Annotated in this window: 53 protein-coding genes and 3 tRNA genes (1 of these 56 cut by a window edge); 14 read left to right on the forward strand and 42 right to left on the reverse strand. The window is 61.7% G+C overall.

The genetic code is table 11. From position 1 onward, the window contains the following. The 4 genes from der to AB4072_RS06630 all read right to left on the reverse strand — a co-directional run. On the reverse strand, positions 1–1,118 hold the 5' portion of the coding sequence (gene der / locus AB4072_RS06615; RefSeq protein ID WP_441966440.1) for a ribosome biogenesis GTPase Der. The gene continues 229 nt to the left of window position 1, outside the view; the window shows 1,118 of its 1,347 coding nt (coding positions 1–1,118); its start codon is at positions 1,116–1,118; its stop codon lies beyond the left edge, outside the window. A 14-nt stretch (positions 1,119–1,132) separates the two neighbouring features. Further along, positions 1,133–1,804 carry a tetratricopeptide repeat protein gene (locus AB4072_RS06620; protein WP_441966441.1) on the reverse strand — a complete coding sequence of 224 codons (672 nt, stop codon included), beginning with the start codon at positions 1,802–1,804 and terminating at the stop codon, positions 1,133–1,135. An 83-nt stretch (positions 1,805–1,887) separates the two neighbouring features. Next, positions 1,888–2,730: a 3-methyl-2-oxobutanoate hydroxymethyltransferase gene (gene panB, locus AB4072_RS06625; RefSeq protein WP_441966443.1), complete on the reverse strand. Its 843-nt coding sequence runs from the start codon at positions 2,728–2,730 to the stop codon at positions 1,888–1,890. A 6-nt stretch (positions 2,731–2,736) separates the two neighbouring features. After that, entirely contained in the window at positions 2,737–3,333 is a 597-nt protein-coding gene (locus AB4072_RS06630; protein ID WP_441966445.1) for an NnrU family protein, read from the reverse strand. Positions 3,334–3,635: 302 nt separating this feature from the next. On the opposite strand from AB4072_RS06630, the gene AB4072_RS06635 reads away from it, so the two are divergent. The 4 genes from AB4072_RS06635 (at position 3,636) to AB4072_RS06650 (ending at position 7,727) form a co-directional block, all read left to right on the forward strand. Then, positions 3,636–4,256, forward strand: a complete 621-nt coding sequence (locus AB4072_RS06635; protein WP_441966447.1) for a TRAP transporter small permease subunit — start codon at positions 3,636–3,638, stop codon at positions 4,254–4,256. A 44-nt stretch (positions 4,257–4,300) separates the two neighbouring features. Then, positions 4,301–6,181, forward strand: a complete 1,881-nt coding sequence (locus AB4072_RS06640; RefSeq protein WP_441966449.1) for a TRAP transporter large permease — start codon at positions 4,301–4,303, stop codon at positions 6,179–6,181. A 121-nt stretch (positions 6,182–6,302) separates the two neighbouring features. Then, on the forward strand, positions 6,303–6,842 hold the full coding sequence (locus tag AB4072_RS06645) for a GNAT family N-acetyltransferase (protein WP_441966451.1): 540 nt from the start codon (positions 6,303–6,305) through the stop codon (positions 6,840–6,842). Positions 6,843–7,037: 195 nt separating this feature from the next. Further along, entirely contained in the window at positions 7,038–7,727 is a 690-nt protein-coding gene (locus AB4072_RS06650) for an alpha/beta hydrolase family protein (protein WP_441966453.1), read from the forward strand. Here AB4072_RS06650 and AB4072_RS06655 read toward each other — a convergent pair. From AB4072_RS06655 to AB4072_RS06670, 4 genes are all read right to left on the reverse strand, one after another. Beyond that, positions 7,724–8,086, reverse strand: a complete 363-nt coding sequence (locus tag AB4072_RS06655; protein ID WP_441966455.1) for an ArsC family reductase — start codon at positions 8,084–8,086, stop codon at positions 7,724–7,726. The two genes, AB4072_RS06650 and AB4072_RS06655, sit on opposite strands and share 4 nt — an antisense overlap. Positions 8,087–8,093: 7 nt before the next feature. Continuing rightward, positions 8,094–8,753, reverse strand: a complete 660-nt coding sequence (locus AB4072_RS06660; protein ID WP_441966457.1) for a GNAT family N-acetyltransferase — start codon at positions 8,751–8,753, stop codon at positions 8,094–8,096. 8 nt (positions 8,754–8,761) lie between these two features. Continuing rightward, positions 8,762–10,318, reverse strand: a complete 1,557-nt coding sequence (gene guaA, locus AB4072_RS06665; RefSeq protein WP_441966459.1) for a glutamine-hydrolyzing GMP synthase — start codon at positions 10,316–10,318, stop codon at positions 8,762–8,764. Between the two features lie 87 nt (positions 10,319–10,405). Further along, the gene (locus AB4072_RS06670) at positions 10,406–11,704 is read right to left on the reverse strand and encodes an RsmB/NOP family class I SAM-dependent RNA methyltransferase (RefSeq protein ID WP_441966461.1); all 1,299 of its coding nucleotides are present in this window, start codon (positions 11,702–11,704) and stop codon (positions 10,406–10,408) included. A 123-nt stretch (positions 11,705–11,827) separates the two neighbouring features. Here AB4072_RS06670 and AB4072_RS06675 point away from each other — a divergent pair, with 123 nt between their 5' ends. Continuing rightward, entirely contained in the window at positions 11,828–11,974 is a 147-nt protein-coding gene (locus AB4072_RS06675; RefSeq protein ID WP_441966463.1) for a hypothetical protein, read from the forward strand. A gap of 56 nt (positions 11,975–12,030) precedes the next feature. On the opposite strand, the gene AB4072_RS06680 is transcribed toward AB4072_RS06675, so the two are convergent. Together AB4072_RS06680 and guaB are read right to left on the reverse strand one after the other, a co-directional pair. After that, positions 12,031–12,462: an MAPEG family protein gene (locus AB4072_RS06680; RefSeq protein ID WP_441966465.1), complete on the reverse strand. Its 432-nt coding sequence runs from the start codon at positions 12,460–12,462 to the stop codon at positions 12,031–12,033. A gap of 8 nt (positions 12,463–12,470) precedes the next feature. Next, positions 12,471–13,964, reverse strand: coding sequence for an IMP dehydrogenase (gene guaB, locus AB4072_RS06685; protein WP_441966467.1), 1,494 nt, complete (start codon positions 13,962–13,964; stop codon positions 12,471–12,473). 163 nt (positions 13,965–14,127) lie between these two features. Between guaB and AB4072_RS06690 the strand changes: the two genes are divergently transcribed. Both AB4072_RS06690 and AB4072_RS06695 read left to right on the forward strand, forming a co-directional pair. Continuing rightward, positions 14,128–15,564 (forward strand): MDR family MFS transporter, encoded by a 1,437-nt coding sequence (locus AB4072_RS06690; protein WP_441966469.1) that lies wholly within the window; start codon positions 14,128–14,130, stop codon positions 15,562–15,564. Between the two features lie 37 nt (positions 15,565–15,601). After that, the gene (locus AB4072_RS06695; protein ID WP_441966471.1) at positions 15,602–16,453 is read left to right on the forward strand and encodes a dienelactone hydrolase family protein; all 852 of its coding nucleotides are present in this window, start codon (positions 15,602–15,604) and stop codon (positions 16,451–16,453) included. Positions 16,454–16,534: 81 nt separating this feature from the next. Here AB4072_RS06695 and AB4072_RS06700 read toward each other — a convergent pair whose 3' ends face one another. The 30 genes from AB4072_RS06700 to AB4072_RS06845 all read right to left on the reverse strand — a co-directional run bounded on the left by AB4072_RS06700 (position 16,535) and on the right by AB4072_RS06845 (position 47,468). Then, entirely contained in the window at positions 16,535–17,020 is a 486-nt protein-coding gene (locus AB4072_RS06700; protein WP_441966473.1) for a hypothetical protein, read from the reverse strand. 116 nt (positions 17,021–17,136) lie between these two features. Further along, on the reverse strand, positions 17,137–17,829 hold the full coding sequence (locus tag AB4072_RS06705; protein ID WP_441966475.1) for an ABC transporter ATP-binding protein: 693 nt from the start codon (positions 17,827–17,829) through the stop codon (positions 17,137–17,139). 3 nt (positions 17,830–17,832) lie between these two features. Next, positions 17,833–19,107, reverse strand: coding sequence for a lipoprotein-releasing ABC transporter permease subunit (locus tag AB4072_RS06710; protein ID WP_441966477.1), 1,275 nt, complete (start codon positions 19,105–19,107; stop codon positions 17,833–17,835). Positions 19,108–19,115: 8 nt separating this feature from the next. After that, positions 19,116–20,444, reverse strand: coding sequence for a proline--tRNA ligase (gene proS / locus AB4072_RS06715; RefSeq protein WP_441966479.1), 1,329 nt, complete (start codon positions 20,442–20,444; stop codon positions 19,116–19,118). A gap of 465 nt (positions 20,445–20,909) precedes the next feature. Further along, positions 20,910–21,245, reverse strand: coding sequence for a DUF1467 family protein (locus AB4072_RS06720; protein ID WP_441966480.1), 336 nt, complete (start codon positions 21,243–21,245; stop codon positions 20,910–20,912). Between the two features lie 11 nt (positions 21,246–21,256). Next, positions 21,257–21,661 (reverse strand): methylmalonyl-CoA epimerase, encoded by a 405-nt coding sequence (gene mce, locus AB4072_RS06725; protein WP_441966482.1) that lies wholly within the window; start codon positions 21,659–21,661, stop codon positions 21,257–21,259. Between the two features lie 29 nt (positions 21,662–21,690). Further along, complete coding sequence (locus AB4072_RS06730) at positions 21,691–23,364, reverse strand: ribonuclease J (protein WP_441966483.1); 1,674 nt, start codon at positions 23,362–23,364, stop codon at positions 21,691–21,693. A 115-nt stretch (positions 23,365–23,479) separates the two neighbouring features. Beyond that, the gene (locus tag AB4072_RS06735) at positions 23,480–24,292 is read right to left on the reverse strand and encodes a biotin--[acetyl-CoA-carboxylase] ligase (protein WP_441966485.1); all 813 of its coding nucleotides are present in this window, start codon (positions 24,290–24,292) and stop codon (positions 23,480–23,482) included. A gap of 1 nt (position 24,293) precedes the next feature. Further along, positions 24,294–25,736, reverse strand: a complete 1,443-nt coding sequence (gene nuoN, locus AB4072_RS06740; protein ID WP_441966487.1) for an NADH-quinone oxidoreductase subunit NuoN — start codon at positions 25,734–25,736, stop codon at positions 24,294–24,296. A gap of 4 nt (positions 25,737–25,740) precedes the next feature. Next, positions 25,741–27,252: an NADH-quinone oxidoreductase subunit M gene (locus AB4072_RS06745; RefSeq protein WP_441966489.1), complete on the reverse strand. Its 1,512-nt coding sequence runs from the start codon at positions 27,250–27,252 to the stop codon at positions 25,741–25,743. After that, complete coding sequence (gene nuoL / locus AB4072_RS06750; protein ID WP_441966490.1) at positions 27,252–29,282, reverse strand: NADH-quinone oxidoreductase subunit L; 2,031 nt, start codon at positions 29,280–29,282, stop codon at positions 27,252–27,254. Before nuoL ends, AB4072_RS06745 begins: the two co-directional genes overlap by 1 nt. Before the next feature lie 11 nt (positions 29,283–29,293). Beyond that, complete coding sequence (nuoK, locus tag AB4072_RS06755; protein ID WP_441966492.1) at positions 29,294–29,602, reverse strand: NADH-quinone oxidoreductase subunit NuoK; 309 nt, start codon at positions 29,600–29,602, stop codon at positions 29,294–29,296. A gap of 10 nt (positions 29,603–29,612) precedes the next feature. Then, a complete protein-coding gene (locus AB4072_RS06760) occupies positions 29,613–30,227 on the reverse strand; it encodes an NADH-quinone oxidoreductase subunit J (protein WP_441966494.1) in 615 nt (204 codons plus the stop codon). A 198-nt stretch (positions 30,228–30,425) separates the two neighbouring features. Next, a complete protein-coding gene (nuoI, locus tag AB4072_RS06765) occupies positions 30,426–30,914 on the reverse strand; it encodes an NADH-quinone oxidoreductase subunit NuoI (protein WP_441966496.1) in 489 nt (162 codons plus the stop codon). A gap of 12 nt (positions 30,915–30,926) precedes the next feature. Then, positions 30,927–31,952, reverse strand: coding sequence for an NADH-quinone oxidoreductase subunit NuoH (gene nuoH / locus AB4072_RS06770; RefSeq protein ID WP_441966498.1), 1,026 nt, complete (start codon positions 31,950–31,952; stop codon positions 30,927–30,929). A gap of 12 nt (positions 31,953–31,964) precedes the next feature. Beyond that, on the reverse strand, positions 31,965–34,043 hold the full coding sequence (gene nuoG, locus AB4072_RS06775; RefSeq protein WP_441966500.1) for an NADH-quinone oxidoreductase subunit NuoG: 2,079 nt from the start codon (positions 34,041–34,043) through the stop codon (positions 31,965–31,967). Between the two features lie 8 nt (positions 34,044–34,051). Then, a complete protein-coding gene (gene nuoF / locus AB4072_RS06780) occupies positions 34,052–35,353 on the reverse strand; it encodes an NADH-quinone oxidoreductase subunit NuoF (protein WP_441966502.1) in 1,302 nt (433 codons plus the stop codon). A gap of 13 nt (positions 35,354–35,366) precedes the next feature. Continuing rightward, complete coding sequence (nuoE, locus tag AB4072_RS06785; RefSeq protein WP_441966504.1) at positions 35,367–36,236, reverse strand: NADH-quinone oxidoreductase subunit NuoE; 870 nt, start codon at positions 36,234–36,236, stop codon at positions 35,367–35,369. A gap of 117 nt (positions 36,237–36,353) precedes the next feature. Next, positions 36,354–37,544, reverse strand: coding sequence for an NADH-quinone oxidoreductase subunit D (locus AB4072_RS06790; RefSeq protein ID WP_441966506.1), 1,191 nt, complete (start codon positions 37,542–37,544; stop codon positions 36,354–36,356). A gap of 18 nt (positions 37,545–37,562) precedes the next feature. Beyond that, a complete protein-coding gene (locus AB4072_RS06795) occupies positions 37,563–38,165 on the reverse strand; it encodes an NADH-quinone oxidoreductase subunit C (RefSeq protein ID WP_441966507.1) in 603 nt (200 codons plus the stop codon). A 16-nt stretch (positions 38,166–38,181) separates the two neighbouring features. Then, positions 38,182–38,766, reverse strand: coding sequence for a NuoB/complex I 20 kDa subunit family protein (locus AB4072_RS06800; RefSeq protein WP_441966509.1), 585 nt, complete (start codon positions 38,764–38,766; stop codon positions 38,182–38,184). Continuing rightward, complete coding sequence (locus AB4072_RS06805; protein WP_441966510.1) at positions 38,757–39,122, reverse strand: NADH-quinone oxidoreductase subunit A; 366 nt, start codon at positions 39,120–39,122, stop codon at positions 38,757–38,759. The genes AB4072_RS06800 and AB4072_RS06805 overlap by 10 nt, the downstream gene beginning before the upstream one ends. Positions 39,123–39,664: 542 nt before the next feature. Beyond that, positions 39,665–39,741: transfer RNA gene (locus AB4072_RS06810), tRNA-Asp, on the reverse strand. A gap of 533 nt (positions 39,742–40,274) precedes the next feature. Continuing rightward, a tRNA-Val gene (locus AB4072_RS06815) sits at positions 40,275–40,350 on the reverse strand. A gap of 173 nt (positions 40,351–40,523) precedes the next feature. Continuing rightward, positions 40,524–40,802: an HU family DNA-binding protein gene (locus tag AB4072_RS06820; protein ID WP_112664090.1), complete on the reverse strand. Its 279-nt coding sequence runs from the start codon at positions 40,800–40,802 to the stop codon at positions 40,524–40,526. Positions 40,803–41,003: 201 nt separating this feature from the next. Continuing rightward, the gene (gene lon / locus AB4072_RS06825; RefSeq protein ID WP_441966512.1) at positions 41,004–43,430 is read right to left on the reverse strand and encodes an endopeptidase La; all 2,427 of its coding nucleotides are present in this window, start codon (positions 43,428–43,430) and stop codon (positions 41,004–41,006) included. 214 nt (positions 43,431–43,644) lie between these two features. Then, the gene (gene clpX, locus AB4072_RS06830; protein ID WP_441966514.1) at positions 43,645–44,913 is read right to left on the reverse strand and encodes an ATP-dependent Clp protease ATP-binding subunit ClpX; all 1,269 of its coding nucleotides are present in this window, start codon (positions 44,911–44,913) and stop codon (positions 43,645–43,647) included. 229 nt (positions 44,914–45,142) lie between these two features. Next, a complete protein-coding gene (locus AB4072_RS06835; RefSeq protein ID WP_441966516.1) occupies positions 45,143–45,775 on the reverse strand; it encodes an ATP-dependent Clp protease proteolytic subunit in 633 nt (210 codons plus the stop codon). A gap of 80 nt (positions 45,776–45,855) precedes the next feature. Continuing rightward, a complete protein-coding gene (gene tig / locus AB4072_RS06840) occupies positions 45,856–47,268 on the reverse strand; it encodes a trigger factor (RefSeq protein WP_441966518.1) in 1,413 nt (470 codons plus the stop codon). Positions 47,269–47,383: 115 nt separating this feature from the next. After that, positions 47,384–47,468: transfer RNA gene (locus AB4072_RS06845), tRNA-Leu, on the reverse strand. A gap of 133 nt (positions 47,469–47,601) precedes the next feature. On the opposite strand from AB4072_RS06845, the gene AB4072_RS06850 reads away from it, so the two are divergent. Beyond that, complete coding sequence (locus AB4072_RS06850; protein ID WP_441966520.1) at positions 47,602–49,020, forward strand: multicopper oxidase family protein; 1,419 nt, start codon at positions 47,602–47,604, stop codon at positions 49,018–49,020. A gap of 157 nt (positions 49,021–49,177) precedes the next feature. On the opposite strand, the gene AB4072_RS06855 is transcribed toward AB4072_RS06850, so the two are convergent. Then, positions 49,178–50,665: an NAD(P)H-hydrate dehydratase gene (locus tag AB4072_RS06855; protein WP_441966521.1), complete on the reverse strand. Its 1,488-nt coding sequence runs from the start codon at positions 50,663–50,665 to the stop codon at positions 49,178–49,180. A 183-nt stretch (positions 50,666–50,848) separates the two neighbouring features. Between AB4072_RS06855 and AB4072_RS06860 the strand changes: the two genes are divergently transcribed. The 4 genes from AB4072_RS06860 (at position 50,849) to AB4072_RS06875 (ending at position 53,983) form a co-directional block, all read left to right on the forward strand. Beyond that, a complete protein-coding gene (locus tag AB4072_RS06860) occupies positions 50,849–51,187 on the forward strand; it encodes a P-II family nitrogen regulator (RefSeq protein ID WP_112664083.1) in 339 nt (112 codons plus the stop codon). Positions 51,188–51,250: 63 nt separating this feature from the next. Further along, positions 51,251–52,660: a type I glutamate--ammonia ligase gene (gene glnA, locus AB4072_RS06865; RefSeq protein ID WP_441966523.1), complete on the forward strand. Its 1,410-nt coding sequence runs from the start codon at positions 51,251–51,253 to the stop codon at positions 52,658–52,660. Between the two features lie 165 nt (positions 52,661–52,825). Next, the gene (locus tag AB4072_RS06870) at positions 52,826–52,978 is read left to right on the forward strand and encodes a hypothetical protein (RefSeq protein ID WP_441966525.1); all 153 of its coding nucleotides are present in this window, start codon (positions 52,826–52,828) and stop codon (positions 52,976–52,978) included. Positions 52,979–53,206: 228 nt separating this feature from the next. Next, positions 53,207–53,983, forward strand: coding sequence for a hypothetical protein (locus AB4072_RS06875; protein WP_441966527.1), 777 nt, complete (start codon positions 53,207–53,209; stop codon positions 53,981–53,983). Positions 53,984–54,088: 105 nt separating this feature from the next. On the opposite strand, the gene AB4072_RS06880 is transcribed toward AB4072_RS06875, so the two are convergent. After that, entirely contained in the window at positions 54,089–54,790 is a 702-nt protein-coding gene (locus AB4072_RS06880) for a helix-turn-helix transcriptional regulator (RefSeq protein WP_441966529.1), read from the reverse strand. A gap of 124 nt (positions 54,791–54,914) precedes the next feature. On the opposite strand from AB4072_RS06880, the gene AB4072_RS06885 reads away from it, so the two are divergent. Continuing rightward, a complete protein-coding gene (locus tag AB4072_RS06885) occupies positions 54,915–55,535 on the forward strand; it encodes a LysE family translocator (RefSeq protein WP_441966530.1) in 621 nt (206 codons plus the stop codon). Between the two features lie 86 nt (positions 55,536–55,621). Continuing rightward, positions 55,622–55,852, forward strand: coding sequence for a hypothetical protein (locus AB4072_RS06890; protein WP_441966532.1), 231 nt, complete (start codon positions 55,622–55,624; stop codon positions 55,850–55,852). The last annotated feature ends 315 nt before the right edge of the window (positions 55,853–56,167 follow it).

Raw genomic sequence — 56,167 nt, forward strand, 5'->3', positions numbered from 1 at the left:
GCTTCGAGCGCATCGCTGAGCCATTGGTTGATGCGAGCCGTCGAAACGCGCTTGTTCCAGGTTTCGTAGACCTGCATCACCGCCTTCATGAGCGGATCGATGCCGCTGCCGGCAAGACCAGACAATGGCACGACAGGCGCGCCCTTCACCTGTGGCAGGAGACGGTGCGCCTTTTCCTTCAAGTCTTTCAACAGGCCCGGCTGATCGGCGACAAGATCCCACTTGTTGAGACCGATCACCAGGGCGCGGCCCTCTTGCTCGATCAGGTCGACGATGGAGAGATCCTGCTTTTCGAACGGGATCGTCGCATCGAGCAGAACGATCACCACTTCCGCGAAGCGAACCGCGCGCAAGGCATCGGCGACGGAGAGTTTCTCGAGCTTGTCCTCGACCCGCGCGCGCTTGCGCAGGCCCGCCGTGTCGAACAGCTTGACCGGCTTGCCGCGCCATTCCCAATCAAGCGAAATGGAATCGCGCGTGATGCCGGCTTCAGGTCCCGTGAGCAAACGCTCCTGCCCGAGCATTTGATTGATGAGGGTGGACTTGCCCGCGTTCGGACGCCCGACGATGGCGACCTGCAACGGCTTGCCGGCATGATCGTCCTCTTCCGCCACATCGTCGGGATGCGGGAAGTGCGGCATCAAGGCCTCGAAGAGATCCGCGAAGCCGTCGCCATGCTCGGCGGAAAGCGGCACGGGATCGCCGAGACCGAGCGAGAACGATTCGTAAGCGCCCGCCATACCTGCCCCACCCTCCGCCTTGTTGGCGATGAGGATCACGGGCTTGCCGGAACGGCGCACCATTTCCGCGAAGGGCCGGTCGGCCGGGAGAATGCCGACGCGCGCGTCGATGACGAACAGCAGCACGTCGGCATCGCCGATGGCGGCCTCCGTCTGCGCGCGCATACGTCCAAGAAGAGAAGATTCGTCCGCCTCTTCGAGACCAGCGGTATCGAAGACGCGGAATTCGAGGTCGCCTAAGCGCGCATCGCCTTCGCGACGGTCGCGGGTCACGCCGGGACGGTCATCGACCAGCGCGAGTTTCTTGCCGACGAGGCGGTTGAAGAGTGTCGATTTGCCGACATTCGGCCGTCCGACGATGGCGACGGTTGGCGTCATGTCTGCGCCCCTACTTATTGCGTCACGGTGACGGGACCGCCAGCCACGAGCGCTGTGTAGACGGCCAGGCGCTGGCGCAGCGCCTGCGGCGTCTCGCGGTCGGCGGCGATCTGGTCGAACCAGCGGCCAGCATAGTCCATGTCCCCCGCCTTCAGACCGGAAAGGCCAAGAAGCTCGCGCGCGGAATGCCGCCATGCATTGCCCGGGGTCGCGATGCGCTCCAGTTCGGGACGGATCTTCGCCGGATCGGCGGTATCGATCTGAAGCCATGCGCTGCGCAGGCGCGCCAGATCCTGCCACAAAGCCGAAACCTTGGCGTCCTTGGTCAGCGCGTCGTAGGCGCTTGCGCCGTTTTCAGGATTCTGCTTGCCAAGTTCGGCCGCGAGACGGAAGCGGGCAAGCAGAGCGTAGCCGCCCTCGCCTTCCTTGATCAGAGCCTCGAAAGCGGCTTCCGATTCCTTGGCTTTGTTGTCGCGATCGAGCTTGAGAGCGTCCTCATAGCGCTCGGCGGCGGCCTGGGCGCGCATCTCCTGCGAGTGCTCCCAATAACGCCAGCCACCGACAAGCGCGACGATGAGCACGGCGATACCGATGATCACGCCGTTGTAGCGTTTCCAGATCTGCGCGACCTGGTCCCGGCGAAATTCCTCATCGACCTCGCGAATGAACTCGTCGTTCGGCGCCATGTATCTCCCGCGGCCGAAAAGCCGCCTCCTTCAAAAACGAACAGGTCGCCTACCACAGCGTCCCCGAGAAGGCGAGAGCCCGTTCATGTCGCGGGTTTTTTCTCGGCAGGCTTTTTCTCCGCATAGGTATGCTCCGGCCCCGGAAAGGCGCGGGAGCGAACGTCCTTGGCGTAGGCCTCGACCGCCTGGGCGATCTGGGGCCCGAGTTCGCCGTAGCGCTTGACGAATTTCGGCACCCACGGGGACAAGCCGAGCATGTCCTCAAGCACGAGGACCTGGCCGTCGCAGGCGGGCGAAGCGCCGATTCCGATGGTGGGGATGGCAATGGATTGCGTGATTTCCCGCGCCAACGGCTCCGCCACGGCCTCGACCACGACGGAGAAAGCTCCCGCATCCGCCACCGCCTTTGCGTCGGCCAGAATCGCGGGCCAATCGGCGCGGTCACGCCCCTGCGCCTTGAAGGAGCCGAGGGTATTGATGTGCTGTGGGGTGAGGCCGATATGGGCCATCACCGGAACGCCCCGCTCGGAGAGGAACCGCACGGTCTCCGCCATGCGCGCCCCGCCTTCCATCTTGATCGCGCCGCAGCCGGTTTCCTTGAGCACACGCACGGCCGTGCGGAAGGCCTGCTCCTTGCTCTCCTCGAAGGAGCCGAAGGGCAGATCGACCACCACAAGCGCGCGGTTCGATCCGCGCATCACGGCGAGCGCCTGAAGGATCATCATGTCGAGCGTGACCGGCACGGTGGTTTCGAGACCGTGCATGACCATGCCGAGTGAATCCCCAACCAGGATGACATCGGCATGCTGGTCGATGAGCCGCGCCGTGTGAGCATGGTAGGAGGTCAAGACCACGATGGGCTCGCCGCCCTTTCGCGCGCGAATGTCGGGCGCCGTCAGGCGACGGATATCGGATTGCACGGACATGAAACTCTAACCTTGGAGAGATGGCAGAACAGGAACGCCGATGAGCCACGGATGAAGCCAAACGGCAAAGACGACATAGGCCACTGTCCCTACCACAACGGCAAGCACATCATTGCCGATTGTGCGGGACGGCGTCGCGGGGCCGCCGTGATCCACCACTTCGTCGCGACGCTTCACGCTGATCCGCGCGATGACCGCCCAGACCAGGATGGACCCGAAGAGGAGAATCGACCCGAGATCGCCGTTGGCGAGAAGATGCGCGAAGGCCCAGATTTTCACGCCCGCGAGCATCGGGTGCTTCAGCCGCGCTTTGATCCAGCCAGGAAAATAGGCTGCGGCGAGGCAGACGAACGCGATCCAGACCAAAAGCAAGGTGAGATGGCGCGTCCAGATCGGTGGCTCCCAAACGGGGATGTAGCCCGCATGGCGGTATTGGCCGTAGCCGATGACGATGACGACGAGTCCGATGAGCGAAATAACCGAATAGAGCGCTTTATAAGGCCCTTCGCCGAGGGCGGAGATCAGCCGGGATCGGGCTCCCCGCACCATCGTGAAGGCGTGCACACCGAGAAAGACGATCAAACCCAGGACCAGAAGCGCCACGAGCCATTCCTCTTGGGGAAGCAGAGGCGCGACTATAGCGGGGGCTCGTCTTGGATGCCATTCCTATCCGTAGAGTCGCCCCAGATCAGACTGGAATAAAGAGCGCGCAAAACTTTATTGCCAAAGAGCCACCGGAAACGGATGCTCAATTTTAAGGCATTGAGTTCATTTGACATCTTTCGCCATCCCATACTCGCCTTAAGTCGGATGTGATTGGTTCAATACCTGTCTAGCGGACAGGTCTAAAGTTGGTTAGCTAGGCTGGAACGATAGACCAAAACTCAATAAAACGGGGGAAACAGGTGACGGCACTTCTCAAACTGTCCCGCGCCATCGATGCCATGAACGTGCGCATCGGCAAGACAGCGGCCTGGGCCATCGTCCTGGCCATCCTCATCTCGTCGATCAACGCCATCATCCGCCGCATCTTCGGTGTGTCGTCGAATGCCTGGCTCGAGGCACAATGGTACCTGTTCGGCGCGGTCTTCATGCTCTGTGCCCCCTGGACCTTGAAGGCAAACGAACACATCCGCATCGACATCATCTCGAACATACTCTCGAAGCGCGGGCGGGACCGGATCGACCTGTTCGGCCTCATCTTCTTCCTGTTCCCCTTCGTCGCGGTGATGACCTATCTGTCGATCCCCTATTTCGCGCGCTCCTTCACCTCAGGCGAAGTGTCGTCCAACGCGGGCGGGTTGCCGATCTGGCCGGCAAAGGGGCTCATCCTGCTGGGCTTCATCCTGCTGTTCATTCAATGGCTGAGCGAACTCATCAAGCGCATCGCGATCATGACCGGCAAGCTCCAAGACGAGCACGACGCAGGCAACAGCCCTGAAGCAGAGGCCGAGCGGCTTCTCACCACGCTGGCCGATCCCGTCAATCCAACAGGCGGCGAACCTCCGGGCGACGGCATCCGCTAGTCGCACCCGCGCCCTCATACCATTTCTCTCGGAGCTTTCGCCCCATGGCTGTGTTGATTGCCCAAAACCTCGCGCCGATCATGTTCGCGGCGCTCGTGATCTTTCTGCTGCTCGGATATCCCGTCGCTTTCTCATTGGCCGCAAACGGCCTTTTGTTCTTCTTCGTCGCCGTCGAACTCGCCCCTCTCGCGCCGCAGACCATCACACTCTCCTGGCCCCTCCTGCAGGCGCTGCCCGAGCGTGTCTACGGCACCATGTCGAACGAGGTGCTGCTGGCGATTCCATTCTTCACCTTCATGGGGTTGATCCTCGAACGCTCTGGGATGGCGGAAGACCTGCTCGACACCATTGGCCAGCTTTTCGGGCCGGTGCGCGGCGGTCTCGCCTACGCGGTGATTTTCGTGGGTGCGCTCCTTGCTGCCACCACCGGCGTTGTCGCGGCTTCCGTGATTTCCATGGGCCTGATCTCGCTGCCGATCATGCTTCGCTACGGTTATGACCGCCGCCTTGCCTCGGGCGTCATCGCAGCGTCGGGTACTCTCGCGCAGATCATTCCGCCGTCTCTCGTTCTGATCGTCATGGCCGACCAGCTCGGCCGCTCGGTCGGCGACATGTATGAAGGCGCATTCCTGCCGGGCATTATCCTGGCTGGTCTTTACGCCGGTTACGTCTTCCTGGTTTCGGTCATCTTCCCGAAGGCCGCTCCCGGCCTGCCGCCGGAGGCTATCGGCTTCAAGGAGCCCAACGGCGCGCGCGGCGTCTGGCAGCTCGGCATTCTGGTGCTGTTCTCCGGCTTCGTCGGCTATTACGTGCTGTCGCAGACCGACACGAAGGCAGGCGCGGATTTCGTCATCCTGACCATCTGTACCGCGACCGTCGTCGCCCTCTTCTGTGCGCTCCTGAACCTCTTCCTCGGCGCCAAAAGGATTGTGGCGTCGGCTGTGCTGACCGCCATTCTGCTCGGCGCCTATTACTGGCTGAAGCAGCACGATCATCCGGGACTCGGTCTTCTCGCGGAAATGATCGCCGCCGGCGCGCTTTATGCGTTCGTCGTCGGCCTCGTGGAACGCTTCTCCGGCCTTCGCCTGATGTCCAACATGGCGCAACAGGTCACGTTCGTGATGGTGCCCCCGCTGCTCCTCATCTTCCTCGTGCTCGGCACCATCTTCATCGGTGTCGCGACGCCGACGGAAGGCGGCGCCATGGGCGCACTCGGTTCGGTGATCCTTGCCGCCATCAAGCGCAAGCTCGACAACAACCCGAAGCGCTTCAACTTCGAACTGGTGAAGCAGGCAACGGAAGCAACCGCCAAGCTGTCGGCGTTCGTGCTGTTCATCCTGATCGGCGCGCGCGTGTTCTCGCTCACCTTCTACGGTGTGAACGGCCATATTTGGGTGGAGCATCTGTTGACCTCGCTTCCAGGCGGCCAGGTCGGCTTCCTGATCTTCGTCAACATTCTGGTGTTCTTCCTCGCCTTCTTCCTCGACTTCTTCGAGCTGGCCTTCATTATCGTGCCGCTGCTCGGCCCCGCCGCAGAGAAGCTCGGCATCGACCTGATCTGGTTCGGCGTCATGCTCGGCGTGAACATGCAGACCTCGTTCATGCACCCGCCTTTCGGCTTCGCCCTGTTCTTCCTGCGCTCGGTGGCACCGAAAGTGCCTTATATCGACCGCATCACGGGCAAGCGCATGGAGCCTATCACCACGGGCCAGATCTACTGGGGCTCGATTCCCTTCGTGATCATCCAGCTCATCATGGTGGCAATCGTCGTTATCTTCCCGCAAATCGTGATGCACTACAAAAGCTCGGGCACACAGGTCGACCCTGCCGCCGTGCAAAAGAAGCTCGATGAGCTTCTGATGCCGGGTCTCGATAACCCCGGTGGCGGATTGCCGCCTCTCAATCTAGAACCGCCGAAATTCTAATAACGGCGGAGCCACTCGGAACGGCTGAGCAAGGGCAGATCCTCGGGACCTGCCCTTCTTCTTTTCGGCGGCGCGGATTATTGATGATGCGACCGCTGCACCAGAATTCGAGAGACCCCTCATGTCCACTCTACGTCACCCCGTCGAAATACCTGTGATCGAGAGCGAGCGCCTGATCCTGCGCGGTCATCGACGCGAAGATTTCGGCGACAGCTTCGCCATGTGGTCCGAGCCCGAAGTGACGCGCTTTATCGGCGGAAAGCCGTCCTCGCAGGAAGAAGTCTGGACCCGCCTGCTGCGCTATGTGGGCCATTGGGCCGTGCTCGGATTCGGCTACTGGATCGTGGAAGAAAAGGCGACCGGCCGCTTTCTCGGTGAAGTCGGCTTCGCCGATTTCATGCGCGATATCGAACCGTCCTTGACGGAGATGCCGGAGATCGGATGGGCGCTCGCGCCACACGCCCACGGCAAGGGCTACGCAACGGAGGCCGTCCAGGCCGCCCTCACCTGGGGCGATGCCCATTTCGGATCGCGGCGCACCGTCTGCATCATTGCTCCATCGAACACGCCATCACTGCGGGTAGCGGAGAAATGTGGTTATCGAGAATTCGTGCGGACAACTTACAAAGAGAAACAGACGATCTTGTTCGCGCGCGGCTGACACCACGCAGCCTCACCCTGAGGAGGACCGCAAGGTCCGTCTCGAAGGGCGAGGCGTCTGCAGTGTGCTCTGGACCCTCCTTCGAGACGCGGCTCCTCAGGATGAGGGGTGAAGCTAAAGCCGCCGGAGCGACCGGGCGTACCTTTCATCGGCCATCGGACTGTCACGCGGTGGTTATAGCGCTATGATGCGGACATGACTGAGAACACCGCAACTTCCGTGACAATTCCGATCGGTGACAGCGAAAGCGTCTCCGGTCTCTGGCAGTCGCCGCCCGGAGCACACGCCTGTCTCATTCTTGCGCACGGTGCTGGCGCGGGCATGACACACAAGGGCATGGCTGCACTCGCGGATGGTCTCGCCGCCCGTGGCGTCGCGACGCTGCGCTACCAGTTCCCCTATATGGAGCGTGGATCGAAGCGCCCCGACTCGCCGGCTGTCGCTCATGCCGCTGTGCGCGCGGCCGTGGCTGAGGCAGCGCGACGCGCACCTGAATTACCGCTTTTCGCAGGTGGCCGATCCTTCGGCGGGCGCATGACCTCTCAGGCTCAGGCACTTGAGCCGCTACCCGGCGTGAAAGGCCTCGTGTTCTTCGCCTTTCCGCTTCACCCTGCGGGCAAACCTTCGGATGAGCGTGCCAAACACCTGTTCGACATCACTATCCCTATGCTTTTCACGCAAGGAACCCGCGACGCGCTCGCAGAACTCGATTTGCTTCGTCCTGTCGTCGGCATGCTCGGCGCGCGCGCAACTCTCAAGCTGCTCGACGACGCCGACCACTCGTTTCACGTTCCGGCCAAGACGGGCCGAAAGGACTCCGAAGTGATGGCGGAATTGCTCGACGCAGCAGTCGCGTGGATGGGCACCGTGGCGACGCGGTCCTAGCCGAGCGCCTCTTCGTACTGCTCCGCCTTGAAGCCCACGATCAACCGCTCGCCTATGTCGAGCACGGGTCGTTTGATCATCGAAGGTTGATCGAGCATCAGCGCAAACGCTTTACGCTCGTCGAGCCCGTTCTTGTCGGCATCCGGCAATTTGCGGAACGTCGTTCCGGCACGGTTGAGCAACGTCTCCCACCCGACTTCGCGCGCCCAGGTTTCGAGCCGAGCGCGATCAATGCCCTCGGCCTTGTAGTCGTGAAAAGCATAAACCACGCCGTGCTCATCGAGCCACGTACGCGCCTTCTTCATCGTGTCGCAATTCTTGATGCCGTAAATCGTCACGGCCCGCTTCGATGCGACCATCACACCCTCAGAATGTCAGTTTGCTTTTCTGTTGTCCGGCGGCGTCGAAATTTTCAGCGCGCAGCCATGCATCGTAGCCGGCCTTCAACCGGGGCCATTCGCTGTCGATGATCGAGAACCACGCCGTATCGCGGTTCGCACCCTTGGCCACCATATGCTGCCGAAACACGCCTTCGAACGTAAAACCGAACCGCGCGGCAGCCCGCTTGGAGGGTTCGTTGAGATCGTTGCATTTCCACTCGAAGCGACGATAGCCGAGCGTCTCGAAGGCATAGCGCGCGAAAAGATAAAGCGCTTCGGTCGCCACACGCGTGCGCGCAATAGCGGGCCCCCACAGGATGCTGCCGATCTCGATGACCCCATGCACCGGATCGATACGCATGAGCGCCTGACGCCCTTCGACCCGGCCACTCGCTTTGTCGATCACGGCGAAGAACAGAGGATCTGCTCCGGAAGAGGCCTTATCCAGCCATTCCGTGAAGACGTCCCGGTTCGCGGGCGCCGACTCGAACAGATAGCTGAAACGACCTTCCGCCCCCGGCTGAACGGCCGATGCAAAGAGATCGTCGCCATGCTTCGCAGCATCGAGCGGCTCGAGACGCGCGTAATGCCCATCCAGCACGACGCGCTCGGGGCGCGGCGCGCCTTTCCAGTCAGACAGATCCATTGGCGAAATCACTCCCACTCGATGGTGCCGGGCGGCTTCGAGGTGATGTCGTAGGTGACGCGGTTGATGCCCTTCACCTCGTTGATGATGCGGGTCGCGACACGCCCGAGGAAGGCCATGTCGAAGGGGAAGAAATCAGCCGTCATGCCATCGACGGAGGTCACGGCGCGTAGCGCGCAGACGTGGTCGTAGGTGCGCCCGTCGCCCATCACGCCGACGGTCTTCACCGGCAATAGAACGGCGAAGGCCTGCCAGATATCGTCGTAGAGACCGGCCTTGCGGATTTCGTCGAGATAGACCGCGTCGGCCTTGCGCAGGATGTCGAGTTTCTCGCGGGTGATGGTGCCGGGAACGCGGATGGCGAGGCCCGGACCAGGGAACGGGTGACGGCCCACGAAGGCCTGCGGCAGGCCGAGTTCACGGCCGAGCGCCCTCACCTCATCCTTGAACAACTCGCGCAAGGGCTCAACGAGCTTCATGTTCATGCGCTCTGGCAGACCGCCCACATTGTGGTGGCTCTTGATCGTCACCGAAGGGCCGCCGGTGAAGGAGACGCTCTCAATGACGTCCGGATAGAGCGTGCCTTGCGCGAGGAAATCCGCGCCGCCGATCTTCTTCGCTTCCGCCTCAAACACGTCGATGAAGAGCTTGCCGATGGTCTTGCGTTTCACCTCCGGGTCGGAGACGCCTTCGAGCGCGCCGATGAAGAGATCGTCGGCCTCAACATGCACGAGCGGAATGTTGTAGGAATCGCGGAACAGCGTGACGACCTGCTCAGCCTCACTGGCGCGCATCAAGCCGTGATCGACGAAAACGCAGGTGAGCTGCTCGCCAATGGCCTCGTGGATCAGCACGGCCGCAACCGCTGAATCGACACCGCCGGAAAGCCCGCAGATTACACGACCCTTGCCGACCTGCGCACGAATACGCTCGATGGCCTCGTCGCGGAAGGCCTTCATGGTCCAGTCGCCCTTGCAGCCAGCGATATCGCGGACGAAGTTGCGGATCAGCAAAGCGCCCTGCGGCGTGTGCACGACTTCAGGGTGGAACTGTACGCCGTAGAACTTGCGGCCCTCATCGGCCACGACCGCGAAGGGTGCGTTGGCGGAAAGAGCCAGCGTCTCGAAACCTTCCGGCAGCTTGGTCACCCGGTCGCCGTGGCTCATCCACACGGGATAGGACTGGCCCTTGTGCCAGACACCGTTGAAGAGCGCGCTATCCTTGATGATCTCGACTTCCGCGCGCCCAAATTCCGCATGGTGCCCGCCCTCGACCTGCCCGCCGAGCTGTGCCGACATGGTCTGCTGGCCGTAGCAGATGCCGAAAACCGGAACGCCTGACGTAAACAGCTCCTGCGGCGCGCGGGGGGAGGATTCCAGCGTCACCGATTCCGGGCTGCCGGAAAGGATCACGCCCTTCGGCTTCATCTGGCGGAACGCCTCTTCCGCCTTCTGGAACGGTACCACCTCCGAATAGACGCCTTCCTCGCGCACGCGCCGCGCAATGAGCTGTGTCACCTGGGAGCCGAAATCGACGATGAGGATCTTATCGTGGGTCTGGGTCATGGTTCCGTTGGCCGAGGGTCAGAAGTTCAAAGGGCAGGCGTTTGGCGGTGATTGAGGCTCTTCTACATGGTTTTCAGAAAACGTCTCTCATGGGTTTCGTTTGAGCACGGAAATATAGAAGGCGTCGGTGCCCGTCTTCAGGGGCGTCAATTGCAGGCCGTGGGTCGTGACGCGAACGACATCGGCGAGCTTTTGCAAGCCAGCCGATTCCAGAACCGTGCGGGCTGGTAGAGCCGTCAGCTTGCCCGACGCGCTGAGGATGCGAGCGATAGCGTCGTCGTTCTCCTCCGACAGGATCGAACAGGTTATGTAGACGATACGCCCGCCCGGCTTCACGAGTTCTGCGGCGCGGTCGAGAACGGTTGCCTGCTCCTTCAGCCGTGTTTCCAGGCTGCCGGGGCGCAAGCGCCATTTGGCATCCGGATTGCGCCGCCACGTGCCGATGCCCGTGCAGGGCGCATCCACCACAACGCAATCGATCTTGCCGTCGAGATCGCGCACGGCGTCCGCCTTGGCACGCGGGGTGCGGACCTGGACATTGCGAACACCGGCCCGCGCCAGCCGGTCATGGATCGGCGCAAGACGGCGGGCATCGGAATCCGTGGCATAGATCTGGCCATGATTGTCCATCAGGGCCGCGAGAGCGAGGCTCTTGCCGCCGCCACCCGCGCAGAGATCGACCACCTGCTCACCGGGCTTCACGCCTGAGAGCAGTGAGACGAGCTGCGAGCCCTCATCTTGAATCTCGATCCAACCCTTGATGAATTCCGGCTCGGATTGCACGGCGGGTCCGCGTCCATCCTCGCTAGGCGCAATGCGCAAGCCATAGGGCGAGTGCGGGGTCTCGATGGCGCCGAGATGGGGCAGCGCGTCATGCGCCTCCTCGCGGGAGGCGACTTTCAGGCTGTTGACGCGCAGATCCAGCGGCGCACGGGCGGTCAGCGCCTGCATTTCCAGGATTAAGTCGTCACCGAAGAGACGGCTCAGAGAAGGCTCGATCCATTCGGGAAAGTCCCCGGCAACATGTTCGGGGGCGCCATCGAGGGAAGCGTTCGCGATCCGATCCCGCTCGTCAGTAGACAGCGGCTCCTGCGCGAATCGTTCGCCTGAGAACAGCGCCGCAATCGCATCGACGTTCAGGCCGCGCTGCAATTTCAGCATGCCAATCACGGCCGCGCGCGGGGTTGTCTCACCCATGATGAAAGCGGCCGAAGCCTTCCGGCGAAGGGCGTCATAGACGAGGCTGGCGATGGCCGCCCTGTCCTTCGATCCGGCGAAGCGGTGCGACAGGCCCCAATCCTTCAGGGCGTCGCTGGCCGGACGGCGGCGGGTTTCGATGTCGCCTAGAACCTCTACGGCGGCGGAAATGCGGGCTGCAGGTGTCATCGAATAACCACACTCGGACTATTAAGAAAAAATGCCACAATATTGCTAAGCTTCGAACGCAATGCGACTCGCATAAAGCTGAGCGAGTGCATTCCGCACCCTGCCCTTTTGGAGCCTAGATCAATGCTTAAAAGCCTGACCCGCATCGTTGCCGTCGGCCTCACTCTTACGATTGCCGCTTGCGCCGCCACTGCCACCCCGGACCTCACGCCGCCGCCGCGCAAGACGACCGACGCCAAGACGCAGCTCGAAAGCGGCAAGAAGTTCTGATTGCGAAGCGGGGTGAACGGATCGTCCGCCCCGCATTTTCCCGCCCCCGGCCCATCCTAGATCCCCGCCTCGGCGGAGATCAGACGCAGGGCGAAGATGATCCACATCAGCAGCAAGATCACGACGCCGACAGCAAAAGCCTTGAAGCGCGGTGAGATCCGATTGGTGGTGGCGTGGATCCCTGCATGGACGATGCGGCTCGCCACCCACATCCAGGATAGAACCACGAAGACAAGATCGGCCTTGCGCGTGATGAGGGCGAAAGCAACGAGCGCATAGAACAGAACCGGCGTTTCGAACTGGTTCTGAAAGCAGTTCGAAACCTGCTGCGCCCTTGTCGGCCAGTTGCGCTCGCCGAGCGCCACATCTTTCACTTTCAATTCACCCGCCCGAAGCGCCCCTATGCGTGACCGCGCCATCCAGAACAGCAAGACGAAGGTCAGGCCGACCTGGACGAAGACGGGAAGAAGAACAGCTGTAACGCTCATGGCAAATCTCAACCGCGGCCGGGGTAGTTCGGGCTTTCCCGCGTGATCGTCACGTCATGGACGTGGCTCTCGCGCAGGCCTGCATTGGTGATGCGAACGAACTGAGCCTTCTCGCGGAATTCCGGCAGGTTCGCGCCACCCACATAACCCATGGCCGCGCGAAGGCCGCCAGCGAGTTGGTGCAGCACCGCCGAGGCCGAGCCCTTGTAGGCCACCTGTCCCTCAACGCCTTCAGGCACGAGCTTGAGCGTGTCGCGCACTTCCGCCTGGAAGTAGCGATCCGCCGAGCCGCGCGCCATGGCGCCGACCGAGCCCATGCCGCGATACGACTTGTAGGAGCGGCCCTGGTAGAGAAATACCTCGCCCGGCGTCTCGTCAGTTCCAGCAAGCAGCGAACCGACCATGGCGCAAGATGCGCCTGCGGCCAGCGCCTTGGCGAGATCGCCCGACACCTTGATGCCGCCATCGGCGATCACCGGAGTACCAGTCTCTGCGGCAGCCTCGACGGCTTCCATGATCGCAGTGAGCTGCGGCACGCCGACACCGGCCACGATACGCGTGGTGCAAATCGAACCGGGACCGATACCGACCTTGATCGCATCGGCGCCCGCATCGATCAGGGCCTTTGCGCCCTCGCGGGTCGCCACGTTGCCGGCAATGACCTGCACAGCGTTGGAGAGTTTCTTCACCCGCGTCACGCTTTCCAGCACGCGGACCGAATGGCCATGCGCTGTATCAACCACGATCACGTCGCAGCCCGCATCGATCAGGCGCTCGGCGCGCTCGAAGCCCTGCTCGCCCGTCGTGGTCGCGGCAGCGACGCGCAGGCGGCCCTGCTCGTCCTTGGCGGCGTTGGGGTGGGCCACCTGCTTTTCGATATCCTTCACCGTGATCAGGCCTATGCAACGGTAGTGATCATCGACGACCAGAAGCTTCTCGATGCGGAATTGATGCAGCAGGCGCTTGGCCTCGTCCTGGGTCACGCCCTCACGAACGGTGATCAGGCGGTCCTTGGTCATCAGTTCGGACACCGGCTGCGCCGTGTTGTTGGCAAAGCGCACATCGCGGTTCGTGAGGATGCCGACGAGCTTGCCCTTCGAGCCGCTTGGCCCGCGCTCCACCACCGGAATGCCGGAAATGCCGTGGTGCTTCATGATCGCGAAGGCATCGGCCAGGGTCTCATCGGGGAAGATGGTGATGGGGTTCATCACCATGCCGCTCTCGTATTTCTTGACGAGGCGGACCTGCTCGGCCTGCTCGGCGGGTTCGAGGTTGCGGTGGATCACGCCGATGCCGCCGCTCTGCGCCATGGCGATAGCCATGCGCGCCTCGGTCACCGTGTCCATGGCGGAGGCGATAATCGGGAGATTGAGGCGGATCGAACGGGTCAGCTGGGTCGCAATATCGACCTCTCCCGGCAGCACTTCGGAGCGGCCTGGCCGGAGAAGAACGTCATCGAAGGTCAATCCTTCAATGAGCTGATCGGCGAGAATGCGGGCCATAGCCAACTCCTGATCTTGGGTTTTCTTGGAATATTGAGTTGGCGAGGGTCCGTATCACGGGCTTGCCGTTTCGCATAGAGCCTAAAGACCCGCATCTTCATGGGGGCTGCCGTGCATATAAGCTCTGGTCAAGGAGGTGCTGTAAGGATAAGTGCGTCGGGTTATGCGCCAAACACGTCTTCTCCCTCTGATCATCGCCACTGCTTTGTTCATGGAGAACACGGATTCAACGGTCATCGCGACCTCGTTGCCGATGATCGCGCAGGACCTGGGCGAAGACCCGATCGCGCTCAAGCTTGCCCTCACCTCCTATCTCGTCAGCCTCGCCATCTTCATTCCGATATCCGGCTGGATGGCCGATAAGTTCGGCGCGAAGACGATCTTCCGCGCCGCCATCGGCGTGTTCATGGTGGGATCGCTGGCTTGCGCCGGGGCGACATCGCTCGAAGGGTTCGTCTTCGCCCGCTTCCTGCAAGGCATGGGCGGCGCGATGATGGTGCCGGTCGGCCGCCTCGTGATCCTGCGCAGCGTGCCGCGCAACGAGATCGTCCAGGCGCTCGCGACCTTGACCATTCCCGCTCTCGTCGGCCCGGTCCTCGGTCCCCCGCTCGGCGGCTTCATCACCACCTATTGGGATTGGCGCTGGATCTTTTTCATCAACATCCCCATCGGCCTCCTCGGGATGGTGCTTGCGACAAAATACGTCCCCGACATCAGAGAGGCCGATACCCCTCCGCTCGACTATATCGGCTTCTTGCTCTCCGGTTTCGGGTTGGCTTTGCTGATGCTGGGCTTTGCCTCCGGCGGACGGCATCTCATCCCGGAATCGATATCCATCGGCTGCATTATCGTCGGGACGATCTGCGTGGTGCTCTATGTCGCCCATGCCCGGCGCACGCCTCACCCCGTGCTGCAACTGGGCTTGTTGCGCATCCAGACCTTCCGTACCAGCGTCGTCGCAGGCTCGCTGTTTCGTATAGGCATCGGCTCGATTCCGTTCCTGCTGCCCCTCATGCTGCAGCTCGGCTTCGGCCTGAACCCGCTGCAATCGGGATCGCTGACCTTCGTTGCAGCGGTCGGCGCATTGTTCATGAAGACGATGGCGAAGAAAATTTTGGAGAAGGTGGGCTTTCGCCTGGTGCTGACCGCAAACGCCTTCATCGCGGCCGGCTTCCTTGCGCTCAATGGCTTCTTCACCGAGACGACGCCCTATTGGTTCATCATGAGCGTGCTGCTGATCGGCGGCTGTTTCCGCTCGCTGCAATTTACGAGCCTCAACGCCATCGCTTTTGCCGATATCTCGAACCGGGATATGAGCTACGCCACAAGCTTGTCCGCCGTTGCGCAGCAACTGGCCCTCAGCCTAGGCGTTGCCATCGGCGCCTTCGCACTCGAAACCAGCGGGCGCTTCCACGGTCACGAGACAATCCAGGCCTCGGATTTCGGACCGGCTTTCTGGACCGTCGCCGTCATCTCGGCCATGTCGGGCTTCCTTTTTCTGGGACTTCATCCGCAAGCGGGAGCGGAAATGTCGGGCCATCGTGTTTCCAAGAAAAAGGGCACCGCGACCGGTGTGGGGAGTGGGATGGACGTCTCCTGAGAGAACGCTATCCTTGTCGGCCTCCCGGGAGCCGGACATGGATCAGCAGATCATCAATCTCTACGACGATTTCACCCACGGCGGCATGAGCCGTCGCGCGTTTCTCGACCGTCTGGCGACACTCGCCGGCGGCACGGCAGCGGCAACAGCCCTTCTCGGCGTCCTGCAGAACGACTACGCGCAGGCGCAAACCATTTCAGAAACCGATCCTCGCATCACCGCACAGATGGTCGATATCCCGGGCGTACCGAACCTGAAGGGGTATCTCGTCAAACCGAAGACGGGCGGTAAGCTTCCCGCCGTTCTCGTGATTCACGAGAACCGGGGTCTCAACCCGCACATCAAGGACGTGACCCGCCGCCTCGCGGCTGAAGGCTTCCTCGCGCTCGGCCTGGATTACCTCTCGCCCATGGGCGGAACGCCGGAGGATGAGGACAAGGGCCGCGACATGATCGGCCAGCTCAAGCCCGCCGATATCACCGCTTACAGCAAAGCAGCTGTGGCCTATTTGAAGACCAGCCCGGATAGCAACGGCAAGGTCGGTGCTGTGGGCTTCTGCTGGGGCGGCGGCGCGGTCAACAACCTCGCTGTGGCGGACCCGGACCTCTCAGCCGGCGTCGCCTATTACGGCGGCCAACCGAAGCCCGAGGACGTCGCCAAGATCCACGCAGCGCTGCTCTTGCACTATGGGGGCCTGGACGAGCGCATCAATGCAGGCATTCCCGCTTACGAGGCAGCTCTGAAACAGGCGGGCAAGACTTACGAGATCCATAAATATGAAGGCGCGAACCACGCCTTCAACAACGACACGAGCCCCCGCTACGACAAGCCAGCTGCAGATCTGGCCTGGAGCCGCACCATTACATTCCTGAAGAAGAATTTGAGCTAGCCCGAAAGCCTGACCGGCCTCACCGTCTCCGACGATCCCGAAAGATCGTTCGAGGGTGAGGCCTTTTCAGGCGACGTACGCTCAGCCCTTCAGGTGAGCGTTGCACTGCGAATAGTAACCGCCGCCCTTCTGGATCCACTTCAAGCCGCCATTGGCCGCTCCACCTGACGCCTGATTGGCTTTGTACTGATCGAGACAGGTATGCATCCGGGCCTTTCCGGCCGACTCGGTCGAATACTTGGTGGAGACGGCCGACGGGAACGTGGCGTTACCCATGGGGGCCGGAATGACAGGCTTCGTGGCCGCTCTCGGCTGTGCCGCAGGAGCCGTACTCTGCGTCGTTGCGGGAGGCGCAGCGGGCGTTGCAGGCATGGCAGCGCTTGCCCCGCACTCCGCCTTCCGAAAATCATTCCACTTCATCGTGCCGAGCGTTCCGGCCGTCTGAGCCGCCTTATATTTCGTGCTGCATTCTTGCATCGTCAGTGCCGACGCCGGATTCGAATGCGTAAGGAAGACGAGCCCTGCCGCGCATGTCAGAATGGTGGTTAGGACAAGATGCCGTTTCATGGTCAAACCCTTCTTTAAGCCCGCACTCGCGAGATTTAAAGAAACGCCGAATACCATGTGACAGTTGCAGACCTGTGCCGGTCACAGAGAGCACGAGAATGTGAGCGGCGCCGCCCTCAGCGCAGTTGGACGATCTGTCCGTCGCGGATCGTGACCCGCCGATCCATACGAGCGGCGAGTTCCAGATTGTGCGTCGCGATCAGAGCCGCGAGACGCGAGGCGCGCACGATGGAGACCAGCGTCTGGAATACGCGGTCGGCCGTCTGCGGGTCGAGATTTCCGGTCGGCTCGTCGGCAAGAAGAAGGCGCGGCGCGTTGGCGACCGCGCGCGCAATCGCAACACGCTGTTGCTCGCCGCCGGAGAGTTCGCCGGGGCGGTGCGTCAGGCGCGGACCGAGGCCGAGGAAGGTGAGGATCTGCGACGCGCGCTCTTGCGCCTCCGCCTTCGGCAGCCCGCGCACGAGTTGCGGGATAACGACGTTTTCCAACGCGGAGAATTCGGGCAGCAGGTGATGGAACTGGTAGACAAAACCGAGCTCCTCCCGGCGCAGGCGCGTGCGCGCGGCATCGTTCATTCCGGCGGTCGGCTGGCCACCCACATAGACCTCGCCCCCATCGGGCTTCTCGAGAAGTCCCGCCACGTGCAGAAGCGTCGATTTACCGGTGCCGGAAGGCGCGATGAGCGCCACGATCTCGCCCGGCCAGATCGCGAGATCGGCGCCGCGCAACACTTCGAGAAAGCCCTCCCCTTGCGGGTACCGGCGCTCGACTTGGGCAAGATGCAGAGCGGGATGAGCCTGATTGGTCATGGATTATCCGTACCGCAACGCCTCGACCGGATCGAGCTTCGCCGCCCGCCAGGACGGGTAGAGGGTGGCGATCAGTGACAGCACCAGCGCCATGGTGAGCACGGTGATGACCTCGCCCGTATTGATCTCCGCCGGAACCTCCGAAAGAAAGCGCACGGTCGGGTCCCACAAGTCGCGGTTCAGGATCCAGGAGAGGAAGCGCTGGATCCGCTGAATATTGAAGGTGAAGACGAGGCCGAGCAGGAAGCCGGCCACCGTGCCGACGAAGCCGATCGACGCGCCCGTGATGAAGAACACGCGCATGATCGTGCCGCGCGTCGCGCCCATGGTGCGCAGGATCGCCACATCGCTCGACTTGTCCTTCACGAGCATGATGAGGCCGGAAATGATGTTGAGCGCCGCGACGAGCACGATCAGCGTGAGGATCATGAACATCACGTTTCGCTCCACCTGGAGCGCACCGAAGAAGCTGCGATTGCGCTGCCGCCAGTCGGTCATGAGGATCGGGCGTCCAGCCGCCTCCTCGATGGCTGCGCGAGCTTCGTCCACCTTGTCGGCGTTATCGAGATAGACCTCGATGACGTTCACATCGCCCTGCCGATTGAAATAACTCTGCGCTTCGCTCAAAGGCAAATACACGAAGGTCGCATCGAATTCGGACATGCCGATCTCGAACACCGCTCTCACCGGATAGCCCTTCACGCGCGGCGCGGTGCCGAACGGCGTCGATGCGCCGCGCGGCGTGATGAGCGTGAAGGTATCGCCCGCCTGCACGGAGAGCGATTCCGATAAGCGCTGGCCGATGGCGACGCCTTCGCTCGTATCGAAATCGTCGAGCGTGCCCTGACGGATATTGGCCGCGATGGTGTGGACCTTCTTCAGGTCCTCGGCGCGAATGCCGCGCACCAGCACACCGCTACCGCCATAGGGTGACGAGCCGAAGGCCTGGCCCTCGACCAGCGGAATGGCGAGCTTCACACCCGGCACAGCGGAGATGCGTTTGGCCACCTCCGCGTAATCGGTCAGCGGCGAATCCATCGGCGCGACGAAGATATGGCCGTTGATGCCGACAATCTTGTTGAGCATCTCCTTGCGAAAGCCGTTCATGACCGAGAGCACGACGATCAGCGTCGCGACGCCCAGCATGATGCCGAGGAACGAAAAGCCGGCGATCACCGACACGAAACCCTCGCGACGGCGGGTGCGCAGATAGCGTCCCGCGATCATCCACTCGAAGGGCGCGAAAGGCTTCGTCGATGAGGGTGTTTCGCCAGCCATCGGGTCCGTTATGCGTTCTTCGTCAAACGTGTCACCACATCGGCAAGAGGCAGAACCTCCTTCTCACCCGTGGCGCGGCGCTTCAGTTCCACATTGCCTTCCGCGAGGCTCTTCGGACCGATGACGACCTGCCACGGAATGCCAATGAGATCGGCGGTGGCGAATTTCGCGCCGGGTCGCTCGTCACGATCGTCATAGAGCACGTCGCGACCGGCGGCGGAAAGCTCGCGATAGAGCTTCTCGCAGGCGTCATCGGTGGCCGCATCGCCTGCCTTCAAATTGAGCACCGCTACATCGAAGGGCGCGATGGCGTCGGGCCATACGATGCCGTTCTCGTCATGGCTCGCTTCGATGATCGCGGCAACCAAACGGCTCGGGCCGATGCCGTAAGAGCCACCATGAACCTCGTGTTCCTGCCCGTCCGGACCCATGACCTTCGCCCCCATGGGCTTCGAATACTTGGTGCCGAAGTAGAAAATATGGCCGACCTCGATGCCGCGCGCGGAGACCTTCTTGTCGTCCGGCAAGCTGTCGAAAGCGGCGGCTTCGTGCATCTCGGAAGTGGCCGCATAGAGCGAGGTCCACTTGTCCACGGTGCTCTGGAGCCCCGGCACGTTGTCGAAATCGGTGTCGGCTTTGGGGGCATCGAAATTGAGATAATCCTTGTGGCAGAACACCTCGCTCTCGCCCGTCGAGGCCAGAATGATGAACTCGTGGCTCAAGTCGCCGCCGATGGGGCCCGTATCGGCCTTCATCGGGATCGCCTTCAGGCCCATGCGGGCGAAGGTGCGAAGGTAGGCCACGAACATCTTGTTGTAGGAGTGGCGCGCGCCGGCCTGATCGAGGTCGAACGAATAGGCGTCCTTCATCAGGAACTCGCGCGAACGCATCACGCCGAAGCGCGGGCGGACCTCGTCCCGGAACTTCCACTGGATGTGATAGAGGTTCATCGGCAGGTCCTTGTAGGACCGCACATAACCCCGGAAGATCTCCGTGATCATTTCCTCGTTGGTCGGGCCGTAGAGCATCTCGCGCTCATGCCGGTCCTTGATGCGCAGCATTTCCTTGCCGTAGGCGTCGTAACGGCCCGATTCGCGCCACAGATCCGCCGACTGGATCGTCGGCATCAGAAGTTCCACCGCGCCCGAGCGATTCTGCTCTTCCCGGATGATGGCGTTGACCTTGTTCAGGACCTTGAGGCCCAGGGGCAGCCAGGCGTAAAGACCCGCCGATTCCTGGCGGATCATGCCGGCGCGCAGCATCAGGCGGTGAGAGACGATCTCCGCTTCTTTCGGCGTTTCACGGAGGATAGGCAGGAAGTAACGGCTCAAACGCATGGAACGCCTTCGGAATCAGGTAGGAATTGGACAGCGACTCGTAACCAAGCACACAACACAGCCGTCACCCAAAAGACAAGCCGGGATCAATATTCTCGGGCGTTCGCGCAGTTCATTAGACGAAAGATCAATACGATATATGCCGAATTTCGCGCCAGACAGTGCCCAAAAAGTGGTGACACATTCTGTTAACGCGTTTATAAACTCTCCACTGAATGTCTCAGACGTCAATGCGCCAGAGGCCGCGGTCCGAGTTTCGGGAGGATAAGGGTCCCAGTTCGCCAGCACAGGCGACGGCTCAAAAAGCCGGGAACCGAAAATTGCCAAAAAGGCATTTAGGCAAGGCGAAAGCCTTGCTTTTTCTTTTCCAGCTATGTCGACAAGAGACGTTTGGCTTATCGGGCTGGCAAGCCTCACTCTGAGGGCTGCGAAGCGTCTCGAAGGCGAAGCGTCTCCAGAGAGCGGCTACAGCCCCGACAGAGGCAAGACGCCGGCCACGACGACCAGGATCACGCTCGACAGGAAGGTGTTCCAGATCGCCTTTTCGCGAAGCGCCGGATAGCTCGGCGCGCCTGGCTCGGTGCCCTTCACCACTTCCCCGGTCTCATGCTGTCCCCGGACCCCGAAGGGCAGGACCGCGAAAAGGGCGATCCACCAGATGACGAAATAAAGGCCTGTTCCGCCACTGAGGCGCAGATCGAAGGCCAGAACCGAAATGGCGATCGCCGCCGCCGAGACCACGACGATCAGAGCCGCCGTGGTCCAGAACGAGGCCGCAACCGATTTGACGAAACGAACCACTTAATGCGCCCTCATGCCTGCTCGAGTTCCACGAGCGTTCCGCAGAAATCCTTGGGGTGGAGAAACAGCACCGGCTTGCCGTGCGCGCCGATCTTGGGCTCGCCTGAGCCGAGCACGCGCGCTCCGCTCCGGGTAAGCTGATCGCGCGCGGCCAGAATATCGGCCACCTCGTAGCAGATGTGATGGATGCCGCCATCCGGTGACTTCTCGAGAAATTTGGCGATGGGGGAATCCACTCCGAGCGGCTCCAGAAGCTCGATCTTCGTATTCGGCAGCGTGATGAAGACGACCGTGACACCATGTTCGGGCAACGCCTCCGGTGCGGAAACCTCCGCGCCCATAATCCCCCGATAGATCTTCGACGCTGCCGCGATGTCGCGCACGGCAATGGCGACGTGATTGAGACGGCCGATCATCGCTTCCCCTCTTCGATACCTTGAGCCGCTTATACCTCGACCACCAGCACATGGCAGGCGGGCTTCTTGCCCCAGGCCTCGTTGACCTTGGCGCGGATGGCGCGCTTGACCGCGTTCTCCACGGTATCGGAATCGCGGCGCTTAGCCTTCGACAAGCCGTCGAGCACTTCGGAAACAGTATCGGCGATCAGTTCATCGAACGATTCACCACTACGGGTCTTGCTCGGCAACCCCATGGTTTCGATGATCGGATCGCCGGCAATCTCACCATCCTCTTCGAGGGCGATGGCCGCGCTCACAAGTCCGGCGAAGGACAGTTTGCGGCGCTCCGGCACGGCGCGCTCATTGGCCTGGATCACGAGATTGCCGTCACGGTAAAGGCGTCCGGCGGGAACGGTGTCGATCACTTCCGCCGGTCCAGGGGCGAGACGGACGACATTGCCGTTGCGGGCACGAATGACTTCGCTCACGCCGAGGCCCCTGGCGAAGCGGGCGTGTTCTTCCAGATGCAGCGCCTCGCCGTGAGCGGGAATGGCAATCCGGGGCCGTGTCCATTGATACATCTGCGCCAGCTCGCCACGACGCGGATGGCCCGAGACGTGGACGAGGCCGTTGCGGTCAGTGATGACCTCGATGCCCTGCTCGATGAGGCTGTTGATGATCGCGCCGACCGCCTTCTCGTTTCCGGGAATGGCGCGCGACGAAAAGATCACCCGGTCGCCTTTGGAGAGTGCGATGTCGGGATGCTCGTCCTGCGCGATGCGCGCCATGGCGGCGCGCGGCTCACCCTGCGAGCCGGTGAGGATGGCGACGACCTTATCGCGCGGGAGATAGCCGTAATTGTCCGGCGTGCGGAAATCCGGCAGGCCTTCGAGGAAGCCGCATTCGCGCGCCACATCCGCGACCCGATCCATGGCGCGGCCGACGACGACGACCTCGCGGCCCGCCTCCCGCGCGGCTTCCGCCACCGAGCGGATGCGCGCGACATTGGAGGCGAAGGTGGTGACGGCGACGCGGTGCGGCGCGGTCTTGATCAGTTCCGCCAGATGACTCGCCACATCCGCTTCGCTCGGGCTTGTGCCTTCGCGAACGACGTTGGTGGAATCGCAGATCAGCGCCAGCACGCCTTCGTCGCCAAGGGCGCGGAAGGTTTCTTCCGAGGTAAGGCTGCCGAGATAGGGGGTCGGATCGAGCTTCCAGTCGCCGGTATGAACCACGAGCCCATGGGGCGTGCGGATCGCAACCGCGTTCGATTCCGGAATCGAATGCGCCACCGGCACATATTCGATGTCGAACGGACCGAGCTTGATGCGTTGTCCGGGCTTGATCTCCTTCAAGTCGATCTTCGGCGCGCCGGGCTCGGAGAGGCGGCGCGTTTCGAGAAGGCCCGTGGCGAAGCGCGTGGCATAGACCGGCGCGCGCAGGCGCGGCCACATCTCGACCAGCGCGCCGATATGGTCCTCGTGCGCGTGCGTGATGAAGATGCCGAGCAGATTGTGACGCTCTTCTTCGATGAAGCGCAGATCCGGATAGACCACGTCGATGCCGGGAAGGTGCTCCTCGCCGCCAAATCCCATGCCGCAATCGACAAGGATCCATTGGCGGTTCTGCTCGGGACCGAAGCCGTAAAGGGCCGCATTCATCCCGATTTCGCCCAGGCCGCCGAGCGGCGCGAAAACAAGTTCGTCGTTGGCGGATGCCATTAAATCAATGTCCTGTCGGGCTAAAGCTCGATCATGTCTCTTTGAAACATGATCGAGCTCTCGTTTCTTTGCTTGCGCATGATCCGGGCGAACAACCGGTTCCCACTTGTTCCGATCATGCTCTAGATTTCAGCTCGGCCCCAATTGCCAAGTTGGAGAGATATAAGTCGCCCGCGTCGACGACTTCCAGTCCCCGCGCGGTTTTCAATTGAAGACGCCCCGAACGGTCGAGGCTTTCGAAAATTCCCTGCTTCTCGCCGGTAGGCAGGCGCAGGGTCACTTCCGTGCCGATCCCCGCTGCGCGCTCCAGCCACAGACGGCGGATCGCGCCGAAGGAATCGGCGGGGTTGGCACGGCGCGCCGCGCGCCAGGCGGAATACGTCCGGGCGAAGGCGTCCGAGAGCGCCAGAAACAGAGCCTCGCGGGTCAGATCGGGCTTGATCGCCTGAAGCTTCGCCGTCGGGTACGGCGTGCCGGTCGGCGAATGTGCCACGTTCACGCCCATGCCGATGACGATGGCGAGATTACCCGCCGCCCCCACCCGGTGCCCTTCGAGAAGAAGCCCTGCGAGCTTCGCTCCGTCGAGAAGAAGATCGTTCGGCCATTTCAGGGCAAGGCGCGGCGCGGATACGCCCGTCGCCGCCTCCACGGCTTCATGCAGGGCGAGCCCTGCAATGAACCCGAGTTGAGCGGCATCCGCGACCTCGCACGGATCGAGAAGCAACAGGCTCGCGTAGAGATTGCCGGGAGGCGACGACCATTGCCGGCCGTGCCGCCCCCTGCCCGCGTTCTGCTGCTCGGTGACGATCCAGAGCTGCCCCGGATCGCCGGACTTTGCAGCTTCCACCGCGTCGTCGTTCGTCGAACCCGTCTCGCTTAACGAAATGAGCCGATAATTTAGTCTCTCTGTTTCCGTCGATAACAGCACGTCAGAACAGGGAGCGCGCCGCAGCTCCCGCCGCCGAGACCAGCGGTGCGGGCACGAGGCCGAACAGGACGACGAACAGGCTGGACACCGCGAGCACGAACTTCACGCCGACCGGCATGGCGTCGTAACGCTCGCCGGGCTCGTCGAAATACATGACCTTCACGATGCGCAGATAGTAGTAAGCACCCACCACGCTCGTGATCACGCCGATGACCGCGAGCGTCACGAGGTTCGCCTTGATCGCGGCGTTGAACACCGCGAACTTCGCGAAGAAGCCGGCAAGCGGCGGAATGCCCGCCATGGAGAACATCATCATCGCAAGGCAGAACGCGATGACCGGATGCGTGCGGGCGATGCCCGACAGATCGCTGATCTTCTCGAACATCACGTTGCCGCGGCGAAGCGACAGGATGCAGGCGAAAGCGCCGAGCGTCATGGCGAGATAGATCGCCATGTAGACGGCAACCCCCTGGATGCCTTCCGGCGTGCCGGAGGCCAGACCGATCAGCGCGTAGCCCACATTGGCGATGGACGAATAGGCCATCAGGCGCTTGAGGTTGACCTGCCCGATGGCGGCGAACGCACCGAGGATCATGGAGGCGAGCGAGATGAAGACGATGATCTGCTGCCACTGGCCGGTGATGCCGGGGAACGCGCCGATGAACAGGCGCGTGGCCATGGCCATGCCCGCCATCTTGGGAGCAGCGGCGAAGAAGGCCGTGACTGGGGTCGGCGAGCCTTCATAGACGTCCGGCGTCCACATGTGGAACGGCACGGCGGAGATCTTGAACGCCACACCGGCAGCGACGAATACCAGACCGAAAATCACCCCGGTGCCGACTTCGCCCGACAGCACCTTGGCGAGGCCGGGGAAGGATACGGTGCCCGTGAAACCATAGACCAGCGACGCCCCGTAGAGCAGCATGCCAGATGAGAGCGCGCCGAGGACGAAGTACTTCAGGCCCGCTTCCGTCGAGCGCACGTTGTCCCGGTCGAAAGCCGCGATCACGTAGGACGAGAGGCTGAGCAGTTCGAGGCCGAGATAGAGCGCGATCAGGTCGTTCGCCGAAATCACCATCAGCATGCCGATGGTCGCGAGCACGATGAGGATCGGATACTCGAAGCGCGCAATGCCTTCCCGGCGCATGAAATCAGCCGAGAGGATGATGCCGCCGATGGAGCCGAGCAGCGTCAGCGTCTTCATGAACTTGGCGAAGCCGTCGACCACGAAGGAGCCGTTCATGGTCTCCACCCGTCCGGACGGGAGCATGAGCACGGCAACGAAGGCAACCGCCAGAAGAGCGAGCGCGATGGCATTCACCGTGCCGGCCGACTTCTCGCCGCGTAGCGCGCCCACGAGAACCAGAACCAGAACGCCCGCCGCCAGGATGATTTCCGGCAGCGCGGGAGCGAATGAGGGAATGGCGAAGACGTTATTCATCATGACCTCAATGCGCGACCAGAGCGGCCGTCTTCACGGTGGCGAGCGCTGCCTCGTAGCTCCTGAGGAGCGCATCCGTCGGTGCGGCGAACGCATCGAGGATCGGGCCGGGCTGGACGCCGTAATAGATGACGAGAAGGACAAGCGGAGCGAGCGTGATGATCTCGCGACGGTTGAGATCCATGATGTCCTGCAGCGCAGGCTTATCGAGCACGCCGTAAACGACGCGGCGATAGAGCCAGAGCGCATAGGCCGCCGACAGGATCACGCCCGAGGACGCGAAGAACGCCACCCACGGATTGGACCGGAACGCGCCCATCAGCGACAGGAACTCGCCGACGAAGCCCGAGGTGCCGGGCAGGCCCACATTGGCCATGGTGAATATCATGAACGCCACCGCATAGAGCGGCATGCGTGTAACGAGACCGCCATAGGCCTTGATATCGCGGGTGTGCATGCGGTCGTAGACCACGCCCACACAGAGGAAGAGCGCGCCGGAGACGAGGCCGTGCGAAACCATCTGGAACATGGCTCCCTGCACGCCCTGCGTGGTCATGGAGAAAATCCCCATGGTCACGAAGCCCATATGCGCCACGGACGAATAGGCGATGAGCTTCTTCATGTCCTCCTGCACCAGCGCCACGAGCGAGGTGTAGATGATGGCGACGACCGAGAGCGCATAGACGAACGGCGCGAAGTATTGCGACGCCTCCGGAAACATGGGCAGCGACACACGGATGAAGCCGTAGCCGCCCATCTTCAGGAGAATACCCGCCAGGATCACCGAGCCCGCCGTCGGCGCCTCCACGTGCGCGTCGGGCAGCCAGGTATGAACCGGCCACATGGGCATCTTCACCGCAAATGAGGCGAAGAAGGCGAGCCATAGCCAGAGCTGCACCTGCGCGCCGAACTTGAAGGTGAGCAGGGTCGGAATGTCGGTGGTGCCAGCCGCCCAGTACATCGCCATGATGGCGAGCAGCATCAGCACGGAGCCGAGCAGCGTGTAGAGAAAGAACTTGAAGCTCGCATAGATGCGGCGCTTGCCGCCCCAGATGCCGATGATGAGGAACATCGGAATGAGGCCTGCTTCGAAGAACAGGTAGAACAGCACCAGATCGAGCGCCTCGAACACGCCGATCATGGTGGTTTCGAGCACGAGGAAGGCGACGAAGTATTCCTTCACCCGATGCGTGATCGATTCCCACGAGGCCAGGATGCAGAACGGCATCAGGAACGTGGTCAGCAGAATGAACGGCATCGAGAAGCCATCCACGCCGAGCTTGAAGCGGATGGTCTCGGAGAGCCACGCATGGGTCTCTACAAGCTGGAAGGCGGAGCTTCCGGTATCGAAGCGGCTCCAGGCCACCAGCGATAGCAGGAAGGTGACGATTGTGGTCGCCAGCGCCGCCCAGCGCGCATTGGAGCGCGCCGCCTCGCTGTCGCCGCGAAGCGTCAGGATGAAGGCCGCCCCGACGAGGGGCAGGACGAGAAGTCCGGAGAGGATGCCGAAGCCGAGCATCAGTGTGCTCCCCTGAAGAGGTAATAGGTAACGAGTGCCGCAACGCCGATCAGCATGGCGAAGGCATAGTGATAGAGGTAGCCGGTCTGCACCCGCACCACGCCGCGCGTGACGTCGAGAACGCGGGCCGAGACACCGTCAGGCCCGAGCCCGTCGATGATCTTCCCGTCACCCGTGCGCCACAGGAAGCGGCCGAGAGCGAGCGTCGGACGCACGAAGATCGCGTCGTACAGCTCGTCGAAATACCACTTGTTGAGCAGGAAGCGGTACAGGATCGGGTGATCCGCCGCGAGCTGCACCGGCTTCTTGGTGTCGATGAGATACATCCACACCGCCAGCACGAAGCCGAGCACCATCATCACCGTCGGGAGCAGCGGCACCCAACCCGGCAGGTGATGCATGTCCTCGAGGATCTTGTTGTCGGGACGAGTGAAGATCGCGCCCTTCCAGAAGTGCTCGTAATCGTGGCCGATGAAGGCGCTCTGGAAAGCGGCACCCGCAACGACCGCACCGATGGCGAGAACCAAGAGCGGGATCAGCATGACGAGTGGGCTCTCATGCGGCTTGTGAGCACTATGCCCGTGATCATCATGGGCGGCATGCGCGCCATGGTTCGCGTCCTGACCGCTCACATTATGCTCCGCGCCCTCATGGGTGCTCGGCTGATGATCGTGGTCATGACCCCAGCGCGCCTTGCCCTCGAAGGTGAGGAAGAACAGACGCCAGGAATAGAACGAGGTCATGAAAGCGGCGACGACGGTGGCCACGAACGCGAAGTTGCCCGCCGAGCTATGCGCGGCGAAGGCCGCCTCGATGACCGCATCCTTCGAGAAATAGCCCGCCGTGAACGGGAAGCCGGTCAGCGCCAACGTGCCGATGGCCATCATCGCCGTGGTGAACGGGATGTACTTGCGTAGGCCGCCCATGGCGCGGATGTCCTGCTCATGGTGCATGGCGTGGATGACCGAGCCTGCGCCCAAGAACAACAGTGCCTTGAAGAAGGCGTGGGTGAACAGGTGGAACACGCCCGCCGAATAAGCGCCGACGCCGAGCGCCACGAACATGTAGCCGAGCTGCGAACAGGTCGAATACGCAATCACGCGCTTGATGTCGTTCTGCACGAGGCCGACGGTGGCTGCGAAGAAGGCTGTGATGCCACCGATGACGGTGACAACCATAAGCGCATCCGGCGCATATTCGAAGATCGGCGACAGGCGCGCGACCATGAACACGCCCGCCGTCACCATGGTGGCGGCGTGGATGAGCGCTGAGACCGGGGTCGGGCCTTCCATCGCGTCCGGCAGCCATGTGTGCAGCAGGAACTGTGCCGACTTGCCCATGGCGCCCATGAAGAGCAGCAGGCAGGCGAGAGTCAGAGCGTTCCAGTCATATCCGAGGAAGTGGAACTGCGCCTTTTCGAACTCGGCCACGCGCGGGAAGATCTGGTCGAAATTGACCGTCTTGAACAGCACGAAGACGAGAAAGATGCCGAGCAGGAAGCCGAAATCGCCGACGCGGTTGACGATGAACGCCTTCATCGCGGCCGCGTTCGCGGATTCCTTCTGGTACCAGAAGCCGATGAGCAGGTAACTTGCGAGGCCCACGCCTTCCCAGCCGAAGAACATCTGCACGAGGTTGTCGGCCGTCACCAGCATGAGCATGGCGAAGGTAAAAAGCGAGAGATATGCGAAGAAACGCGGACGATGCGCATCTTCGTGCATGTAGCCGATGGAGTAGAGGTGCACGAGCGCCGATACAGTGTTGACGACGATCAGCATCACCGCCGTCAGCGTGTCGATGCGCAGCGCCCAATCGACCATGAGGTCGCCGGACGAGAACCACTGGGCAATCTGCACCCGCGTCGCGCCCGAGCCGAAGCCGACCTGGAAGAAGGCGACCCAGGAGAGCGCGGCGGCGACGAAGAGCAGCGCGGTGGTGATCAGCTCGCTCGGGCGAGCGCCGAGCACACGTCCGAACAGACCTGCGATGAGAAAGCCGACGAGCGGCAGGAAGACGATGGCGTAATACATGATCCGCTCGCTTAGCCCTTCATCATATTGACGTCTTCAACCGCGATGGAGCCGCGGTTGCGGAAGAACACCACGAGAATGGCGAGGCCGATGGCCGCCTCCGCCGCCGCCACCGTGAGGATGAGTAGGGCGAAGACCTGGCCGACGATGTCGTTCAGATGCGTGGAGAAGGCGACCATGTTGATGTTCACGGCGAGCAGGATCAGCTCCACCGACATCAGGATGACGATCACGTTCTTACGGTTGATGAAAATGCCGAACACGCCGAGCGTGAAGAGCACGGCGGCAACGGTGAGATAATGGCCGAGACCGATAACCATGGCTTGCTCCTCAGACGCCCTGGCGGAAGGGAACCTTCCGCACTTCGACAGCGGTTTCCTGCGTGCGCGCGTTCTGCTTGGCGATATCCTGGCGCTTGACGCCGGTGCGCTCGCGAAGCGTCAGCACGATAGCGCCGATCATCGCCACGAGAAGGATCAGGCCCGCCGCCTGGAAGAAGTAGAAATACCGGGTGTAGAGCACCTGGCCGATGGCCTGGGTGTTGGTCATCACGTCGGCCGGCGGAATGGGTGCCGTGGTCGCGTGGATGAGATGGGGATCCACCACATAGGTGCCGATGACGAGCACGAGTTCGAGCAGGAACACGATGCCGATCAGCGCGCCGATGGGCAGGTATTGCAGGAAGCCCTGGCGCAGTTCCGCGAAGTCCACGTCGAGCATCATGACGACGAAGAGGAACAGCACCGCGACCGCGCCCACATAGACGATGACGAGGATCATCGCCAGGAACTCCGCGCCCATCATCAGGAAGAGCCCCGCCGCGTTGACGAAGGCAAGGATGAGGAAGAGCACTGATTGCACGGGGTTGCGCGACGCGATCACCATGAAGCCCGAGGCAATGGCGATGGTCGAGAACAGATAAAAGAACGCGGCGGTCACCGTCATGCTTCAAGCTCAGCCGCCGGAGCGGCCCCTTCCGACGCGGCGCCGGAAACCGGCGGCCCGTCTATAGTTTCTAAAATCCAGACGGGACAACCCGCCGAGACATGCTTACTCCCTACCCTCGTGGGCAGAGAAACCTTTACCCCTGCCCTCACGAGCAGGAAAACCTTGACCCCTGCCCTCGCGAGCAGGGAAATTCGACTACCGATACGGCGCGGTCTTCACGAGGTTGCGGGCGATCTCCCGCTCCCACCGGTCGCCGTTCGCGAGAAGCTTGGCCTTGTCGTAGTAAAGCTCTTCGCGAGTCTCTACCGAGAATTCCAGGTTCGGCCCCTCGACGATGGCATCCACCGGGCAGGCCTCCTGGCAGAGACCGCAATAGATGCACTTCACCATGTCGATATCGTAACGGGTGGTGCGGCGCGTGCCGTCGTTACGGCGCGGACCCGCCTCGATCGTGATGGCCTGAGCTGGGCAGATGGCCTCGCACAGCTTGCACGCGATGCAGCGCTCTTCCCCGTTGGGATAGCGGCGCAGCGCATGCTCGCCGCGAAAGCGCGGCCCGCGATGGCTCAGCTCGAAAGGATAGTTGATGGTGGCTTTGGGCTTGAAGAAATAGCGCATGGCGAGGAAGAACCCCGACACGAATTCCTTCAAGAGAAGCGACTTTGCGACCTGATCGAGTCTCATGAACCGGTCTCCTTATTGCATGCCCGGCGCGAGGCCGAACGCCATCAAGACGGCGGCAACCACGATGACCATGATCAGCGAGAGCGGCAGGAACACCTTCCAGCCCAGGCGCATGAGTTGGTCATAGCGATAACGCGGCACCATGGCTTTCGCCATGGCGAAAAGGAAAAACAGGAAGCTTGCCTTAAGAACGAACCAGATCACGCCCGGCACCCAGGTAAAGGGCGCGAAGGGGATCGGCGACAGCCAGCCGCCCAGGAACATGATGGTGCCCAGCGCGCACATGGTGATGATCGCGACATATTCGCCGAGCATGTAGAGAAGATACGGGGTCGAGGAATATTCGACCATGTAACCCGCCACGAGCTCCGATTCCGCTTCCGACAGATCGAAGGGCGGACGGTTCGTCTCCGCCAGCGCAGAGACGAAGAACACCACGAACATCGGGAGCAGCGGCAGCCAGTACCAGCCGAGAATGCCGAAGCGCGTATCCTGCGCCTCCACAATGCCCGACAGGTTCAGCGTACCCGCGCACATGAGTACGGTCACGATCACGAAGCCGATCGAGACCTCGTAGGACACCATCTGCGCCGCCGAGCGCAGCGCGCCGAGGAAAGCGTATTTCGAATTCGAGGCCCAACCACCCATGATGACGCCGTAAACGCCGAGCGACGAGATCGCGAAAATGTAGAGGACGCCCACATTGATGTTGGCGATGGCCCAGCCTGCGTTGAGCGGAATGACCGCCCAGGCGGCGAGCGCCAGCGTACAGGTGAGAAGCGGCGCCAGAAGGAACATGCCTTTGTTGGCGGGAGCCGGGATCACCGGCTCCTTCAGCACGAACTTCAACAAATCCGCGAAGGATTGCAGCAGGCCCCACGGGCCGACCACGTTCGGGCCGCGCCGCAGCTGCACCGCCGCCCAGATCTTGCGGTCGGCAAGAAGCGCATAGGCGATGAAGACGAGAAGAGCCACGAGCAGGAGCAGGCTCTTGCCCAGGATGATCGCCAGAGAGAGGAGAAGATCTCCGAGTTCCATTGTCGGTTCCTCTTACTCGGCCGCCTCGAGCCGGACATGGCGCGCGAGCGCGGAGCACTCGGCCATGACACCGGACGCGCGGGCGATCGGGTTCGTGAGATAGAAATCGGTGACAGGGCTCTGGAAAGCCTCGCGGCCCGGCGTGCCGCCGATCCCTGCGAGAGCCTGCACAGCCTGCGCCGTATCGGTCGCCGTAATGCTGTCGAGCTCCGCGAAGTGCGGATGCTCGGCATAGAGCTTGGCGCGAAGCGCGTTGAGCGAGTCGAACGGCAGGCGCTGGCCGAGCACGTCGGAGAGCGCCCGCAGGATCGCCCAATCCTCGCGCGCATCGCCCGGAGCGAAAGCGGCGCGGTTGGCCATCTGCGCGCGGCCTTCCGTGTTCACGTAAGTGCCGGACTTTTCCGTGTAGGTCGCGCCGGGCAGGATCACGTCGGCGCGGTGCGCGCCACGGTCGCCATGAGTGCCCTGGTAGATCACGAAAGCACCGGGAGCCACGTCGATCTCGTCAGCGCCGAGATTGAACAGCACGTCGACGCCGCCACTCGCCATCTCGCGCGCGGTCAAGCCACCCTCACCCGGCACGAAGCCGAGATCGAGCGCGCCGACGCGGGACGCGGCGGTGTGGAGGATCGAAAATCCGTTCCAGCCTTCCGCGACAGCACCGACGCTGCGTGCAAGCTGCGCGGCGAATGAGAGGATCGCGAGACCGTCGGGACGGGCCAGAGCGCCCTGGCCGACGATGATGAGAGGCTTCTTCGCGCCCTTCAGCTTCTCGGCGAAGCTGTGACGTCCGGCGAGGATGTCGGCAAGCGTCTCGGGGCCTGCGCCCAGATGCTCATGGGGATAGGTCAGATCGACATTCTCACCGATCAAGCCAATGAGCGGCGGAGCCATGCGCCAACGCTTGCGGATGCGCACGTTGACAAGAGAAGCTTCCAGACGCGGGTTCGAGCCGACGATGAGGATCGCGTCCGCATCTTCGATGCCCGCGATGGTCGAATTGAACAGGTAGGACGCGCGGCCATAAGCCGGCGACAGCACCGTGCCGTCCTGACGCGCATCGATATTCGTCACGCCCAGGCTCTGCACGAGGAGCTTGAGCGCGTAAGTCTCTTCCACTGCCGCAAGGTCGCCGACGATGGCGCCGACGCGCTTCGGAACGGTGCCCTTCACGCGGTTTGCGATGACGGCGAAGGCTTCCTGCCACGTGGCCGGACGCAGCTTGCCGTTCTCGCGCACGAAGGGACGGTCGAGGCGCTGCACGCGCAGGCCATCGACGATCTGGCGGGCCTTGTCGGTGATCCATTCCTCGTTCACCGCCTCGTTCACACGCGGCAGAATGCGCATGACCTCGCGGCCACGGGAGTCGACACGGATCGAGGAGCCGACCGCGTCCATCACGTCGACGGAATCGGTCTTGTTCAGTTCCCACGGACGATAGTGGAACGCTTCCGGCTTGTGGGTGAGCGCGCCCACGGGGCAGAGATCCGCCACGTTGGCCTGCAGCTCCGAGCCCATCGCCTTTTCGAGATAGCTCGTGATCTCCATGTCCTCGCCGCGCCAGATCGCGCCGAGATCGGATACGCCCGCGACCTCAGTCGTGAAGCGCACGCAACGGGTGCAGTGAATGCACCGGTTCATGGAGGTCTTGACCAGCGGGCCGAGATACTTGTCCGGAACGGCGCGCTTGTTTTCCTCGTAACGGGTCGTATCGACGCCGTAGGCCATGGCCTGATCCTGCAGGTCGCACTGGCCGCCCTGGTCGCAGATCGGGCAATCGAGCGGGTGGTTGATGAGCAGGAACTCCATCACCCCTTCCCGCGCCTTCTTCACCGTCGCGGACTTGGTTAGAATTTCCGGCGGCTCGCCGTTCGGGCCGGGACGGCAATCGCGAACGCCCCAGGCGCATGACGCAACCGGCTTCGGAGCGCCCTTCACCTCGACGAGACACATGCGGCAATTGCCGGCGATCGAGAGACGTTCATGGAAGCAGAAACGCGGAATCTCCGCGCCCGCCGCTTCCGCCGCTTGGAGCAGCGTGAATTCCGGCGGAACGTCTACCTCGGTACCGTCAACGATGATCTTGGCCATCTTCAATCTCACTCCGCCGCAATCAGCACGGATTCGGAATGCGGGTTCGCCGCATAGTCATCGATGCGCTTTTCAATCTCATGCCGGAAGTGTCGGATGAGGCCCTGCACCGGCCACGCCGCCGCGTCGCCGAGCGCGCAGATGGTATGACCTTCGATCTGGGTCGACACTTCGAGCAGCATGTCGATTTCGCGCTTCTGGGCGCGGCCTTCCGCCATGCGGCTCAACACGCGCCACATCCAACCCGTGCCTTCGCGGCACGGCGTGCACTGGCCACAGCTCTCGTGCTTGTAGAAATACGAGATGCGAGTGATGGCGCGCACGATATCGGTGGACTTGTCCATGACGATCACCGCCGCCGTGCCGAGGCCCGAGCGGAGATTGCGCAGAGTGTCGAAATCCATGTACGCATCGATGATCTGATCGGCCGGAACGCACGGCACCGAAGAGCCGCCGGGAATCACCGCCAGGAGATTGTCCCAACCGCCGCGAATGCCGCCGCAATGGGTCTCGATCAGTTCGCGGAAGGTGATGCCCATGGCCTCTTCCACGTTGCACGGCTTGTTCACGTGGCCCGACACGCAGAACAGCTTGGTGCCGACGTTGTTCGGGCGGCCGATGCTGGAGAACCACGACGCGCCGCGACGCAGAATCTCGCCCGCGACCGCAATCGATTCCACATTGTTCACCGTCGTCGGGCAGCCATAGAGGCCCATATTCGCCGGGAACGGAGGCTTCAGGCGCGGCATGCCCTTCTTGCCTTCTAGGCTTTCAAGAAGCGCTGTCTCCTCGCCGCAGATGTAAGCGCCCGCGCCGTGGTGGAGATAGAGGTCGAAGGGATAGCCGTGGATGTTGTCCTTGCCGATGAGCTTCGCCTCATAGGCCTCGTCGATGGCCTTCTGGAGCGCGTGCTTCTCGGCGATGTATTCACCGCGGATATAGATGTAGGCGGCGTTCGCGTTCATGGCGAAGGACGCGATGAGGCAGCCTTCGATGAGAAGATGCGGATCGTGCCGCATGATCTCGCGATCCTTACAGGTGCCGGGCTCCGACTCGTCCGCGTTGACCACGAGATAGCTCGGGCGGCCATCCGACTGCTTGGGCATGAAGGACCACTTCATACCGGTCGGGAAGCCCGCGCCGCCGCGCCCGCGCAGGCCCGACTTCTTCATCTCATCGATGATCCAGTCGCGGCCCTGCTGCAGCAGGAACTTCGTGCCATCCCATGCGCCACGCATCTGCGCGGCCTTCAGGCCGGGAGAATGCAGGCCGTAGAGGTTTGTGAAAATGCGATCTTTGTCCTGAAGCATCTCTTTTTCCTCCTCAGGACTTCTTGCTGTCTTTTTCGACGGCTTTGGGCGAAGCAGCCTTCTGTTCGGCCCCCGTCACAGGCGCCTCACCTTCCTTCGCCCGCTTGGCCGGCGTATCAGCCTTTTCGGTCTCTACAGCGCGGCCAGATTCGGGCTTGGCGGGTTTCGGGTTCGACGCAGCGGTCGCCTGTGCAGCGGCGGCCTCGCCAGTCGTGGCGGCCTTCACCGCCTCTTCCTCGAAACGCTTGCGCCACGTGCCGATCATCGAGCCGTCATAGAGCGACGGATCAGTCAGCGTCTTGATCGCATCTTCCGGCTCGGATGCGCGGCGGCCGTTCTGCGGGCCCTTCTTCACGGGCCGTCCGGCGGCGAGATCGTTCAGCAGCTTCTCGAAGTTCTGAGGTGTCAGATCCTCGTAGTAATCGTCGTTGATCTGAACCATCGGCGCGTTGCAGCAGGCCCCGAGGCACTCGACTTCGAGCCACGAGAACATGCCGTCGTCGCTCAGATGTCCCTGCTCGCCGAAACGGCTCTCCAGCACTTTCTTGATGTCGCCGGCGCCACGCAACAGGCACGGCGTGGTGCCGCAGAACTGGATGAAATACTTGCCGACCGGAGCAAGGTTGAACATCGTGTAGAAGGTCGCCACTTCCATCACGCGGATCGGCGGCATGTCGAGCAGCGCGGCAACCGCCTCGATGGCCTTCTGCGGCAGCCAGCCGTCATGCTGCTCCTGCACGCGCCACAGCAACGGAATCACCGCCGAAGCCTGACGGCCCGGCGGGTACTTGGCGATCTGTTCTTGCGCAAAAGCTTCGGTTTCGGGTGTGAACTCGAAGCTTTTGGGCTGGAACTCTTCAGGCGCGAGCTTGCGAACGGCCATTCTAACCTCTCTCGTCATGGCCGGGCTTGACCCGGCCATCTACGACTTTAACCCAGTGCCGCACCACGCCGGGGCGTGGATGGCCGGAACAAGTCCGGCCATGACGCGGCGAAACCATCACCGATCGACCTCGCCGAACACGATGTCGAGCGTACCCAAAATACACGAGACGTCGGCCAGCATGTGCCCACGACACATGAAGTCCATCGCCTGCAGATGCGCGAACCCAGGAGCACGGATCTTGCAGCGATACGGCTTGTTGGAGCCGTCGCTCACGAGATACACGCCGAACTCGCCCTTCGGCGCTTCCACGGCGGCGTAGACTTCGCCCGCCGGCACGTGGAAGCCTTCTGTATAGAGCTTGAAGTGATGAATCAGCGCTTCCATGGAGCGCTTCATATCCTTGCGCGAAGGCGCCGCGACCTTACCGTCGAGCGTGCGCACGGGACCCTGCCCGTCCGGCGCGCGCAGCTTGGCGACGCACTGCTTCATGATGCGCACGGCCTGGCGCATCTCCTCCATGCGGATCACCTGGCGATCGTAACTATCGCCGTTCTTGCCGATGGGGATGTCGAAATCCATTTCCTCGTAGCATTCGTAGGGCTGCGACTTGCGCAGATCCCACGCCGCGCCGGAGCCGCGCACCATGACGCCCGAGAAGCCCCACTTCCAGCATTCCTCCAGCGAAACCACGCCGATATCGACGTTGCGCTGCTTGAAGATGCGGTTCGCCATCACAAGATTGTCGAGATCGTCCACGACTTTCAGGAACGGGTCGCAGAACGCTTCGATGTCGTCGATGAGCGCGGGCGTGATATCCATGTTCACGCCGCCGGGACGGATGTAGTTGGCATGCATGCGCGCGCCGGAAGCGCGCTCATAGAACACCATCAGCTTTTCGCGCTCCTCGAAGCCCCAGAGCGGCGGCGTGAGCGCACCCACGTCCATGGCCTGCGTGGTGACGTTGAGAAGGTGCGAGAGAAGGCGACCGATTTCGGAGAACAGCACGCGGATGAGCTGCGCGCGACGCGGCACTTCGATGCCGAGCAGCTTCTCGATGGAAAGGCAGAAAGCATGCTCCTGATTCATCGGCGCGACGTAATCGAGCCTGTCGAAATAGGGCGTCGCCTGCGTATAGGTCTTGTACTCGATCAGCTTCTCGGTGCCGCGATGGAGCAGACCGATATGCGGATCGACACGCTCGACCACCTCGCCGTCCAATTCCAGCACAAGGCGCAACACGCCGTGCGCAGCGGGGTGCTGCGGACCGAAGTTGATCGAGAAATTGCGGATATTATGTTCGCCCATGGGACCGCCCTCTCCGCTTTAAGCCTTCGCCTTCTCGTCGCCCGGGAGCACATAGTCGGTGCCCTCCCACGGCGAGAGGAAGTCGAAGTTGCGGAATTCCTGATTGAGCTTCACCGGCTCATAGATCACGCGTCCCTGAGAATCGTCGTAGCGAACTTCGACGAAGCCGGTGAGCGGGAAGTCCTTGCGGAGCGGGAACCCCTCGAAGCCGTAATCGGTGAGAATGCGGCGCAGATCCGGGTGGCCGGAGAAAAGAATGCCGTAAAGATCGTAAGCTTCGCGCTCAAACCAGTTGGCCGAGGGGAAAACGCCGATGATCGAGGGAACCGGCGTGATTTCGTCGGTGGCGACCTTCACGCGGATGCGCTGGTTATGGCGTGGCGAAAGCAGGTGATAAACCACATCGAAACGCTGCTCGCGGCTCGGATAATCCACACCACACAGATCGATGAAGCTGAAGAACAGGCACTTCGAATCGTCGCGCAGGAATTCGATGGTTCTGACGATGTCCTGCGCGCGCACGACGATGGTGAGTTCGCCATAGGCGATGGCCCGTTCGGTCACAACCTCGCCGAGGGACGAGGCAATGTGATCGCTCAGGGCCTGAAGCTCCGCACTCATGCGATAACCTTTTCGTTCAGCGCTCGATCGTGCCGGTGCGGCGGATCTTTTTCTGGAGAAGAAGAATGCCGTAGAGCAGCGCTTCGGCCGTCGGAGGACAACCAGGGACGTAGATATCGACGGGCACGATGCGGTCGCAGCCGCGCACCACCGAATAGGAATAATGGTAGTAGCCGCCGCCATTGGCGCAGGAGCCCATGGAGATGACGTAACGCGGCTCCGGCATCTGGTCGTAGACCTTGCGGAGCGCAGGAGCCATCTTGTTGGTCAGCGTGCCGGCGACGATCATCACATCGGACTGGCGCGGGCTGGCGCGCGGGGCGAAGCCGAAGCGTTCCACGTCATAACGCGGCATCGAGGCCTGCATCATCTCAACGGCGCAGCAAGCGAGACCGAAGGTCATCCACATCAGCGAGCCCGTGCGAGCCCAGTTGATCAGATCCTCGGTCGAGGTGACGAGGAAGCCCTTGTCGGCAAGCTCGTCCTTGATGGAGCCGAAAAACGGATCGTTCGAACCGATAGGCAGCCCGGTCGCCGGATCGACGGCGCCCACAGGGCTTGGAGCGACGAGGGTTGAGCCGGTATTCGTGATCAATCCCATTCCAATGCTCCCTTCTTCCATTCGTACATGAAACCGACGGTCAGCACCCCGAGGAAAATCATCATGGAGATGAAGCCGAACCATCCGAGACCACCGAACGTGATGGCCCATGGGAAGAGGAAGGCCACTTCGAGATCGAAGATGATGAAGAGGATGGAGACAAGGTAGAATCGCACGTCGAACTTCATGCGCGCGTCGTCGAAGGCATTGAAGCCGCACTCATAGGCCGAAAGCTTTTCCGTATCCGGGCTGCTGTAGGCAACGATAAAGGGGGCGACAAGCAGCGCCAAACCGATCACCAGCGAAACGCCGATAAAGATGACCAGAGGCAGGTAGGCGGCGAGGAGATTCGTCATACGACACCTAAGGTGAACAAGGCTCGGCTTCAAACCGGCCTCAATCCTTGGATTTAATCGGAAAAAGGCCTGCCAACAGGCCCTGCGACAAACCACGAATTGTGGCGCGACGCTTAACCGAGTTTCCCTTCTCTGACAAGTGTTTGCCGCGCTGCGAAAAGAATCTTTCTAAACTATGTTGTTGCCATTTCCCCATCCCGAAAGGCGCGGATTCGGGTCTTTTTGCCCGCGCCCTAGATCAGGCCCGGATCACATCCACTTCGTCCGGAATAAGAGCTCATTGCCGTTGAAGGCATTGCAAGCCTAGCCAGAACGCAACTCAGCGCCCTATTTCGGCCGCGGTCGCACTCACGCGAGAATGACAGATATGCAAGGTACGAATGCACGAGACGCGGGGAGTTCTCGCAATGTACGCGGCAAAAACAAAGAAGGAGCTCGAAAAGCTAGTCCGCACGCGAGCGGAAAACTCCGAACATCAAACTTGAGGCTTGTCTGGATAACGACGCTTCGTCGCTGGATCGATCAGTTGACCGGTTTGAAAGTGGCGCGGGCGACGGGGCTCGAACCCGCGACCTCCGGCGTGACAGGCCGGCACTCTAACCAACTGAGCTACGCCCGCGCATTGTGCCACCGAAGCGGCTTTGGGCAGCCGCCGAAGCGGTGTGGGCGGGGTTTAAGGGCGCCCCACGGCGGTGTCAAGCGCCTCTGAATTTTAATTTGAAGAATGTCCGCCAACACGGAAGCCGGCGAAGCAAAAAAGCCTCGAAAAAGAACCACCGCGACGAGAATCGAGCTGTGAGTTTAAGGCAGACTATCGAGGCGCCAGAGACGGCCGAACATCCACGCCACGAATCTCCTCCTCCGAAGCGCTCCAAAGCCTGAAAAGCGGGATTGAAACGAGACAGGAAGAGGAAACGAAAATAACGCCGATCAGAAAGATGGACATTGAGAGAGCCTCCGACTCATAGAGGTAGAATGCCTCAACATGGTTCACAAAAACTTAATTTCGTTACATTGAAACAGTGTTTGACAGGCACTTCCCTCGAGCGCAACTAAATTCGTAGCGTTTGGTTATCTGCCGCAGGTTGCGCGAGGCTGTTGTTTCGACGTCAGCGCGACATCGAAGGGGCCGGATCATCCGGACTTGCGAAATGGTGGGCGGTGACGGGCTCGAACCGCCGACCCTCTCGGTGTAAACGAGATGCTCTACCAACTGAGCTAACCGCCCTTAGAGCATGACCCCGTCTAAACGTTGGCCGGACTCTAAATTCGTTACCCTGCGTGATCCTTTGGAAAACCCGGTTTCGGGTTTCAGGATCATGCGTCAGTCTCCGACATAAAAAAAGAAGACCGACAACGCAAGCGTGGCCGGCCCTCTTTGAGACAAAAACGTAATCGGTATTACTTGCCGTTCACGGCGTCCTTCAGGCCCGCGCCAGCGCGGAACTTCGGGGTCTTCGAAGCCGGAACCTTAACCTTTTCGCCGGTGCGCGGATTGCGCGCTTCGCCAGCGGCGCGGTTCGTCACGACAAAAGTGCCGAAACCAACGATCTTGACCTCGTCGCCCTTCTTAAGAGCGCCCGTGATAGCCTCGATGGCGGCGTCGATAGCCTCGCCAGCCTGACCCTTGGACAAACCGACCTTATCGGCAACGGCAGCAACGAGCTCGCCTTTATTCATATCATTAACCTCCAATGATCGCAGCGGCTCGGAATGACTATGCTGGCCGCCGCTTCAGGGATGAACCGTGTGGCCCAAAGCCAACCCGCTTGCAACCCCTGAAACGGCTAAAATGAGCCATTTTTCGACATTCCACATCAAAAATAAGCCCCCGGATTCTTCATCCGGGGGCTTTTTCAAAGCATGCCGTTACGGCAGAGGTTAATGGGCGATTACTCCGACCGATTCGTCATCAGCCGCAGGAGCCTTTGGAAGGGCTGCCGCTGTCTCGTCCCATTCGATGGGCTCCGGCATGCGGATCAAGGCATGCTGAAGAACCTGATCCATGCGCGAGACCGGCACGATCTCGAGGCCGTTCTTCACGCTGGCCGGGAGATCGATCAGATCCTTGCTGTTTTCCTCGGGGATAAGGACCTTCTTGATGCCGCCTCGCAGCGCCGCCAGAAGCTTTTCCTTCAACCCGCCGATAGGGAGCACACGGCCGCGTAGGGTCACCTCACCCGTCATCGCGATATCCCGGCGAACCGGAATGCCCGTGAAGACCGAGACGATAGCGGTCGCCATCGCGATGCCGGCCGAGGGACCATCCTTCGGCGTCGCACCTTCCGGAACGTGCACGTGGATGTCCTTGCGATCGAACATCGGCGGCTCGACGCCGAAATCGACGGCCCGCGAGCGGACGTAGGACGCCGCAGCGGAAATCGATTCCTTCATCACATCGCGCAGATTGCCGGTGACGGTCATCTTGCCCTTGCCGGGCATCATGACGCCTTCGATGGTGAGCAACTCGCCGCCCACTTCGGTCCAGGCAAGACCCGTGACCGCGCCGACCATATCCTCGGTTTCCACCTCGCCATAGCGATGCCGCGGCGGGCCCAGGAATTCGGCCAGGTTCGTCGGGGAGACCTCGACGCTCTTGACCTTGGTCAGCAGAATGTCCTTCACGGCCTTTCGGGCCAGGTTGGCAATCTCGCGTTCCAGGTTACGCACGCCCGCCTCGCGGGTGTAGCGGCGGATCAGGAGCATCAGCCCGTCATCGGTGATCGACCATTCCTTTTCCACCAGACCGTGCTTCTTCAAGGCCGACGGAATCAGGTGCGTGCGAGCGATCTCGGCCTTCTCTTCCTCGGTGTAACCCGCGATGCGAATCACTTCCATACGGTCGAGAAGAGGTGCCGGGATGTTCAACGTGTTGGCCGTCGTCACGAACATCACGTTCGACAGGTCGTAATCGACCTCGAGGTAATGATCGTTGAACGTGTTGTTCTGCTCGGGATCGAGCACTTCGAGCAGCGCCGCCGACGGATCGCCACGGAAGTCCATGCCCATCTTGTCGATCTCGTCGAGCAAGATGAGAGGATTGGACGTCTTCGCCTTGCGCATCGACTGGATGATCTTACCGGGCATCGAGCCGATATAGGTGCGGCGGTGACCACGGATCTCGGATTCGTCGCGAACGCCTCCAAGGGACATACGCACGAACTCGCGTCCCGTAGCCTTGGCGAGCGACTTGCCGAGTGAGGTCTTACCAACGCCGGGAGGACCGACGAGGCAGAGGATCGGACCCGTCAACTTGTTGGCGCGCTGCTGGACCGCGAGATACTCGACGATGCGCTCTTTGACCTTGTCGAGGCCGTAGTGATCCGCATCGAGCAGATCCTGCGCTCCCTTGAGATCCTTGCGCATCTTCGAGCGACGGTTCCACGGAATGCTGAGCAGCCAATCGAGATAGTTACGCACGACGGTCGCTTCCGCCGACATGGGCGACATCTGGCGGAGCTTCTTCAACTCGCCCATCGCCTTTTCGCGGGCTTCCTTCGAGAACTTGGTCTTCTGGATCTTGTCTTCCAGTTCGGCCAACTCGTCGCGACCTTCGTCGTCGCCAAGCTCCTTCTGGATCGCTTTCATCTGCTCGTTCAGATAGTACTCGCGTTGCGTCTTCTCCATCTGACGCTTCACGCGGGTGCGAATCCGCTTCTCGACCTGCAGGACGGAGATTTCGCTCTCCATCAGGCCAAGAACCTTCTCCAGCCGCGCGGCGACAGTCGGCGTCTCCAGGATCGTCTGCTTGTCGGCGATCTTGATGGCGAGGTGCGAGGCAATGGTGTCGGCGAGCTTCGAGGGCTCATCGAGCTGAGTCACGGCGGAAACGACTTCCGGCGACACCTTCTTGTTGAGCTTCACATAGTTCTCGAATTCGGAGACCACTGAGCGGGCAAGCGCCTCCGCCTCGATCTGGTCGCCCAGATCGTCAGGAAGGGCCTCGGCCTCAGCCTCATAGAATTCCTCAGTGCGGGTATAGACGGTCACATTCGCGCGGGTCACGCCCTCGACCAGCACTTTCACGGTGCCGTCGGGCAGCTTGAGAAGCTGCAGAACGTTTGCGAGCGTTCCGACCTTGTAGATCCCTTCCGCAGCCGGATCGTCCTCGGTCGCATCGATCTGCGTCGCAAGGAGGATCGGACGGTCGGCTTTGACGACCTCTTCCAAGGCTCGGATGGATTTTTCGCGCCCTACGAAGAGCGGCACGATCATATGCGGAAAGACGACAATATCGCGCAACGGCAGGACAGCGTATGTCCCGGTCGAACCCGGAACGATCGGCTGGCGTGGCTTCGATTGTGTCATGAGACTTCCTTTCGACAGCGTCCGCCTACCCCTCCAACGAGCGAGTTCGCGAACGGGAAACCGGAACGCTCAGGCTGGGATTCGGCTGCGTCCGGGCCTGGAACCATCCCTCGAAGAATGAGCGGAAAACCTCCAGGCGAGTAATGATGTGGCGTGTCGGACACTGGCTTTCAAGGATGTGTCCGGCACGCTTTGCCGCATGATTCCGACGGCGTTACGCACTCGCGCTCGCTGGCTGATCAGCCCGGTCGCCATGGATGAAAAGCGGCTTCGCCTTCCCTTCCACGACCTCGGGACCGATGACCACCTGCTCCACCGAGTCGAGACCCGGCAGGTCGTACATGGTCTCGAGCAGGATGCCCTCCATGATGGAGCGCAAGCCGCGCGCGCCGGTCTTTCTCTCGATTGCCTTGCGGGCAATGAGGGACATCGCTTCCTCCTGGAAGGTGAGGCTCACGTTCTCCATTTCGAAGAGGCGTTGATATTGCTTCACCAGGGCGTTCTTCGGTTCTTGCAGGATGCGCTTGAGAGCGATCTCGTCCAGATCTTCTAGAGTCGCGATCACCGGGAGACGGCCTACGAATTCGGGGATGAGGCCGAATTTCAGCAGATCCTCGGGCTCGACCTCACGGAAGATTTCGCCGGTGCGGCGATCATCCGGGGATTGAACCGCAGCGCCAAAGCCGATGGAAGTCCCCTTCCCGCGACCGGAGATGATGCGCTCCAGTCCTGCGAAGGCGCCGCCGCAGATGAACAGGATGTTGGTCGTGTCCACCTGCAGGAACTCCTGCTGCGGATGCTTTCGGCCGCCTTGAGGAGGCACGGAGGCGACGGTGCCTTCCATGATCTTCAGAAGGGCCTGCTGCACGCCCTCGCCCGAAACATCCCTCGTGATCGATGGATTGTCGGACTTGCGGGAAATCTTGTCGATCTCGTCGATGTAGACGATACCGCGCTGCGCCCGCTCCACGTTGTAGTCGGAGGCCTGAAGCAGCTTCAGGATGATGTTTTCCACATCCTCGCCCACGTAGCCCGCCTCGGTCAGCGTCGTGGCGTCGGCCATGGTGAACGGCACGTCCAGGATGCGGGCAAGGGTCTGCGCGAGCAGCGTCTTGCCCGAACCGGTCGGACCAATCAGGAGGATATTGGACTTCGCCAGCTCGACGTCGTTGTGCTTCGTCGCGTGGGCGAGACGCTTGTAGTGGTTATGGACCGCGACCGAGAGGACCTTCTTCGCGTATTCCTGACCGATCACATAATCGTCCAGGACACGGCTGATTTCCTTCGGGGTCGGAACGCCGTCCCTCGATTTCACAAGCGAGGACTTCGATTCCTCGCGGATGATGTCCATGCAAAGCTCGACGCATTCATCGCAAATGAACACCGTCGGGCCAGCGATCAGCTTACGGACCTCGTGCTGGCTCTTGCCGCAGAAGGAGCAGTAAAGCGTGCTCTTGGAGTCGTTGCCGCCAGCCTTGCTCATTTATCACATCTCCAATCAGTGCCCGGCGCGAACCTTAGCCGACCGTGCACCTCTTAAATGTAGTGGCATCAGAACTAATGAAAGGTTCAGATGTCGATTCGAGGCCTCACATTTGCGTTGCTTCTCGAATCCCTATGCAAACACGCGAAAAGCGCGCGATCAATAGAAACGGGCCCAGACGCTAAAAAGACGCACCGGACCCGCCTTTATCCCCAGCTATTAGGGGGAATTAAGTCACCGGTGCGGCAGGCTCGGGGCGCTTCGCCAACACCTGATCGATGATACCGAACTCCTTGGCCGCATCGGCGGTCATGAAGTTGTCGCGTTCCAGGGCCTGCTCCACGGCGCCGATGTCGTTGCCCGTGTGCTTCACGTAGATCTCATTGAGACGACGCTTCAAGGCCTCGCTCTCGCGAGCATGGATCATGATGTCCGTCACCTGCCCCTGGTACCCGCCGGAGGGCTGGTGGACCATGATTCGGGCATTCGACAAGGCGAAGCGCATGTCCTTCTCGCCGGCGCAGAGCAGCAGCGAGCCCATTGAGGCGGCCTGGCCCACGCAGAGCGTCGAAACCGGGCAGCGGATGAACTGCATGGTGTCGTAAATCGACAGGCCGGAGGTCACGACGCCGCCGGGCGAGTTGATATAGAAGGAAATTTCCTTCTTCGGGTTCTCGGCTTCGAGGAACAGAAGCTGCGCCACGATGAGCGACGCAGAATAGTCTTCGACCGGACCCGTGAGGAAAATAATCCGCTCGCGCAGGAGGCGCGAATAGATATCGAATGCACGCTCGCCCCGGTTCGATTGCTCGACCACCATCGGCACGAGCGTGCTGTTATAGACCTCTATCGGATCTCTCATCGTCTCACTGCTCCAAAGTCGGCTGCGCGGATGCGCAGCCGTCAGAATTGATGCAAACAGCGAGACGCCTTAACGGGCGGTTACTCGCTTTTGCTGGCCTTTTTTCCGCCCTTGGCCTTGGTGGACTTGCCCTTCGCCTTCGAAGAGCCCTCTTCGGACTCGTCATCGGCGAACAGTTCGTCCTTCGACACGGATTCGTCCACTACCTTTACCTGAGAAAGGAGATGGTCGACCACCTTCTCCTCGAACAGAGGTGCGCGGATTTCAGCCAAGGCTTGTGGATTCTTCTGGTAGAATTCCCAAACCTGCTTTTCCTGGCCGGGATACTGGCGGACCCGCTCGATGAGAGCCTGGGTGACCTCATCGTCGGAGATCTTGATATCGGCCTTCTCACCGATCTGCGCAAGAACCAGACCGAGACGAACGCGACGCTCGGCGATCTTGTGGTAATCGGCCTTGGCCTCTTCCTCGGTGGTCTCTTCGTCGGCGAAGGTCCGGTTGTTGGACTTCATCTCGCCTTCGACCTGAGCCCAGATCGCAGTGAATTCCTGCTCGACGAGGCTCGGGGGCAACTCGAAGCTATACTTGCCGTCGAGAGCGTCCAGCAGATCCTTCTTGACCTTGCGGCGGGCCTGGGCGTCGAAATCGCGCTGGATGGCGGAAGTGATCGCTTCCTTCAGCTTGTCGAGCGATTCCATGCCGAAGCCCTTGGCGAGCTCGTCATCGATCTTCGTCTCGCCGGGAGCCTCGACTTCCTTCACGGTAACGTCGAATTCCGCGTCCTTACCGGCCAGGTGAGCGGCCATGTAGTTCACAGGGAAAGCGACCTTCACCAGCTTGGTGTCGCCGGCCTTGAGGCCGATGAGCTGATCTTCGAAGCCGGGGATGAAGGTGTTCGAGCCGAGTTCGACGCGGACGTCCTCACCCTTGCCGCCCTGGAACTCTTCGCCGTCGATGCGGCCGACGAAATCGGTCACGACGCGGTCGCCGTTGGCGGCCTTGCCCTTCTTGGTCTCGTAGGTCGCGTTCTGCTTGGCCATGCGGGCCAGCGATTCGTTGACCTCTTCGTCCGAGACCTTGGCAACGGGCTTCTTGACCGTCACGTCGGACACGTTGGCCAGCTCGAAGACCGGCAGGACTTCGAGCGCGACCGTGAAGGCCAGATCGCCCTTGGCGTCCATGACCTTCTCGACCTCGGCCTTGTCCTCGGGGAAGACAACCTGCGGCTCGAAGGCGAGCTTGAGGTTGTTGTCCTCGACAATCTTGCGGTTCGCCTCGTTGACGGCGTTCTGCACGACATCGCCCATGACCGAACGGCCATAGACGCGGCGCAGATGGGCCAGCGGCACCTTGCCGGGGCGGAAACCGTTGATCCGCACGCGATCCTTGATGTTCACCAGTTCGCTGCTGAGACGCTGCTCCAGTTCTGCCACCGGAAGCACGACCTTGAATTCTCTCTTCAGGCCCTGGGACAGAGTTTCCGTCACCTGCATGATTTTAACTGCCTTCGTTTACTTGAAAAAATCGTCATCCCAGGCTCCGGACGGGACGGCGGCACGCCCACACCCCGATCCAGAGAAACCATCCGGATACCAACCCTGACGAGATTGGTGCGGGCGGAGGGACTCGAACCCCCACGACTTTCGCCGCTGGAACCTAAATCCAGTGCGTCTACCAATTCCGCCACGCCCGCGCGGAAAGATGGCGCTATAATCACACCACCCTCGTCCGGGACGCGGCTCTATAGCATCTTTGCGAGCCGACGCATCAAAAAAGTTCGCGATCGGGCCAAGGCCCTCGAAAGGTCGAAAGCTATGGTGAGGCTCATGCCGAACGACCTAACGGAAAGCCTTTTCGAGGTGCCGGGAGCCAACTCCGCACCGCTGACGCGCCGCCTCTTCGGCCTGGGTCTTTCGGTCAGCGTTTTATCGCTTTCCGGCAAAGCTTTATCTAAAAATTCGGATCCAAAAAACAAGGACCGTCCTCAAGCGGACGGCCCATTGCACTGGCGTGCGCGCCCCTCCCCGGCCCGCATCCGCCCCGGCGCGGCAGGCCAGGCCGAGACCTGGACCTTCGGCGGGTCAGCGGGCGGGGTCGCCAAACTGAAAGTCGGCGAAGAACTGCGCCTGCGCCTGACCAACGAAACGCCTAAACCCCTCTCGCTCCATTGGCATGGTGTGCGTGGCCCGAATGCGATGGACGGCGTCGGCGGCTTGACGCAGGAGCCCGTCGCTCCCGGTCAAAGCTTCGACTATCGCTTCACACCGCCGGATTCCGGCACATTCCTCATCAGGCCGTGCGTCCCCGGTGGCAGCGCCGAACCGGCCGGACGCGGTCTGACTGGCCTCCTGATCGTCGAGGAGAGCGCTCCACCCGAGGTCGACCAGGATCTCCTACTTCTCGTGGACGATTGGAAATTGGCGGACGACGGAGCGCTCGCGCCTTTCGAACCGACAGCATCCGCCCAGCCTTCGGGACGCCTCGGCAATGTTCTGACGATCAATCGCCAAGCCGTCCCGATGAAGGTCGAGACCGCCCCCGGCAGCCGCATTCGCCTGCGGCTCGCCAACGCCTGCAACGCTCGCACGATGCGGCTGCGTTTCGACGGATTGAAGCCTTACGTGATCGCGGTGGACAGCCAGCCGACCGACACCTTCGAGCCGCTGAGGGCCTCGCTGCCCTTTCCACCCGGCACCCGCTACGACGTGATGATGGATCTGCCTGCAGAGGCTGGGGCGACGGGCACCCTCATCGCCCAGATCGGGGATGGGATCGCGCTCGCGCAGTTTACGACCGCTGGCGAAAAACGAGTCGAGCTTTCCACGATAACGCCCTTGTCGGAAAACAAGAAACTCCCAACAGAGATCAAGCTCCAGAACGCGATCCGCAAAGACGTGACCATCGAAACAAGCGAAGCCGGCTCGACCCGCTGGACCATCAACGGCACGCCGGGAACGGCCAAGATGCCACCTCTGGCAAGCGTGCCCCGAGGCTCCCCGGTCGTCCTCGCTCTGACGAACAAAACGCCTTTCACCCAGCCCTTCCACCTCCACGGCCACGTCTTCCGCCTGCTGCACGCCCTCGATGACGGCTGGGAGCCCTACTTCCTCGACACCGTTCAGGTGCCGGAAAACCGCACAATCCGCATCGCCTTCGTCGCCGACAACCCCGGCAAATGGCTCCTGGCCTCGACGGTGATGGAGCGGTTCGATGCAGGGCTGTGGACGTGGGTGGAGGTGAGTTGAGGAGCAATGCCCAAGGCGTGGATGCTCGGCACAAGGCCGGGCATGACGGAATGCGCTTGCTATTGAAGGTAACCCGCGTCATCACCGGGCTTGTCCCCACGCCTTTGACGCGGCGTGATTGTTGAACTCTCGACCTCTCCCTTACCAAGGGAGTGGCCTACCCCAACAATCCCCGCAAAACCCCCGGCACCTGCTCCGGCAGGTCCTCCGCGATCAGCCCCGGCCCAAACGCCGCCCCCGCTTCCGCGTGGATCCACACGCCTGCGCAGGCGGCTTCGAACGCTGGCATGCCCTGAGCCATCAGACCACCGATCATGCCGCAGAGAGTGTCGCCGGAGCCGGCGGTGGCGAGATGGGGCGTGCCGTTTTCGTTGATCGCCGCGCGTCCGTCGGGAGCGGCGATGACCGTGTCCGCGCCCTTGAGCACCACCACCGCGCCGAGATAGGCCGCCGCGCGGCGCGTCCGCTCCAGTTTCGAGGGCGGATCGAGGATATCGGAATGGCCGGAGAACAGGCGGGCGAATTCGCCGGTGTGGGGTGTGATCACCGTCGGCGCTGAACGGAAGGCTTGGTGGAGTTCTGAAGCCAGCCCTTCGAAGGAGGTCAGGGCATCGGCATCGAGCACGAGGCTTCGGCGGGCCTGAATGGCAACAGTGACCATGGCGCGAGTGCCCGAGTGGACCCCTAAGGCGGGTCCCATGATCAGCGAATTGAAACGCGGGTCCTTCAGAATTTCGGCCAACCCTTCCGGCCCATCGCAGCCGCGCAGCATGATGGCGGTCAGATGAGCCGCGTTGACCCCGAGCGCTTCCGGCGGGGATGCCACGGTGACGAGCCCTGCTCCGATCCGCAAAGCCGCGCGTGCCGCCATGCGCGCCGCGCCGGTCCGCACCGCCCCACCGGAAACCACGAGCGTATGACCGCGATCGTATTTGTGCGAGGCGAGTCCCGGTTTGGGGAAACGAGATAACCAGAGCCCCGGATGGTTGGCGAAGGTTTTGGCGTGAAGCGAAGCCAGGATCTGCGCGCCGATCCCGATATCGGCGACCTCGACAGGGCCGGCATAATCCCGCCCCGGAAGCAGAAGGTGTCCAGGTTTGCGGGTACCGAACGTGACGGTCCTTGTGGCGCGCACCGCGATTGCGTGCGGCGCACCCGTATCCGCGTCGATGCCGGAGGGCAGGTCCACCGCCACGACCGGCCGGTGGGAGGCATTCACCTGCTCGATGACTCGCCACGCCTCTCCTTCGATTTCCCGCGAGAGGCCCGTGCCGAACAAAGCGTCGACGATCAGGTCGGCTTCCGAGAACGGCGCGCCATCGGCGGAAATAGTGGTTCCGCTCCACCGGGTGGCGGCGATGGCCGCGTCGCCGCGCAGCCGTGTTCTGTCGCCTAGCAGCGCGAGGATCACCTCGAACCCCTCGTTGGCAAACCGGCTCGCGGCAACGAACCCGTCTCCGCCGTTCTGGCCCGGCCCGGCCAAAACGAGAATACGCGCTCCGGGCGAGACCATCGTCGTGGCCGTGTCGGCCACCGCACGACCAGCGCGGCTCATGAGTTCGATGCCGGGCGTGCCCGCATCTATGGCCAGGGCATCCGCCCGCCTCGTCTCATTGGCGCTGAGGAGAAATTCCTTTTCCTTCATCGCTTGAAAATGCCTCAATTTTCTAAGGAAACGGTGACCGAAATCGCAACTGCACAAACTTTGATCATTTGATGCTTATGAGATATGCAAAACATGCACTCCTGGGAGCAGGACCGCGTGGAAGAGAGCCGTTATTTGATGCTAAGAGCGGCAATAGCACGAGATGAAGGCAGCCCATCGACCATGAAAAAGATCGAAGCCATCATTAAACCTTTCAAGCTTGATGAGGTGAAGGAAGCCCTCCAGGAGGTCGGCCTCCAGGGAATTACGGTCATCGAAGCCAAGGGTTTCGGCCGTCAGAAGGGCCACACCGAACTCTACCGGGGTGCAGAATACGTCGTCGACTTTCTGCCCAAGGTAAAACTTGAAATCGTCCTCTCCGATGACCTCGTCGAAGGCGCCGTCGAGGCGATCCGCAAGGCCGCGCAAACCGGCCGGATCGGTGACGGCAAGATTTTCGTGTCGAGTGTGGAAGAAGCCATTCGCATTCGGACGGGCGAGACCGGATCCGACGCGATCTGATCCGTCACAACAACCCCCGGCCCAATGCCGAGGAATTCTCAAGGGTAGAAGGACCACGCAATCATGAAGACCGCCAAGGATGTGCTGAAGGCGATTAAAGACAACGACATCAAGTATGTCGATTTCCGTTTCACGGATCCGCGCGGCAAGTGGCAGCACGTGACGTTCGACGTCTCCATCGTCGATGAAGAACTGTTCGCTGACGGGATCATGTTCGACGGTTCGTCCATCGCCGGCTGGAAGGCGATCAACGAGTCGGACATGACCCTCATGCCCGATCCGGCAACCGCGACCCTCGATCCGTTCTTCTCGGCGGCGACCCTCTCCATCGTCTGCGACATTCTCGAGCCGGCCACGGGCGAGCCCTATAACCGCGATCCGCGCGGCATCGCCAAGAAGGCCGAGGCCTACCTGAAGTCGACCGGCATCGGCGACACGATCTTCGTCGGCCCGGAGGCCGAGTTCTTCGTGTTCGACGACGTGAAGTTCATGACGAGCCCCTACAATACGGGCTTCAAGCTCGATGCATCGGAACTGCCGACCAACGGCGACACGGATTACGAGGGCGGCAATCTCGGCCACCGCATTCCGATCAAGGGCGGCTACTTCCCGGTTCCGCCGCTGGATTCGGCGCAGGACATGCGCGGTGAGATGCTCGCGGCCATGGCGTCCATGGGCGTCGCGGTCGAAAAGCACCACCACGAAGTGGCGTCCGCTCAGCACGAACTCGGCATGAAGTTCGACACGCTGCTCCACACGGCGGACCTGATGCAGGTCTACAAGTACTGCATTCACAACGTGGCGCAATCCTACGGCAAGACCGCGACGTTCATGCCGAAGCCGGTCTATGGCGACAACGGCTCGGGCATGCACGTGCACCAGTCGATCTGGAAGGGCGGCAAGCCCCTCTTCGCGGGCAACAAGTATGCGGACCTCAGCCAGGAGTGCCTGTACTACATCGGCGGCATCATCAAGCATGCCAAGTCGCTGAATGCCTTCACCAACCCGTCGACGAACTCCTACAAGCGTCTCGTTCCGGGCTATGAGGCTCCGGTGCTGCTGGCCTACTCGGCCCGTAACCGCTCCGCGTCCTGCCGTATTCCGTGGACGACGTCGCCGAAGGCCAAGCGCGTCGAGGTTCGCTTCCCCGATCCGGCAGCGAATCCGTACCTCGCCTTCGCCGCCATGCTCATGGCCGGCCTCGACGGCATCGTGAACAAGATCGATCCGGGCGCAGCCATGGACAAGGATCTCTACGATCTGCCGCCGCGCGAACTGAAGAAGATCCCGACCGTTTGCGGCTCGCTCCGCGAAGCGCTCGCGAGCCTCGACAAGGACCGCGCGTACCTCAAGGCCGGCGGCGTGTTCAACGACGACTTCATCGACAGCTACATCGAGCTGAAGATGACGGAAGTCGCCCGCTTCGAAATGACGCCTCACCCGGTCGAATTCGAGATGTACTATTCCTGCTAACAGGAACAGAGTTTCCTCCCGGTTGCGAGACCCGCAGCCCCCTAGCCGGAGCCCTCGTGGCTCCGGCTTTTTATTGAGCGCGTGCTTTCTGCTTTGCTCCTCTCCCCATGCCCTCGCTGCTCGACGCCCTATCATCGAGTTGGCGGAACAGAGGGAGATGATGAGATGAAACTCGATATCTACAGAAACCAGGTCGCCACCCTGACGAACTACGCCGTCGGTACGCTTAAAGAAAACGCCGTGATGATCGCGGCCTCCTACGCCCGAACGCCGGAGGAGTTGGGGAGGAGTTGGAGAGAGAGGCACGGCCCTTGGTGAGTTGCACCTCGCAATGACGCCGCTGCTCGCGCGCGAGATAGCAGAGGAACTATGGCAAGCCGCTGAGGCAACGCGACGGGAATAGGGCAAAGCCCGGCGTTTGGTGATCTGGCCGAGTTCGAGCGCTCCGGAAGGACTGAGCGGCCGGCCACTGCCGGTTGCAGGCTGGACAGCCCGCGACGCCTTCAGGTAAAGCGAATGTCGTAACGCTATCTCACAGCACGACAGATGTTCCCGCACCGCAAGACGCTCTTCGAATCCGCCAATCTCCGTGTCGTGGCCCACGAGTTCGGAACGCCGACGCTCGCTGTCACCTTTTGGGCCTTCCGGCTGAACCCCACCAAAGAGGACGAAGGGTTCGCGGAGGGGTTCTTTTACTCTCGGCAGATGGATTGCGTATGCGTGATTTGTGAGGGGAACTGCTGGTTCCAATACCCGGAGACGGGGCTTGCGATAAAGGCCATCGCCGAGCACGTGGCGCGCTACCAACGTGTCGTCACCTACGGGTCGAGCATGGGCGGCTATGGGGCCTTGGCGTTCAATGCAATGTTGCGCCCCGATGCTGTCATCTCCATGGTGCCGCGGGCCAGCTTCAAGATGCACGAAACGGCCTTTGACCCGAGATCGCGCCCGGAGCGTAAGGGCCTGGTGCAATGGTGTGGCGGCATCGACCCTTGGACGACGCGTAGCGGTTCGGAACCGGAGACGTATATCTTCTACGACCCGGCTTATTCGCTTGACCGTCGCCACTACGACATGATCGCTGCGGCCATTCCCACGACGCCGATCCCGATGCCTGGTTCAGACCACCTGGTGGCGACCTTCATGCGAGAGATCGGCGTCCTTCAGGAAGCCGTGATCGCGATCATTCAGGGCGACTTCGATAAGCGGGCGCTCCGGCGCAAGGTCAGAGAGCTCCGCATGAATTCCGACCAATACAAGAACACCCTGCAAGTGCGCCTTACCGCGAGAGCGGACAGGGTCAGGTCACCCGAATTTTCTTGACCGAACCCGTCGCGGCGGTAACCGTCTTGCGATAAAATCCTCGATCGCCCTCGCGCCAAGCGGCAAGCGCTCTCGACCGGAATAGGGCAAAGCTCAGCGGGTGGCTCACGAGGAGCGCGAGCTTTGACTCGTTCCCCAACCGGCCACCCATCGGCTTCTCAGGTCGTCGCCCTCACCCTTGAAGAATGCATCAATCAACGAACTCTCCGCTACGCGATCGGCACGGAAATTACGCAAAGCCTGCCGCAACTCGCACCATGCGACGATGTTCGCGGTCTCCGAATAGTATATGAGCGCAACCGGACGGATTGTTCGCCGGGTCGCGCGTCCCTCTTCGTCGCGATAGTCGATTTCGATCTTCTGCTCATCGCGAATCGCTCCCCTGATGACAGCTAAATCGATTTTCCCGGGCGACAGTGCAACTGCTCCCCAAGCATAAAGGGCTTTGGTTTCAAGCGCCCGACGAAGCGGCGGAGGCATCGCTGCCGCAATCTTCTGGTTCACGCGCTTCGCTGCATTCTTGAGCCCTGAATCGCCGGTCCGCTCCAGCAAAGCGAGCGCGAGAACAATGGCCTCCGTTTCCTCGATGGAGAACATGAGCGGCGGCAGATCGAAACCGGCGCGCAGGCGATAGCCGATGCCCCGCCCGCCCTGGATCGGCACACGCATGGCCTGAAGGGCGGTGATGTCCCGGTAGATGGATCGCGATGTCACGGAAAGACTTTCTCCGATCTGCGTCGCTGTCAGAGGGCCATCCGCAATTCGCAGCATCTGGATGATCTCGAAGAGACGCGATGCCTTGCGCATTTGCCTTCCCCTCTTTCGCAACTGACACAACGCTGTCAGTTATCGCTGTGATCAGCCCGTATATCCCGTTGAAAAGAAACGGTTAGTGTCAGATTGCTATGTTCTGCATCAACAGGCAACTGACATGACCTACACCGAAAATCTCTGGCTCTTCTCGTTTCTTCTTTTCGGCATCATCGTCGTGCCGGGCATGGATATGCTCTTCGTTCTCGCCAATTCGCTGAACGGCGGACGGCGTGCGGGCCTTGCGGCAACGGGAGGCATCATGATCGGCGGCGCGGTGCACACCGCCTTCGGCGCACTCGGTGTCGGGCTGCTGACACGCCTCGATCCGTCCGTCTTCACAGCCCTTCTTTATGCGGGCGCGGCCTATATGGCGTGGATCGGCATCACCCTTCTTCGCAGCTCCATCACGGTCAGCGGCGTCGATGCAGCGCAAAGTCGGTCTTTGTGGATGGCCTTCCGGCAAGGCACCATGACATGCCTGCTCAACCCGAAAGCCTATCTCTTCGTGCTGGCCGTCTATCCGCAATTCATGCTGCCGCAATACGGCGCGATCTGGATGCAGGCTCTGACCATGGGCGTGCTGACGGTGTTCATGCAGTTTGCCATCTATGGCGGCCTCGCCTTTGCGGCGGGAACGAGCCGGACGTTTCTCGTGTCGCGGCCGCGCGCCACCATGATGATCGGACGCGGCGCGGGCCTCGTCTTCATCCTCGTGGCGGTCATGACGGTGTTGCGCTGACGGGAACTTTTGCGCAATCGCTGCGCGGCCATGATTGAGCGCGGCCGCGCCCTATCATCTCCCGAACGCTTTTCTTGGAGGTGGGGATGAAACTCGATGTCGATCGCGCCCTGGTTGCCACGCTCGCAAACTACGCTGTCGGCACACTGGGTGAGCGGGACGTGATGATCGTCCTCTCCTATGCGCGGACACCGGACGAAAGCGAGCGCGGCGTCGCGCTTGGCGAGCTTCACCTCTCGGTTCCTCCCGATATGGCCCGCCAGATCGCCGAAGAACTCTGGCAGGCGGCGGAAGATACGAGGCAGGAGCCGGACTAGAAGCCGGAGCAAAAAGTGAAGGCGGACCCGGTCAGCTCGCGGCTTGCAGCTTCGGGCGGAAATACTGGAGATGATCTACCCGCTTCGTCAGGATTGCGCACTCGGCAGCCGCCCTTCCCATGTCTCGTCCTGAGCGCGACGCGTCAAAGCAAAAGGCCCGGTGTTTCCACCGGGCTTTTTTCCATCCGCGAGGACAGATCTTAGTAGCTGCTGAACTTGTAGTTCAGGCCAGCGCGAACAACACCGAACTCGTTGTTCTTGCGGTTGCCGCCAAAGTCGAACTCGTTGACGAAGAAGCGATCGCTGCCGCGCTCC

Source organism: Microvirga sp. 2MCAF38 (assembly GCF_052115485.1).
In the GTDB taxonomy this organism is placed as follows: Bacteria; Pseudomonadota; Alphaproteobacteria; order Rhizobiales; family Beijerinckiaceae; genus Microvirga.

Excerpts from the sequence above, each read along its gene's own strand:
- guaB (WP_441966467.1), bottom strand. The coding sequence starts at position 13,964 with ATGGCCCGCATTCTCGCCGATCAGCTCATTGAAGGATTGACCTTCGAT.
- AB4072_RS06800 (WP_441966509.1), bottom strand. The coding sequence starts at position 38,766 with ATGGGATTGATCACGAATACCGGCTCAACCCTCGTCGCTCCAAGCCCT.
- AB4072_RS06870 (WP_441966525.1), top strand. The coding sequence starts at position 52,826 with ATGAAACTCGATATCTACAGAAACCAGGTCGCCACCCTGACGAACTAC.
- AB4072_RS06805 (WP_441966510.1), bottom strand. The coding sequence starts at position 39,122 with ATGACGAATCTCCTCGCCGCCTACCTGCCTCTGGTCATCTTTATCGGC.
- guaA (WP_441966459.1), bottom strand. The coding sequence starts at position 10,318 with ATGACCCAGACCCACGATAAGATCCTCATCGTCGATTTCGGCTCCCAG.
- AB4072_RS06790 (WP_441966506.1), bottom strand. The coding sequence starts at position 37,544 with ATGGGCGAACATAATATCCGCAATTTCTCGATCAACTTCGGTCCGCAG.
- AB4072_RS06890 (WP_441966532.1), top strand. The coding sequence starts at position 55,622 with ATGAAACTCGATGTCGATCGCGCCCTGGTTGCCACGCTCGCAAACTAC.
- AB4072_RS06855 (WP_441966521.1), bottom strand. The coding sequence starts at position 50,665 with ATGAAGGAAAAGGAATTTCTCCTCAGCGCCAATGAGACGAGGCGGGCG.
- glnA (WP_441966523.1), top strand. The coding sequence starts at position 51,251 with ATGAAGACCGCCAAGGATGTGCTGAAGGCGATTAAAGACAACGACATC.
- nuoH (WP_441966498.1), bottom strand. The coding sequence starts at position 31,952 with ATGGAACTCGGAGATCTTCTCCTCTCTCTGGCGATCATCCTGGGCAAG.
- AB4072_RS06705 (WP_441966475.1), bottom strand. The coding sequence starts at position 17,829 with ATGACCAATCAGGCTCATCCCGCTCTGCATCTTGCCCAAGTCGAGCGC.
- AB4072_RS06710 (WP_441966477.1), bottom strand. The coding sequence starts at position 19,107 with ATGGCTGGCGAAACACCCTCATCGACGAAGCCTTTCGCGCCCTTCGAG.
- nuoN (WP_441966487.1), bottom strand. The coding sequence starts at position 25,736 with ATGATGAATAACGTCTTCGCCATTCCCTCATTCGCTCCCGCGCTGCCG.
- AB4072_RS06885 (WP_441966530.1), top strand. The coding sequence starts at position 54,915 with ATGACCTACACCGAAAATCTCTGGCTCTTCTCGTTTCTTCTTTTCGGC.
- AB4072_RS06730 (WP_441966483.1), bottom strand. The coding sequence starts at position 23,364 with ATGGCATCCGCCAACGACGAACTTGTTTTCGCGCCGCTCGGCGGCCTG.
- AB4072_RS06670 (WP_441966461.1), bottom strand. The coding sequence starts at position 11,704 with ATGACACCTGCAGCCCGCATTTCCGCCGCCGTAGAGGTTCTAGGCGAC.
- AB4072_RS06640 (WP_441966449.1), top strand. The coding sequence starts at position 4,301 with ATGGCTGTGTTGATTGCCCAAAACCTCGCGCCGATCATGTTCGCGGCG.
- AB4072_RS06675 (WP_441966463.1), top strand. The coding sequence starts at position 11,828 with ATGCTTAAAAGCCTGACCCGCATCGTTGCCGTCGGCCTCACTCTTACG.
- lon (WP_441966512.1), bottom strand. The coding sequence starts at position 43,430 with ATGACACAATCGAAGCCACGCCAGCCGATCGTTCCGGGTTCGACCGGG.
- AB4072_RS06655 (WP_441966455.1), bottom strand. The coding sequence starts at position 8,086 with ATGGTCGCATCGAAGCGGGCCGTGACGATTTACGGCATCAAGAATTGC.
- AB4072_RS06835 (WP_441966516.1), bottom strand. The coding sequence starts at position 45,775 with ATGAGAGATCCGATAGAGGTCTATAACAGCACGCTCGTGCCGATGGTG.
- AB4072_RS06680 (WP_441966465.1), bottom strand. The coding sequence starts at position 12,462 with ATGAGCGTTACAGCTGTTCTTCTTCCCGTCTTCGTCCAGGTCGGCCTG.
- AB4072_RS06660 (WP_441966457.1), bottom strand. The coding sequence starts at position 8,753 with ATGGATCTGTCTGACTGGAAAGGCGCGCCGCGCCCCGAGCGCGTCGTG.
- clpX (WP_441966514.1), bottom strand. The coding sequence starts at position 44,913 with ATGAGCAAGGCTGGCGGCAACGACTCCAAGAGCACGCTTTACTGCTCC.
- nuoI (WP_441966496.1), bottom strand. The coding sequence starts at position 30,914 with ATGAGACTCGATCAGGTCGCAAAGTCGCTTCTCTTGAAGGAATTCGTG.
- AB4072_RS06650 (WP_441966453.1), top strand. The coding sequence starts at position 7,038 with ATGACTGAGAACACCGCAACTTCCGTGACAATTCCGATCGGTGACAGC.
- AB4072_RS06700 (WP_441966473.1), bottom strand. The coding sequence starts at position 17,020 with ATGAAACGGCATCTTGTCCTAACCACCATTCTGACATGCGCGGCAGGG.
- AB4072_RS06745 (WP_441966489.1), bottom strand. The coding sequence starts at position 27,252 with ATGCTCGGCTTCGGCATCCTCTCCGGACTTCTCGTCCTGCCCCTCGTC.
- AB4072_RS06695 (WP_441966471.1), top strand. The coding sequence starts at position 15,602 with ATGGATCAGCAGATCATCAATCTCTACGACGATTTCACCCACGGCGGC.
- tig (WP_441966518.1), bottom strand. The coding sequence starts at position 47,268 with ATGCAGGTGACGGAAACTCTGTCCCAGGGCCTGAAGAGAGAATTCAAG.
- nuoG (WP_441966500.1), bottom strand. The coding sequence starts at position 34,043 with ATGGCCAAGATCATCGTTGACGGTACCGAGGTAGACGTTCCGCCGGAA.
- nuoL (WP_441966490.1), bottom strand. The coding sequence starts at position 29,282 with ATGTATTACGCCATCGTCTTCCTGCCGCTCGTCGGCTTTCTCATCGCA.
- AB4072_RS06880 (WP_441966529.1), bottom strand. The coding sequence starts at position 54,790 with ATGCGCAAGGCATCGCGTCTCTTCGAGATCATCCAGATGCTGCGAATT.
- mce (WP_441966482.1), bottom strand. The coding sequence starts at position 21,661 with ATGATCGGCCGTCTCAATCACGTCGCCATTGCCGTGCGCGACATCGCG.
- AB4072_RS06795 (WP_441966507.1), bottom strand. The coding sequence starts at position 38,165 with ATGAGTGCGGAGCTTCAGGCCCTGAGCGATCACATTGCCTCGTCCCTC.
- nuoF (WP_441966502.1), bottom strand. The coding sequence starts at position 35,353 with ATGCTTCAGGACAAAGATCGCATTTTCACAAACCTCTACGGCCTGCAT.
- AB4072_RS06690 (WP_441966469.1), top strand. The coding sequence starts at position 14,128 with ATGCGCCAAACACGTCTTCTCCCTCTGATCATCGCCACTGCTTTGTTC.
- nuoK (WP_441966492.1), bottom strand. The coding sequence starts at position 29,602 with ATGGTTATCGGTCTCGGCCATTATCTCACCGTTGCCGCCGTGCTCTTC.
- AB4072_RS06860 (WP_112664083.1), top strand. The coding sequence starts at position 50,849 with ATGAAAAAGATCGAAGCCATCATTAAACCTTTCAAGCTTGATGAGGTG.
- AB4072_RS06620 (WP_441966441.1), bottom strand. The coding sequence starts at position 1,804 with ATGGCGCCGAACGACGAGTTCATTCGCGAGGTCGATGAGGAATTTCGC.
- AB4072_RS06645 (WP_441966451.1), top strand. The coding sequence starts at position 6,303 with ATGTCCACTCTACGTCACCCCGTCGAAATACCTGTGATCGAGAGCGAG.
- AB4072_RS06760 (WP_441966494.1), bottom strand. The coding sequence starts at position 30,227 with ATGACGGTGACCGCCGCGTTCTTTTATCTGTTCTCGACCATCGCCATT.
- panB (WP_441966443.1), bottom strand. The coding sequence starts at position 2,730 with ATGTCCGTGCAATCCGATATCCGTCGCCTGACGGCGCCCGACATTCGC.
- AB4072_RS06875 (WP_441966527.1), top strand. The coding sequence starts at position 53,207 with ATGTTCCCGCACCGCAAGACGCTCTTCGAATCCGCCAATCTCCGTGTC.
- proS (WP_441966479.1), bottom strand. The coding sequence starts at position 20,444 with ATGCGTTTGAGCCGTTACTTCCTGCCTATCCTCCGTGAAACGCCGAAA.
- AB4072_RS06820 (WP_112664090.1), bottom strand. The coding sequence starts at position 40,802 with ATGAATAAAGGCGAGCTCGTTGCTGCCGTTGCCGATAAGGTCGGTTTG.
- AB4072_RS06850 (WP_441966520.1), top strand. The coding sequence starts at position 47,602 with ATGCCGAACGACCTAACGGAAAGCCTTTTCGAGGTGCCGGGAGCCAAC.
- nuoE (WP_441966504.1), bottom strand. The coding sequence starts at position 36,236 with ATGGCCGTTCGCAAGCTCGCGCCTGAAGAGTTCCAGCCCAAAAGCTTC.